The organism is Aeromicrobium sp. 636 (assembly GCF_024433585.1).
Taxonomy (GTDB): Bacteria; Actinomycetota; Actinomycetes; order Propionibacteriales; family Nocardioidaceae; genus Aeromicrobium; species Aeromicrobium senzhongii.
Genome location: NZ_WNJU01000002.1, coordinates 730442 through 786044 on the forward strand (window position 1 = coordinate 730442; position 55603 = coordinate 786044).

At 70.5% G+C, this 55603-nt stretch carries 56 protein-coding genes (2 of these 56 cut by a window edge); 41 read left to right on the plus strand and 15 right to left on the minus strand.

Going from position 1 to position 55603, the window contains the following annotated elements; genetic code table 11:
- The 3 genes in view from GL325_RS10245 to GL325_RS10255 are tightly spaced (at most 49 nt apart) and all read left to right on the plus strand, a layout consistent with a single transcriptional unit that may run on beyond the window.
- Positions 1-731, plus strand: the 3' portion of a protein-coding gene (locus GL325_RS10245; RefSeq protein ID WP_187769466.1) for a 3-hydroxyacyl-CoA dehydrogenase family protein. Its footprint begins 460 nt before the window's first position; the window shows 731 of its 1191 coding nt (coding positions 461-1191); its start codon lies beyond the left edge, outside the window; it ends in the stop codon at positions 729-731.
- Between the two features lie 49 nt (positions 732-780).
- Positions 781-1056 carry a hypothetical protein gene (locus GL325_RS10250; protein ID WP_154596961.1) on the plus strand — a complete coding sequence of 92 codons (276 nt, stop codon included), beginning with the start codon at positions 781-783 and terminating at the stop codon, positions 1054-1056.
- Positions 1057-1084: 28 nt separating this feature from the next.
- Positions 1085-1864 (plus strand): alpha/beta hydrolase, encoded by a 780-nt coding sequence (locus GL325_RS10255; protein WP_187769467.1) that lies wholly within the window; start codon positions 1085-1087, stop codon positions 1862-1864.
- 14 nt (positions 1865-1878) lie between these two features.
- On the opposite strand, the gene GL325_RS10260 is transcribed toward GL325_RS10255, so the two are convergent.
- The 3 genes from GL325_RS10260 to mce all read right to left on the minus strand — a co-directional run bounded on the left by GL325_RS10260 (position 1879) and on the right by mce (position 4820).
- On the minus strand, positions 1879-2925 hold the full coding sequence (locus GL325_RS10260) for a DUF418 domain-containing protein (RefSeq protein ID WP_187769468.1): 1047 nt from the start codon (positions 2923-2925) through the stop codon (positions 1879-1881).
- 11 nt (positions 2926-2936) lie between these two features.
- A complete protein-coding gene (ccrA, locus tag GL325_RS10265; RefSeq protein WP_187411433.1) occupies positions 2937-4274 on the minus strand; it encodes a crotonyl-CoA carboxylase/reductase in 1338 nt (445 codons plus the stop codon).
- Between the two features lie 99 nt (positions 4275-4373).
- On the minus strand, positions 4374-4820 hold the full coding sequence (gene mce / locus GL325_RS10270; protein ID WP_154596963.1) for a methylmalonyl-CoA epimerase: 447 nt from the start codon (positions 4818-4820) through the stop codon (positions 4374-4376).
- Between the two features lie 66 nt (positions 4821-4886).
- Here mce and GL325_RS10275 point away from each other — a divergent pair, with 66 nt between their 5' ends.
- The 6 genes from GL325_RS10275 to GL325_RS10300 all read left to right on the plus strand — a co-directional run bounded on the left by GL325_RS10275 (position 4887) and on the right by GL325_RS10300 (position 9402).
- A complete protein-coding gene (locus GL325_RS10275; RefSeq protein WP_187411432.1) occupies positions 4887-5315 on the plus strand; it encodes a pyridoxamine 5'-phosphate oxidase family protein in 429 nt (142 codons plus the stop codon).
- A gap of 85 nt (positions 5316-5400) precedes the next feature.
- On the plus strand, positions 5401-6594 hold the full coding sequence (locus GL325_RS10280) for an acetyl-CoA C-acetyltransferase (protein ID WP_154596965.1): 1194 nt from the start codon (positions 5401-5403) through the stop codon (positions 6592-6594).
- Between the two features lie 25 nt (positions 6595-6619).
- Positions 6620-7573, plus strand: coding sequence for a methylmalonyl Co-A mutase-associated GTPase MeaB (meaB, locus tag GL325_RS10285; RefSeq protein WP_187769469.1), 954 nt, complete (start codon positions 6620-6622; stop codon positions 7571-7573).
- A gap of 76 nt (positions 7574-7649) precedes the next feature.
- Positions 7650-7805, plus strand: coding sequence for a hypothetical protein (locus tag GL325_RS10290; protein ID WP_154596967.1), 156 nt, complete (start codon positions 7650-7652; stop codon positions 7803-7805).
- 9 nt (positions 7806-7814) lie between these two features.
- Positions 7815-8471: a PH domain-containing protein gene (locus tag GL325_RS10295; RefSeq protein WP_230081562.1), complete on the plus strand. Its 657-nt coding sequence runs from the start codon at positions 7815-7817 to the stop codon at positions 8469-8471.
- Positions 8472-8493: 22 nt separating this feature from the next.
- The gene (locus GL325_RS10300) at positions 8494-9402 is read left to right on the plus strand and encodes a tetratricopeptide repeat protein (protein WP_187769470.1); all 909 of its coding nucleotides are present in this window, start codon (positions 8494-8496) and stop codon (positions 9400-9402) included.
- 103 nt (positions 9403-9505) lie between these two features.
- Here GL325_RS10300 and GL325_RS10305 read toward each other — a convergent pair whose 3' ends face one another.
- Positions 9506-10399, minus strand: a complete 894-nt coding sequence (locus GL325_RS10305; protein ID WP_223111107.1) for an NUDIX hydrolase — start codon at positions 10397-10399, stop codon at positions 9506-9508.
- A 38-nt stretch (positions 10400-10437) separates the two neighbouring features.
- Between GL325_RS10305 and GL325_RS10310 the strand changes: the two genes are divergently transcribed.
- The 8 genes from GL325_RS10310 to GL325_RS10345 all read left to right on the plus strand — a co-directional run bounded on the left by GL325_RS10310 (position 10438) and on the right by GL325_RS10345 (position 19163).
- Positions 10438-10923: a GNAT family N-acetyltransferase gene (locus GL325_RS10310; RefSeq protein ID WP_187769471.1), complete on the plus strand. Its 486-nt coding sequence runs from the start codon at positions 10438-10440 to the stop codon at positions 10921-10923.
- A 42-nt stretch (positions 10924-10965) separates the two neighbouring features.
- Complete coding sequence (locus tag GL325_RS10315; protein WP_154596970.1) at positions 10966-11745, plus strand: enoyl-CoA hydratase/isomerase family protein; 780 nt, start codon at positions 10966-10968, stop codon at positions 11743-11745.
- Positions 11746-11906: 161 nt separating this feature from the next.
- Complete coding sequence (locus GL325_RS10320; protein ID WP_255956010.1) at positions 11907-12689, plus strand: electron transfer flavoprotein subunit beta/FixA family protein; 783 nt, start codon at positions 11907-11909, stop codon at positions 12687-12689.
- Positions 12690-12706: 17 nt separating this feature from the next.
- Positions 12707-13654, plus strand: coding sequence for an electron transfer flavoprotein subunit alpha/FixB family protein (locus GL325_RS10325; RefSeq protein ID WP_154596971.1), 948 nt, complete (start codon positions 12707-12709; stop codon positions 13652-13654).
- 268 nt (positions 13655-13922) lie between these two features.
- On the plus strand, positions 13923-15488 hold the full coding sequence (locus tag GL325_RS10330) for an ABC transporter substrate-binding protein (protein ID WP_223111108.1): 1566 nt from the start codon (positions 13923-13925) through the stop codon (positions 15486-15488).
- A gap of 75 nt (positions 15489-15563) precedes the next feature.
- Entirely contained in the window at positions 15564-16490 is a 927-nt protein-coding gene (locus tag GL325_RS10335; protein ID WP_154596973.1) for an ABC transporter permease, read from the plus strand.
- Positions 16483-17457, plus strand: a complete 975-nt coding sequence (locus GL325_RS10340) for an ABC transporter permease (RefSeq protein ID WP_154596974.1) — start codon at positions 16483-16485, stop codon at positions 17455-17457. The genes GL325_RS10335 and GL325_RS10340 overlap by 8 nt, the downstream gene beginning before the upstream one ends.
- Positions 17454-19163 carry an ABC transporter ATP-binding protein gene (locus GL325_RS10345; protein WP_187769473.1) on the plus strand — a complete coding sequence of 570 codons (1710 nt, stop codon included), beginning with the start codon at positions 17454-17456 and terminating at the stop codon, positions 19161-19163. The genes GL325_RS10340 and GL325_RS10345 overlap by 4 nt, the downstream gene beginning before the upstream one ends.
- 69 nt (positions 19164-19232) lie before the next feature.
- On the opposite strand, the gene GL325_RS10350 is transcribed toward GL325_RS10345, so the two are convergent.
- Complete coding sequence (locus tag GL325_RS10350) at positions 19233-19772, minus strand: hypothetical protein (protein ID WP_154596976.1); 540 nt, start codon at positions 19770-19772, stop codon at positions 19233-19235.
- Positions 19773-19893: 121 nt separating this feature from the next.
- Here GL325_RS10350 and GL325_RS10355 point away from each other — a divergent pair, with 121 nt between their 5' ends.
- The 9 genes from GL325_RS10355 (at position 19894) to GL325_RS10395 (ending at position 31879) form a co-directional block, all read left to right on the plus strand.
- Positions 19894-20577, plus strand: coding sequence for a hypothetical protein (locus GL325_RS10355; protein ID WP_187769474.1), 684 nt, complete (start codon positions 19894-19896; stop codon positions 20575-20577).
- Entirely contained in the window at positions 20577-22151 is a 1575-nt protein-coding gene (locus tag GL325_RS10360) for a DNA polymerase Y family protein (protein WP_187769475.1), read from the plus strand. Before GL325_RS10355 ends, GL325_RS10360 begins: the two co-directional genes overlap by 1 nt.
- A gap of 15 nt (positions 22152-22166) precedes the next feature.
- On the plus strand, positions 22167-25541 hold the full coding sequence (locus GL325_RS10365; RefSeq protein WP_187769476.1) for an error-prone DNA polymerase: 3375 nt from the start codon (positions 22167-22169) through the stop codon (positions 25539-25541).
- A gap of 41 nt (positions 25542-25582) precedes the next feature.
- Entirely contained in the window at positions 25583-26470 is an 888-nt protein-coding gene (gene eis / locus GL325_RS10370) for an enhanced intracellular survival protein Eis (RefSeq protein ID WP_187769477.1), read from the plus strand.
- A gap of 74 nt (positions 26471-26544) precedes the next feature.
- A complete protein-coding gene (locus GL325_RS10375; protein ID WP_187769478.1) occupies positions 26545-27186 on the plus strand; it encodes an NUDIX domain-containing protein in 642 nt (213 codons plus the stop codon).
- Entirely contained in the window at positions 27183-28427 is a 1245-nt protein-coding gene (gene nadA, locus GL325_RS10380; protein ID WP_187769479.1) for a quinolinate synthase NadA, read from the plus strand. Before GL325_RS10375 ends, nadA begins: the two co-directional genes overlap by 4 nt.
- Positions 28427-29944: an L-aspartate oxidase gene (gene nadB / locus GL325_RS10385; RefSeq protein WP_187769480.1), complete on the plus strand. Its 1518-nt coding sequence runs from the start codon at positions 28427-28429 to the stop codon at positions 29942-29944. The genes nadA and nadB overlap by 1 nt, the downstream gene beginning before the upstream one ends.
- Positions 29937-30773: a carboxylating nicotinate-nucleotide diphosphorylase gene (nadC, locus tag GL325_RS10390; protein WP_187769481.1), complete on the plus strand. Its 837-nt coding sequence runs from the start codon at positions 29937-29939 to the stop codon at positions 30771-30773. Before nadB ends, nadC begins: the two co-directional genes overlap by 8 nt.
- Positions 30770-31879, plus strand: a complete 1110-nt coding sequence (locus tag GL325_RS10395) for a cysteine desulfurase family protein (RefSeq protein ID WP_187769482.1) — start codon at positions 30770-30772, stop codon at positions 31877-31879. The genes nadC and GL325_RS10395 overlap by 4 nt, the downstream gene beginning before the upstream one ends.
- Before the next feature lie 3 nt (positions 31880-31882).
- Here GL325_RS10395 and GL325_RS10400 read toward each other — a convergent pair whose 3' ends face one another.
- Genes GL325_RS10400 through GL325_RS10410 form a run of 3 tightly spaced genes read right to left on the minus strand, consistent with a single transcriptional unit; the run spans position 31883 to position 34807 of the window.
- On the minus strand, positions 31883-32482 hold the full coding sequence (locus tag GL325_RS10400) for a hypothetical protein (RefSeq protein WP_187769483.1): 600 nt from the start codon (positions 32480-32482) through the stop codon (positions 31883-31885).
- Complete coding sequence (locus GL325_RS10405; RefSeq protein ID WP_187769484.1) at positions 32482-34452, minus strand: DUF6571 family protein; 1971 nt, start codon at positions 34450-34452, stop codon at positions 32482-32484. Before GL325_RS10405 ends, GL325_RS10400 begins: the two co-directional genes overlap by 1 nt.
- Before the next feature lie 10 nt (positions 34453-34462).
- Positions 34463-34807 (minus strand): hypothetical protein, encoded by a 345-nt coding sequence (locus GL325_RS10410; RefSeq protein WP_154596987.1) that lies wholly within the window; start codon positions 34805-34807, stop codon positions 34463-34465.
- Positions 34808-35013: 206 nt separating this feature from the next.
- Between GL325_RS10410 and GL325_RS10415 the strand changes: the two genes are divergently transcribed.
- From GL325_RS10415 to GL325_RS10435, 5 genes are all read left to right on the plus strand, one after another.
- Complete coding sequence (locus GL325_RS10415) at positions 35014-35319, plus strand: WXG100 family type VII secretion target (protein ID WP_154596988.1); 306 nt, start codon at positions 35014-35016, stop codon at positions 35317-35319.
- Between the two features lie 120 nt (positions 35320-35439).
- A complete protein-coding gene (locus GL325_RS10420) occupies positions 35440-35745 on the plus strand; it encodes a WXG100 family type VII secretion target (protein ID WP_154596988.1) in 306 nt (101 codons plus the stop codon).
- Positions 35746-35804: 59 nt separating this feature from the next.
- Complete coding sequence (locus GL325_RS10425; protein WP_187769485.1) at positions 35805-36380, plus strand: DUF6318 family protein; 576 nt, start codon at positions 35805-35807, stop codon at positions 36378-36380.
- A complete protein-coding gene (locus GL325_RS10430) occupies positions 36377-37321 on the plus strand; it encodes a PKD domain-containing protein (RefSeq protein ID WP_187769486.1) in 945 nt (314 codons plus the stop codon). Before GL325_RS10425 ends, GL325_RS10430 begins: the two co-directional genes overlap by 4 nt.
- 90 nt (positions 37322-37411) lie before the next feature.
- The gene (locus GL325_RS10435) at positions 37412-37558 is read left to right on the plus strand and encodes a hypothetical protein (RefSeq protein WP_154596990.1); all 147 of its coding nucleotides are present in this window, start codon (positions 37412-37414) and stop codon (positions 37556-37558) included.
- Positions 37559-37638: 80 nt separating this feature from the next.
- On the opposite strand, the gene GL325_RS10440 is transcribed toward GL325_RS10435, so the two are convergent.
- The 4 genes from GL325_RS10440 to GL325_RS10455 form a co-directional block, all read right to left on the minus strand.
- Entirely contained in the window at positions 37639-38127 is a 489-nt protein-coding gene (locus tag GL325_RS10440; protein ID WP_187769487.1) for a hypothetical protein, read from the minus strand.
- Positions 38128-38158: 31 nt separating this feature from the next.
- On the minus strand, positions 38159-40135 hold the full coding sequence (locus GL325_RS10445) for a hypothetical protein (protein ID WP_187769488.1): 1977 nt from the start codon (positions 40133-40135) through the stop codon (positions 38159-38161).
- Between the two features lies 1 nt (position 40136).
- Positions 40137-40472: a hypothetical protein gene (locus GL325_RS10450; RefSeq protein ID WP_154596993.1), complete on the minus strand. Its 336-nt coding sequence runs from the start codon at positions 40470-40472 to the stop codon at positions 40137-40139.
- 76 nt (positions 40473-40548) lie between these two features.
- Positions 40549-45108, minus strand: a complete 4560-nt coding sequence (locus GL325_RS10455; RefSeq protein WP_187769489.1) for an FtsK/SpoIIIE domain-containing protein — start codon at positions 45106-45108, stop codon at positions 40549-40551.
- A gap of 197 nt (positions 45109-45305) precedes the next feature.
- Between GL325_RS10455 and GL325_RS10460 the strand changes: the two genes are divergently transcribed.
- From GL325_RS10460 to GL325_RS10505, 10 genes are read left to right on the plus strand one after another with little or no spacing between them, the layout of a single operon-like run.
- A complete protein-coding gene (locus tag GL325_RS10460) occupies positions 45306-46076 on the plus strand; it encodes an SAF domain-containing protein (protein WP_187769490.1) in 771 nt (256 codons plus the stop codon).
- Positions 46073-46849 carry a hypothetical protein gene (locus GL325_RS10465; protein WP_187769491.1) on the plus strand — a complete coding sequence of 259 codons (777 nt, stop codon included), beginning with the start codon at positions 46073-46075 and terminating at the stop codon, positions 46847-46849. The genes GL325_RS10460 and GL325_RS10465 overlap by 4 nt, the downstream gene beginning before the upstream one ends.
- Positions 46849-48156: a CpaF family protein gene (locus tag GL325_RS10470; protein WP_187769492.1), complete on the plus strand. Its 1308-nt coding sequence runs from the start codon at positions 46849-46851 to the stop codon at positions 48154-48156. Before GL325_RS10465 ends, GL325_RS10470 begins: the two co-directional genes overlap by 1 nt.
- Entirely contained in the window at positions 48156-49013 is an 858-nt protein-coding gene (locus GL325_RS10475; RefSeq protein ID WP_187769493.1) for a type II secretion system F family protein, read from the plus strand. Before GL325_RS10470 ends, GL325_RS10475 begins: the two co-directional genes overlap by 1 nt.
- A complete protein-coding gene (locus GL325_RS10480; RefSeq protein ID WP_187769494.1) occupies positions 49010-49915 on the plus strand; it encodes a type II secretion system F family protein in 906 nt (301 codons plus the stop codon). The genes GL325_RS10475 and GL325_RS10480 overlap by 4 nt, the downstream gene beginning before the upstream one ends.
- 29 nt (positions 49916-49944) lie before the next feature.
- Positions 49945-50148: a Flp family type IVb pilin gene (locus GL325_RS10485; RefSeq protein ID WP_187769495.1), complete on the plus strand. Its 204-nt coding sequence runs from the start codon at positions 49945-49947 to the stop codon at positions 50146-50148.
- A 3-nt stretch (positions 50149-50151) separates the two neighbouring features.
- The gene (locus tag GL325_RS10490) at positions 50152-50544 is read left to right on the plus strand and encodes a TadE/TadG family type IV pilus assembly protein (protein ID WP_187769496.1); all 393 of its coding nucleotides are present in this window, start codon (positions 50152-50154) and stop codon (positions 50542-50544) included.
- Positions 50544-50957 (plus strand): TadE/TadG family type IV pilus assembly protein, encoded by a 414-nt coding sequence (locus GL325_RS10495; protein ID WP_255499458.1) that lies wholly within the window; start codon positions 50544-50546, stop codon positions 50955-50957. Before GL325_RS10490 ends, GL325_RS10495 begins: the two co-directional genes overlap by 1 nt.
- Complete coding sequence (locus GL325_RS10500) at positions 50954-51379, plus strand: TadE/TadG family type IV pilus assembly protein (protein ID WP_187769498.1); 426 nt, start codon at positions 50954-50956, stop codon at positions 51377-51379. Before GL325_RS10495 ends, GL325_RS10500 begins: the two co-directional genes overlap by 4 nt.
- A gap of 19 nt (positions 51380-51398) precedes the next feature.
- Positions 51399-54044: a BTAD domain-containing putative transcriptional regulator gene (locus GL325_RS10505; RefSeq protein ID WP_187769499.1), complete on the plus strand. Its 2646-nt coding sequence runs from the start codon at positions 51399-51401 to the stop codon at positions 54042-54044.
- On the opposite strand, the gene GL325_RS10510 is transcribed toward GL325_RS10505, so the two are convergent.
- The 3 genes in view from GL325_RS10510 to GL325_RS15995 are tightly spaced (each overlapping or abutting the next) and all read right to left on the minus strand, a layout consistent with a single transcriptional unit that may run on beyond the window.
- On the minus strand, positions 54045-54512 hold the full coding sequence (locus GL325_RS10510) for a hypothetical protein (protein ID WP_187769500.1): 468 nt from the start codon (positions 54510-54512) through the stop codon (positions 54045-54047).
- Positions 54500-54946, minus strand: coding sequence for a hypothetical protein (locus GL325_RS10515; RefSeq protein WP_187769501.1), 447 nt, complete (start codon positions 54944-54946; stop codon positions 54500-54502). The genes GL325_RS10510 and GL325_RS10515 overlap by 13 nt, the downstream gene beginning before the upstream one ends.
- Positions 54943-55603, minus strand: the 3' portion of a protein-coding gene (locus GL325_RS15995; protein WP_187769502.1) for an alpha/beta hydrolase. The gene runs 1040 nt beyond the window's last position; the window shows 661 of its 1701 coding nt (coding positions 1041-1701); the start codon falls outside the window, past its right edge; the stop codon is at positions 54943-54945. The genes GL325_RS10515 and GL325_RS15995 overlap by 4 nt, the downstream gene beginning before the upstream one ends.

Below are 55603 nucleotides of genomic sequence, written 5' to 3' on the forward strand. Positions count from 1 at the left end.
TCGACGGTGTCGTCGCCTACGTCACGAAGAACCTCGATCGCGCCGTCGCGAAGGGCAAGCTCGACGAGGCGGGCAAGGACGCCGTCCTCGCCCGCCTGACCGGTGCCACCGAGCGTGAGGCGCTGGCCGACGTCGACCTCGTCGTCGAGGCGATCGCCGAGGACCTGGACATCAAGCTCGAGTTGTTCCGCGACCTGGACCGCATCTGCAAGCCCGGCGCGATCCTGGCCACGACGACCTCGTCGCTGTCGATCCGCGCCTGCGCCGACGTCACGAGCCGTCCGGCCGATGTCATCGGCATGCACTTCTTCAACCCCGCGCCGGTGATGAAGCTGGTCGAGGTCGTCACGACCGACGCCACCGATCCCGACGTCGACGAGACCGTCCGCGCCCTGTGCCTCGCGACCGGCAAGCACCCGGTCTCGTGCGGCGACCGTGCGGGCTTCATCGTCAACGCGCTGCTCTTCCCGTACCTCAACGACGCGATCACGCTGCAGGAGTCGGGCGCTGCGTCGATGGAGCAGATCGACACGGCGATGAAGGAGACCAAGCTCCCGATGGGGCCGTTCGAGCTGCTCGACGTGGTCGGCAACGACGTGTCGCTGGCGATCCAGCAGACGCTGCACGGCGCGTTCGGCCACGAGGGCTGGAAGCCGGCCGCGTCGCTCGAGCAGGTCGTCGCCGACGGCAAGCTCGGTCGCAAGACCAAGGCGGGCTTCCACACCTACTGAGTCGCCCGCGCACACCGCGCACATGGCCCCGATCGGTACGATCGGGGCCATGTCGCGTCGTAAGGCTGCTGCTGCCAGAGCCGCTCGACGCGAGCCACCCGCGCAGCGCGAGGAGCTCGTCCACCGCCGGGCCGGCGACTTCTGGCAGCGCTTCATCACCGGCACCACCTCGAGCAAGCCCTATCGGTGCCCGGGCTGCCACCAGATGATCCCCCCGGCCACGCCCCACTACGTCGTGTGGCCCGAGGTGCCGAGCCTGCTGGAGACCGACGGACTCAACGAGCGCCGGCACTGGCACCAAGGTTGCTGGAAGCGCCATTCGTGACGCGGGGGCCCTCGGGCAAGATGGCCTCGTGAAGAAGATCACCGGTTCATCGGTCCTGCCCGCCCGGCGTGAGGACATCGAGCTCACGACCGCCGACGGGTTGACGCTCGTGGGGGAGCTGGCCCTGCCGGCCGAGAAGCCTCCGGTCGCCACGATGATCTGCCTGCACCCCCTGCCCACGCACGGCGGCATGATGGACAGTCACGTGTTCCGCAAGGCCGCCTACCGCCTGCCGGCACTGGCCGACATCGCGGTGCTGCGGATCAACACCCGGGGCACCGAGAGCGTGCGCGGCCGCAGCCAGGGCACGTTCGACCACGCGGTGGGAGAGCGCTTCGACGTCGCCGCCGCCATCGAGTACGCCGAGTTCGCCGAGCTGCCGAACGTGTGGGTCGTCGGCTGGTCGTTCGGGACCGATCTGACGCTCATGTACGGCCTGGAGCCCGACGTGGTGGGAGCGATCCTGTTGTCGCCGCCGCTGCGGTTCAGCGGCCCGGAGCACCTCGCGGCCTGGGCCGAGGACGGCAGGCCGCTGGTCGCCCTGGTGCCCGAGTTCGACGACTACCTGCGACCGGTCGAGGCGCGGGAGCGCTTCGCGGTCGTGCCCCAGGCCGAGGTCGTCGCGGTCGAGGGAGCCAAGCACCTGTGGGTCGGGGACACCGAGCGCGTCCTGGACGAGATCGTCACCCGGTTGAACCCCGCCGTCGAGGTGCCGCTGCCGCAGGAGTGGGACGGGCCCATGGAGCGCGCCGACTCGTCGGCCTACGCCGATCGCACGACCGCGGTCTTCCAGGACAAGCCCCGCTGATCCCCGCGGCTGCGTCAGCCGGCCCGCGATTCGGCCGGCGCCTGCGTGCGCACGACGACCTCGTGCAGGGCGCGCTCGAGCGGTCCACGCCGGAAGCGGCGGAACCACGCGCTGGCGAAGGCCAGGGCGACGACGATGGTCGCGACGGCCAGGAGTCCCGAACCCCGCACGAGTGACGGGTCGATCTCGATCGCGACCGCGTAGGCGACGACGTGCGCGACGTACAGGGTCAGGGTCATCCGGCCGACGGCCTCGAGCGGGTAGAGCAGTCCGCGGGCGTGCGGGGCCAGCAGCACCAGCGCCGTCAGCAGCCCCACGGCGATGGCCAGGGCGGAGGCGGCCTCGATCGGGTTCTGTGACCGGTGCTCCGACATGAGCGCCTGCACGACGAGCGACTCGCCGGCCGGATCGGTCTGCGAGAGCCGACCGCCGAGGTCCAGCACCAGGGCGTGCAGGACGACGCCGACGCCCAGTCCCGTGAGGGCCAGGGTCGCGAGATCGGAGTTCCGCAGCCGGATGCGGCCGAGTCCGAGTCCGATCAGGAGGTACCCGGTCCACTGCACGGCCGGATAGGGGTACCCCACCAGCAGCGCACCGGCCGGATCGATGCGCAGCTCGGGCAGGTCCCGCGTGGCCCAGGCCGCCAGCAGCGGACCCAGCACGACCAGGGCCGTGCCCAGGGCGATGACGGGAACCGGCCGGCTGCGCAGCAGGGGCAGCGCCAGGACGAAGAAGGCGGCGTACGAGGTCAAGATGACGGCGACCGGCGTGCCCAGGGCGGTGAGGAACGCGCCCAGACCGGCCAGGACGGCGGCCCGCACGAGGATGGCCAGCCGGTCGTCGCTGAGCCGGCGCCCTCGGTGCGGCGTCGTCCCGCCGGTGGACAGCGCCAGCGAGAACCCGGCGACCACGACGAACAGGACGGCCGCCCGGCCGTCACCGACATGGCGCCAGGACGCGACGACACCCGGATCGAAGTCGATCCGGGTGTCGAGGTGGGCGATGACCATCCCGATGAGCGCGAGTCCGCGGGCGGCGTCCACACCGCGGACTCGCGGCATCAGGTGGCCGATCAGATGCCGCGGAAGCGGTTGATCTCCGTCAGGTGCTTGGCGCGCTTCTCCTCGTCGGAGACGCCCAGGCCCTCCTGCGGGGCCAGCGCGAGCACGCCGACCTTGCCCTGGTGCAAGTTGTGGTGCACGTCGAGGGCGGCCTGACCGGTGTCCTCGAGCGAGTACACCTTCGAGACGGTCGGGTGGATGAGGCCCTTGTCGATCAGGCGGTTGGCCTCGTAGGCCTCCCGGTAGTTCGCGAAGTGCGAGCTCTTGATGTTCTTCAGGTTCATCCACAGGTACCGGTTGTCGTACTGGTGCATGTAGCCCGACGTCGAGGCGCAGGTGATGATCGTGCCGCCCTTGCGCGCGACGTAGACGCTGGCGCCGAACGTCTCGCGGCCCGGGTGCTCGAACACGATGTCCGGGTCCTCACCGCCGGTGAGCTCGCGGATCTTCTTGCCGAAGCGCTGCCACTCCTTCGGGTCCTGGGTGTTCTCGTCCTTCCAGAACCGGTAGCCCTCGGCGGAGCGGTCGATGATGTGCTCGGCGCCGAGCGAGCGCACGATCTCGGCCTTCTCGGGGCTGGAGACGACACACACGGGGATCGCGCCACCGGTGAGCGCCATCTGGGTGGCGTACGAGCCCAGGCCGCCCGAGGCGCCCCAGATCAGGACGACGTCGCCCTGCTTCATGTTGGCGCCGTTCTTGCTGACCAGCTGGCGGTAGGCGGTGGAGTTGACCAGACCGGGGGAGGCGGCCTCCTCCCACGTCAGGTGGGCCGGCTTGGGCATCAGCTGGTTCGACTTGACGATGGCCAGCTCGGCGAGGCCGCCGAAGTTGGTCTCGAAGCCCCAGATGCGCTGCTGCGGGTCCATCATCGTGTCGTCGTGGCCGTCAGGGCTCTCGAGCTCGACGGACAGGCAGTGCGCGACGACTTCCTGGCCGGCCTTCCAGGCGTTGACGCCCGGACCGGTGCGCAGCACGACGCCGGCGAGGTCGGAGCCGACCACGTGGTAGGGCAGGTCGTGGCGCTTGGAGTACTCGGAGAGCTTGCCGTAGCGCTCGAGGAACCGGAACGTCGAGACGGGCTCGAAGATCGAGGTCCAGACCGTGTTGTAGTTGATCGCGCTGGCCATGACGGCGACGAGTGCCTCGCCCGGAGCGAGCTCGGGCAGCGGCACGTCGTCGATGTGCAGGCTCTTGCGGGGGTCCTTGTCCCGGGTGGCGATCCCGTCGAACATCGACTCCTCGTCCTTGTGGACGGTCACGCCCCGGTAGGTCTGGGGCAGTTCGAGGTTCTGGTAGGTCTCGGCGGAGCGGTCGCCGGACATGATGGCGTCGAGGATGTGCTGCACAGGGGGTCCTTCGCGTCGGTGAGGCCAGATGGTCTGCGGAGAGGTTACTGGCGGGAAACACTTCCCGCATGCGGGACGCGGAGAGTCCGCGAGCCCGGATCAGTGCGAGGCGGCGGGTTGCACCAGTTCGACCAGTACGCCGCCGGCGTCCTTCGGGTGAACGAAGTTGACGCGACTGTCGGACGTGCCCCGCTTGGGGGTGTCGTACAGCAGGCGCACACCGCGGTCGCGCAGGGTGGTGGAGACCGCGTCGATGTCGCTCACACGGTACGCCAACTGCTGGATGCCCGGTCCGTTGCGGTCGAGGAACTTGGCGATCGTGGACTCCGGGCTCAGCGGCGCCAGCAGCTGGATGCACGAGCCCGAGTCGCCCACGGCCAGCATGGCCTCGCGGACGCCCTGCTCCTCGTTGACCTCCTCGTGGATCGATTCGAGACCGAAGACACGCGAGTAGAACTCGATCGCGTCGTCGAGGTCGGGGACGGCGATGCCGACATGGTCGATGGCGGTGAGCAGGTGGCCCGGAACGAGACTGTCGCTGGTCATGGCGGGCAGCCTAGTACGGGTGACGGTTCCCTTCGCACGGACCGCATTCCGGGTCACAATGGACCTATGGACATCGACAGCGCGATCACCGACATGACCGGCAACGAGCCGTGGGACTTCGTCGCCGACCACACCTTCGGCCGCTTGGCCATGAGCATCCTCGAGCAGCCTGAGATCTTCCCGGTGAACTACGTGCTGGCCGGGCGCAAGATCGTCTTCCGCACCGCTGAGGGGACCAAGCTGATGGGCGTGCTGCTGGACAACCACGTCGCCTTCGAGGTCGACGAGGTCGGGGCGTCGGGCGCGTCCAGCGTCGTGCTGAAGGGCAAGGCGCGCAAGATCGAGTCCCGCGAGGAGCTCGAGCAGCTCGATCTGGACGACCTGCACTCGTGGGTCCCGACGATGAAGTACAACATCGTGGTCATCGATGTCACCGAGATCACGGGCCGCCAATTCCGCTTCGGACCCGAGCCGGAGCTCTTCCCCGTCATGTAGTGGTGACGTCTCCCACGGCGGGTCCGGGGTGAGCGGGGCCACAGGTACAGTGACCCCAACGCACGCACTCGAAGGAGCACGTTCCATGACCACTTCCGTCATCGTCGCCGGCGCCCGGACCCCGATCGGACGCCTGCAGGGCGCCCTCAAGTCGCTGTCCGGTTCCGATCTCGGCGGCATCGCCATCAAGGGCGCCCTGGACCGAGCCGGCATCACCGGCGACCAGGTCGAGTACGTGATCATGGGCCAGGTCCTGGGAGCAGGAGCCGGCCAGGTGCCCGCGCGCCAGGCGGCCTTCAAGGGCGGCATCCCGCTCGACGTGCCCGCGATGACCATCAACAAGGTGTGCCTGTCCGGCATCAGCGCGATCGCGCTGGCCGACCAGATGATCCGCGCCGGTGAGTACGACGTCGTCGTCGCCGGCGGCCAGGAGTCGATGAGCCAGGCCCCGCACCTGCTGACCGGCTCGCGCGACGGCCACAAGTACGGCAAGGTCACGATGCTCGACCACATGGAGTACGACGGCCTGTGGGACGCGCTGACCGACCAGGCGATGGGCTCGCTCACCGAGCAGCGCAACGCCAGCACCGACACGCTGACCCGTGAGGAGCAGGACGAGTACGGTGCGCGCTCGCACCTGCTGGCCGCCGCGGCTCAGAAGAACGGCCTCTTCGACGAGGAGATCGTCGCGGTTGAGATCCCGCAGCGCAAGGGCGACCCCATCGTCGTCACGTCCGACGAGGGCGTGCGCGGCGAGACGACCGCCGAGTCGCTGGGTCGTCTGCGTCCGGCGTTCTCCAAGGACGGCACGATCACGGCCGGCACCGCCAGCCAGATCTCCGACGGCGCCTGCGCCGTGGTCGTCATGAGCAAGGAGAAGGCCGAGGAGCTGGGCCTGACCTGGCTCGCCGAGATCGGCGCCCACGGCAACGTCTCGGGCCCGGACTCGACGCTGCAGGAGCAGCCGGCCAACGCGATCATCAAGGCCGCGCAGAAGGACGGCATCGATCCGGCCGACATCGACCTGTTCGAGCTCAACGAGGCGTTCGCCGCCGTCGGCATCGTCTCGGCCCGCAAGCTGGGCGTCGACATCGACAAGGTCAACATCAACGGCGGTGCGATCTCGCTCGGCCACCCGATCGGCATGAGCGGCGCTCGCGTCGTGCTGCACCTCGCGCTGGAGCTGCAGCGCCGTGGCGGCGGCACCGGCGCGGCGGCCCTGTGCGGTGGCGGTGGCCAGGGCGACGCCCTGATCATCCGCGTGCCGCAGCAGGCCTGATCGGCTCACCGCCGAAGCTGCGGAGTTGAACTCCAGGAACGTCGACGTCGCCGACCTGGTCTCGCGGGCGCAAGCCGGCGAGGCCAGGTCGGTCGCACGTCTGATCACGTTGGTCGAGACCGAGTCCGACCACCTGCACGAGGTCAGTGCGGCCCTGGCGCCGCTGGTCGGGAAGGCCCACGTCGTCGGCCTGACCGGTTCGCCGGGCGTCGGCAAGTCCACGACCACGTCCGCTCTCGTCACTGAGCTGCGTGCCCGGGGGCGCCGGGTGGGCGTGCTCGCCGTCGATCCCACCTCGCCCTTCAGTGGCGGCGCGCTGCTCGGCGACCGCGTGCGCATGCAGGAGCACGCGACCGACCCGGACGTCTACATCCGCTCGATGGCCAGTCGCGGTCACCTCGGCGGCCTCTCGTGGGCGACGCCCCATGCCATCCGGGTGTTGGACGCTGCCGGGTGCGACGTCGTCCTTCTCGAGACCGTCGGTGTGGGCCAGTCCGAGGTCGAGGTCGCCGGGCTGGCCGACACCACGGTCGTCCTGCTCGCGCCCGGGATGGGCGACGGCATCCAGGCGGCCAAGGCGGGCATCCTCGAGATCGGCGACGTCTTCTGCGTCAACAAGGCCGATCGCGACGGTGCCACCACGACGCGGCGCGAGTTGCGCACGATGCTCTCGATGTCCGACCGTCACGACGGGTGGAAGCGACCGATCGACCTGACCGTCGCCACGGAGGGCACCGGGATCCCCGAGCTGGTCGACCACATCGAGGAGCATGCCGCGCACCTGCGTGCGTCGGGCCAGTGGGCGACGCGCCGCACGAGCCGCCTGCGCCGCGAGATCCAGGCGATTGCCCTGGACCAGGTCCGGCGACGGTTCGTCCTGGACGGGGGAGACGAGCTCGACGCGCTGGCCGCGCGAGCCTTCGGCGGCCAGATCGACCCGTTCTCGGCGGCGAAGGAGTTGCTCGAGGGACTCGAGTGAAGGACGGGGTTACGAACCCCGATTTTTCCCGTCGCGCCTCGCCAAAACGGCAGTTGCGGTTCGATAGAACTGTGCTGTGGTGAAAAAGGCAGTGGTCCTGTTCGTGGTCGGCTTCGCGCTCTACTACCTGTTCAGCACGCCCGATGACGCTGCGACGGCCGTGCGGAGGGCCTTCGACGCGGCCATCAGTGCGTTCGGACAGGTCGGCGTGTTCGTCTCCGGGCTCGCGTAGGGATGGGTCATGACCGAGCGACCGGCGATCGAGATCGCACCGTCTTCTGTCGTGACGCGATTCTGGCGACGCCTGCGTGAGCCGTTCCCCGACCCCGGGACCCATGTCGCGCTGAACAAGCGCCTCAACCCGCGCAGCGGCGAGCGCGTCCTGCAGATCGTCCCCAAGCACGTGGCCGTCTACTGGCCGCTGCCGGCGTCGATGCTCGCCTCCCTGGGCGCGCTGGTGGTCCTGCTCGCCCACTGGACCTCGGCCGCCGCGCAGCTGTTCTGGCTCGTGTCCCTCGTCGTCGTGATGATGGCGGCGGTGCGTGCGTACGTCGAATGGCGCGACGTCTTCGTGGTGACCAACTGGCGGGTCGTGCGGCTCAGCGGCGTCCTCACCGCCCGCGTCGCGACGATGCCGATCAACCGCATCCTCGACATGACGATGACCCGGCCGTTGCTGGGGCGCCTCGTCGGCTACGGCCACTTCGTGTTCGAGTCCGCCGCCCAGGAGCAGGGGCTGCGCGAGATCAAGTTCGTGCCGGACATCCTCGCGGTCGACCGTGAGATCAACAATGCCGTGAACAAGGAGAACCGTCGGCGCGAGCGCCTGCTGGTCTCGCCCGATCGCTCGTTCGGTGACTCGGACGACGAACCGACGGAGCCCATCCGCGGTCTGTGACCTTTCTTCCTAGACTGTCCCCATGAGCTTCTCCCAGCCCGGTGCGTTCGACCTGTCCTCGTTGGCCAAGCCCCGTCCGCAGGCGGGAGCGGCCACGCCCGCGCCCGACGGCGCGGTCTACGTCATCGACGTGAACGAGGCCGACTTCCAGCAGGCCGTCGAGTCCTCGATGCAGCACCTCGTCGTGCTCAGTGTGTGGTCCCCGCGCGCCCCGCAGAGCGTGGAGTTCAACGAGGTCCTCGCGCGGGCGACCTCGGCGTACGGCGGAGCGCTGCAGCTGGCCAGGGTCGACGCCGATGCCAACCCCGGCATCGCCCAGGCCCTGCAGGTCCAGGCCGTCCCCTTCGTGGTCGGCCTCGTCCAGGGCCGTCCCGTGCCGCTCTTCCAGGGCACGGTCGACGCCTCCGAGGTCAAGCGCTTCTTCGACGAGCTCGTGCGGCTCGCGCAGGAGAACGGCCTGACCGGTCGGGCCCAGCCCTCCGGTGGCGCCCCCGCGGACGCGCCCGAGGAGCCCGAGGACGACCCGCGCTTCGCGGCCGCCGACGAGGCGTACGGCCGCGGTGACTTCGACGCCGCCATCGCCGAGTACGAAACGCTGCTCGCGCAGACGCCGGGCGACGCGGAGGTCGTCGAGCGTCTCGCCGCGACGAAGCTCTATGCCCGCGTGTCGGGTGCCGATCTGCAGGCAGCCCGCCAGGCGGCCGCCGACGCACCGGACGACATCGACGCCCAGATCCTGGTGGCCGACCTGGACGTCACGGGCGGACACATCGAGGACGCGTTCCTGCGGCTCATCGACCTGGTCAAGCGCACGTCCGAGGACGACCGCGAGCGGGTGCGCCAGCACCTGCTCGACCTGTTCACCGTGGTCGGTTTGACGGACCCGCGGGTGGCGCAGGCGCGCCGCTCGCTCGCCGCGGCGCTGTTCTGAGCGCCTGTTTACCACGGTCCCGTGGTAATCACGCGCCTCCCCAGGGAAGCTTCCCCGGGGGTGCGCGCCATTACCACGGTCCCGTGGTAAACCGTCACGTCGCTCAGTCCGGCTGCTGCGGCGCTTCGCGGTAGGCCGGCAGGGGAGCGTCGGCGAGCGACTCGAGCAGCTCGGTCGTGGCCAGCGTGGCCTTCTCGCGCACGGTCTCGAGGTCGCACCAGTGGACCGCGGCGATCTCGGACCGCTGCAGCACCATCTGGTCGACGAGGTCGGCATCGACGACACCCAGGTCGAACACGAACAGGCACGCGTCGTCCCAGCGGCTCCACGGCGGCAGCCAGTTCATGGTGACGAGTCCGTCGATCGTGACGGTGATGCCCAGCTCCTCCTCGAGCTCGCGGACCAAGCCGGTCGCAGGGCTCTCGCCGACCTCGACGACGCCGCCGGGCAGGTCCCACTCGCCCTTGTAGGTCAGCTCGCACAACAGCACCCGGCCGTCGCGATCGCGCAGGACGCCCTGGCCGATCACGCGCTTGCGGGGGAGTCCGGCGTTGAGGATCGCGACGAAGCCGTCGCGGCTGAACGCCGGCGGGTCGTCGACGACGCGGGCCAGCAGGACCTGCTCGACCTCGCCCCGCGGTGCGCGGGCGATGCCCTCGCGGCGGAGTCCGGCGATCGAGGCCGCCCGCAGGCCCAGCGGGTCGTCGGCGGGGACGCGGGCCTCGACACGGGTCCACCCCAACTGCGTGAACGCGTACTCGACGCCGATCCTCAGGGCGCGGCTGGCGACCATGGCGCCCGGTCCGGTCGAGAACTTCCAGCGCATCGACCCGAGCGTGCGGCCGGCCTTGCCGGGACTGCGCTGGAGCGCGACCGTCCCGATCCGCTCGCCGCCGTAGACCACGGCGAATCCGTGGAGATCCTCGGCGCCGGAGGTCGGTTCGAGCACGAGGTCGTCGTCGCGCAGCAGGGCTGAGGCGTCCGCGGGTTCGGTCACGAGCCGAGGCTACCGTCCGCCGTGATGGAATCGGCTCCATGACCGATCCGCGGATCCGCCCCGCCCAGACCGACGACGTCCCCGCGATGGTGCAGCTCGTGCACGACCTGGCCGCGTACGAACGCGCCCCGGACGACTGCGTGCTGACCGACCAGATGCTGCACGAGCGCCTCTTCGGGTCGTCGCCGGCGCTGTTCGCCCACGTCGCCGAGGTGGACGGTGTCGTGGTCGGCGTGGCGATCTGGTTCCTGAATTTCTCGACCTGGGACGGCGTCCACGGCATCCACCTCGAGGACCTGTACGTCGACCCGGCCCATCGCGGGTCCGGTCTGGGGAAGGCGCTGCTGGCCCGGCTCGCGCAGGTGTGCGTCGAGCGCGGGTACAGCCGCCTGCAGTGGCAGGTGCTGGACTGGAACACCCCGTCGATCGAGTTCTACCGCTCGCTGGGCGGCGTCGACCTGGCCGAGTGGCGCACGTACCGACTGGCCGGCGCGCCGTTGCAGGCGCTGGGCTCGGTGTCCTGACGCTGTCCTATGCTCGGCCCAACCCACACAGGAGGCACAGCCATGGCGGAGTTCGTCCGACTCGAGGTGACCGACGGCGTCGGCACGATCCGACTCGACCGACCCAAGATGAACGCGCTCGACGCGCAGGTTCAGACCGAGTTGCTGGAGGCGGCCCGCGAGGCCGACCGTCGCGACGACGTGGCCGCGGTCGTGGTGTGGGGTGGCGAGCGGGTGTTCGCCGCGGGCGCCGACGTCAAGGAGATGGCCGACATGGGCTATCCCGAGATGTTCCGCCACGCGCACCTGCTGCAGGAGTTCACGCGGGCCATCGCCGCGATCGGCAAGCCGACCGTCTCGGCGATCACCGGCTTCGCGCTGGGTGGAGGCCTCGAGCTCGCGCTGGCGACGGACCTGCGGTTCTGCGCCGACAACGCGAAGCTCGGTCAGCCCGAGATCCTGCTGGGCATCATCCCCGGCGCCGGCGGCACCCAGCGCCTCGCGCGCCTGATCGGTCCGGCCAAGGCCAAGGACCTCATCTACACGGGCCGCTTCGTCGCGGCCGACGAGGCGCTGGCCCTCGGCCTGGTCGACGAGGTGCTGCCCGCCGACCAGGTCCTCGACCGCGCGGTCCAGTGGGCGTCGCAGTTCGTCGGGGGACCGGCCATCGCGCTGCGCACCGCCAAGGACGTCATCGACAAGGGACTCGAGGTCGACCTGCAGACCGGGCTCGAGATCGAGCGCGCCGGGTTCACCGGCCTGTTCGCCACCCAGGACCAGACCGACGGCATGGCCTCGTTCGTCGCACACGGACCGGGCAAGGCGACGTTCACCGGCTCGTGATCCACGCCACGCGCCTCGCGGTGCGGGGTTTCGTTACCTTTCGGTAACATCGTGGCAGGAAGGGTCGCCTCACTCATGCGTGCGAACGCGTGGCAGGGTGGTCCCGATACCTCGCGGGCGATCAACCGTCGTTCGCGCCCCGAATTCACAGGAGGGTCCTCGTGACCAAGATCGTTGTCGCTGTGAAGTACGTGCCGGACGCCACGGCGGACCGCACGTTCGACGAAGCGGATAACACCGTCGACCGTGAGAACGTCGACGGCCTTCTCTCCGAGCTCGACGAGTACGCGGTCGAGCAGGCGCTGCAGGTCGTCGAGAACGGTGACGGTGAGGTGACCGTCCTGACCGTCGGCCCCGCCGACGCCTCGGATGCCGTCCGCAAGGCCCTGCAGATGGGCGCCGACGCCGGCGTCCACGTCGAGGACGACGCCATCGCCGGATCGGACGCCTTCGCGACGTCCCTCGTCCTGGCCAAGGCCATCGAGAAGCTCGACTACGACATGGTGTTCTTCGGCATGGGCTCGACCGACGCCGGCATGGGTGTCGTCCCGACGCTCGTCGCCGAGCGCCTGGGCCTGCCGGCCATCACGTTCGCCTCGGAGATCTCCGTCGACGGCGACACGGTCAAGATCCGTCGCGACGGCGACGCCGCCACGCACGAGATCGAGGCCACCGGCAAGCTCGTCGTCTCGGTCACCGACCAGACCGGCGAGGCCCGCTACCCGTCCTTCAAGGGCATCATGGCCGCCAAGAAGAAGCCGGTCGAGCAGTGGAGCCTGGCTGACCTGGGTGTCGACGCGGCCGAGGTCGGCCTCGACAACGCCTGGACCAAGGTCGAGTCCACGACCCCCCGTCCGCCGCGCACCGCCGGCGAGATCGTCACCGACGAGGGAGACGGCGGCACCAAGCTCGTCGAGTTCCTCGCGTCCAAGAAGTTCGTCTGAGAAGGGCATAGACAGTCATGAGTGAAGTTCTCGTTCTGATCGAAGCCCCGCAGGGCAAGGTCACGAAGCCCTCGCTGGAGCTCTTGACCATCGCGCGCCGCATCGGCGAGCCGTCGGCGGTCGTCTTCGGCGATGCCGACAACGCCGTGCTGTCCGAGTACGGCGCGGAGAAGATCTACACCTACTCCGACAGCGTCTACCAGGAGTACCTCGTCGCGCCCAAGGCCGAGGCCCTGGCCGCGCTGGTCGCCTCCACGTCGCCCGCCGCCGTGCTGGTGCCCTCCACCAGTGAGGGCAAGGAGATCGCGGCCCGCGTCGCGCTCAAGTCCGACTCGGGCCTGATCACCGACGCCGTCGACGTGACCGTCGACGGTGGCGCGATCACCACCACCCAGATGGCGTTCGCCGGCAACTTCACCGTCGCCGCGCAGGTCACGAAGGGCGCCCCGGTCATCGCGGTCAAGCCGAACTCGGCCGCGCCCGAGGCCGTCGCCGGTGCCGGCACGGTCGAGGCCGTCTCGTTCGACGTCCCCGAGTCCGCCAAGACGGTCAAGATCGTCTCGTCGGAGCCGCGCGTCTCCACCGGTCGTCCCGAGCTGACCGAGGCGGCCATCGTCGTCTCCGGCGGCCGTGGCACCGGTGGCGACTTCTCCGAGGTCGAGGCCCTGGCCGACGCCCTCGGTGCGGCCGTCGGCGCCTCGCGCGCCGCCGTCGACTCGGGCTGGAAGCCGCACACGTTCCAGGTGGGCCAGACCGGCAAGACGGTCTCGCCGCAGCTGTACGTGGCCAACGGCATCTCCGGTGCCATCCAGCACCGCGCCGGCATGCAGACCTCCAAGACGATCGTCGCGGTCAACAAGGACGAGGAGGCGCCGATCTTCGAGCTCGTCGACTTCGGCGTCGTCGGTGACCTCAAGACGGTCCTGCCGCAGGCCACCGAGGAGATCACCAAGCGCAAGGGCTGACCACTCTCCCTGCGCCGACCAGCGGCTCCGTCCCCTCGGGGGCGGGGCCGCTGTGGTCTGCCCGCGGACGGCCTGCGGCCCGGGACGTGAATTTGGTTGCAGTTCGGTGAATTAGCGCGTCTGGATTGGGGGCGGGACATGCCCAGGTGGTACTTATGGATGAGGCGCGTACACGCATGTCCAATGACGTACGCACATTCACAGGAGGATATTCATGCGACTTCGGCGTTCAGCCCTCGCAGGTATCGCCATCGCCGCCGTTGCCAGTTTGAGCCTGGCAGCGTGCTCGAGCGACAGCGACGACAACGGTGGCGGCTCCACCGATTCCGTGATCACGGCGTACGGCACTGAGCCGCAGAAGCTGCTGATCACGACCAACACGAACGAGGTCGGCGGTGGCAACATCATCGACCTGCTGTACGCCGGTCTGGTCTCCTATGACCCCGAGGGCGAGATGACCAACGAGGTCGCCGAGTCGATCGAGTCCGAGGACAACAAGAACTGGACCATCAAGCTCAAGGACTGGAAGTTCACCGACGGGACGCCGGTCACGGCCGAGTCCTTCGTGAAGGCCTGGACCTACGCCTCGGATCCCAAGAACGGCCAGCTGCAGGCGTACTTCATGTACCCGTTCGCCGGCACGGACGAAGAGGGTGTCCTCATCGATCCCGCCAAGGGCCTCGGCGCCAAGGCCGTCGACGACAAGACGATCCAGGTCACGCTGAAGGAGGCCGAGCCCGAGTTCCCGCTGCGCCTCGGCTACTCGGCGTACTACCCGCTGCCCGACGCCGCGTTCGACGAGAGCGGCAAGATCACCGACGAGTTCGGTGAGAAGCCGATCGGCAACGGCCCGTACGTCCTGGAGTCCTGGGAGCACGAGGTCGAGGCCAAGCTGACGCCCAACGATGACTACAAGGGCTCGCGCGAGGCGAAGAACGGCGGTGTGACGTTCAAGTTCTACACCGATCCGGACTCCGCGTACTCCGACCTGCAGGGTGGCAACCTCGACGTCCTCGAGGCCGTCCCGCCGAGCGCGCTGAGCAGCTTCGAGACCGACGACTCGATCCAGGCCTTCACGGGCAACGGCGCGAACTTCGCGTCGATCACGATCCCCGAGCGTCTCGAGCACTGGAGCGGCGAAGAGGGCAAGCTGCGCCGCGCCGCGATCTCCAAGGCGATCAACCGTGAGGAGATCACCGAGAAGATCTTCGAGGGCTCGCGTGTCCCGGCCGAGGACTTCTCCACGTCGCTGTTCCCGGGCTTCACCAAGGACATCCCCGGTAGCGAGGTCCTCGACTTCGACGCCGCCGAGGCCAAGAAGCTGTGGGCCCAGGCCGACGCCATCTCCAAGTTCGACGGTTCCTTCACGGTGGCGTACAACGGTGACGGCCCCGGCAACAAGGAGTGGGTCGAGGCTCTCGTGAACCAGGTCGGCAAGAACCTGGGCATCGAGGCCAAGCCCAAGGGCTACGCGACGTTCAAGGAGCTGCGTGAGCTCGTGACCAACCGCGAGATCAAGACCGCCTTCCGTACCGGTTGGCAGGCCGACTACCCGTCGATCTACAACTACCTGGGCCCGCTGTACGGCACGGGTGCCGGCTCGAACGACGGTGACTACTCCAACCCCGAGGTCGACAAGCTCCTCAAGGAGGCGCTCGGCGCCGAGGGTGATGAGCAGGCCAAGAAGTTGGCCGAGGTCCAGGAGATCCTGTTCCAGGACCTCCCGGCCATCCCGTTGTGGAACCAGCGCATCGCCGGTGCGGCTGCCGATGGCGTCGAAGGCGTCGTCTTCAGCTGGCAGGGCAAGCCCGAGTACCACCTCGTCACCAAGTAATCGACAGCGGTAACAACGCGGGGGGACGGCACCTGAGAGGGTGCCGTCCCACCGTGTGCCGCGAGGAGTGTGCACATGTGGTGGTATGTCGGTCGTCGACTGCTCCAAACGATCCCGGTCATCCTGGGGTCGACTTTCATCGTCTACGGACTGGTGTTCCTGTCTCCGGGTGATCCCATCGGCGCCTTGTTCGGCGAGAAGGCGGTCCCCGAGGCGGTGCGAGCCCAGATCGCTTCGCAGTACAACCTGGACGACCCCTTCCTCGTCCAGTGGCTCAAGTACCTCGGCAACGCGCTGACCGGCGACTTCGGTGAGGCCTTCTCCGGCCGTCCCGTGGCCGACCTCGTCGCGACTGCCTTCCCGGTCACCTTGAAGCTCGCCCTGATGGCCCTGGTCATCGAGGCCACCCTCGGCATCGCCGCGGGCTTCTACGCCGGCATCCGCCGTGGCGGCATCTTCGACTCGACGATGCTCCTGGTCTCGCTGCTGGTCATCGCCGTCCCGATCTTCGTCTTCGGCTTCGTCATGCAGCTGATCTTCGGCGTCAAGCTCGGTTGGGCGCCCATCACCGTCGGTGGAGACGCGTCGTTCGAACGATTGATCCTGCCCGCCATCGTGTTGGGCCTGACGTCGTTCGCCTACATCTTGCGACTGACCCGTTCCTCGGTCGTCGACAACCTCACGGCGGACCACGTCCGCACGGCGCGCGCCAAGGGCCTGTCGTCGGCCACGGTCAACCGCCGTCACGTGCTGCGCAACTCGCTCATCCCCGTGACGACCTACCTCGGCACCGATCTGGGCACGCTCATGGCGGGTGCGATCGTCACCGAGGGCATCTTCAACGTCCCGGGCATCGGTCGACTGGCCTTCTCGGCCGTCCAGCGTGGCGAGGGGCCGACGGTCGTCGGCGTCGTCACCGTGATGGTCCTCGTCTACGTGCTGATGAGCCTGCTCGTCGACCTTCTGTACGCCCTCCTCGATCCCAGGATCCGCTATGCGTGAAGTCATCCGCCCTGGCCAGGAGCGCTTCGTCGCTCCGCTGTCCCACACCCCGCTCGAGGCCACCGGCACCGTCGACGAGTCCCAGTCGCCCGAGAGCCAGTGGCTCGTCGCCTGGAAGAGTCTGCGCAGCAACTGGATGTTCTGGGTGGCGGCCGTGATCCTGCTCGGGGTGACCGTCGTCGTGGTGGCGCCGGGCCTGTTCACCAGCGTCGACCCGATGGACAGCGACCTGAGTCGCAGCCTCGACGGGCCCTCGCCCGGTCACCCCGCCGGCTTCGACAAGCAGGGGTACGACGTCTTCGCGCGCACGATCTACGGGGCGCGCGCCTCGGTGCTCGTGGGCATCCTGTGCACCTTGGTGGTCGCCGTGCTGGGCACGGTCACCGGGATGATCGCCGGCTTCTACGGCGGCAAGGTCGACACCGTCGTCTCGCGCATCGCGGACATGTTCTTCGCGATCCCGCTGCTGCTGGGCGCGATCGTGGGTCTGTCCATGGTCGACAACCGGTTCCCCGAGCGCGGCTACTGGGGTGCGATCTTCGCGGTCGTGTTCGCCCTGGCCGCCTTCGGCTGGCCGCAGGTCACCCGTATCGCGCGTGGTGCGGTGCTCGAGGTCAAGAACCTCGAGTTCATCGACGCGGCCCGCGCGATCGGCGCCTCGCCGCTGCGCAACCTGGTGCGTCACGTGCTCCCCAACTCGCTGCCGCCGGTCATCGTGGTCTCGACCGTGTCGCTGGGCATCTTCATCGTCGCCGAGGCGACCCTGTCGTTCCTGGGCATCGGACTGCCCTACGGCATCGTCTCGTGGGGCAACGACATCGCCGCCGCCCAGAACCAGGTGCGTTCGGGGACCCGCCTGGGCGTCATGTACTGGCCCGCCGGTGCCCTGATGATCACGGCGCTGGGCTTCATCCTGTTGGGTGACGCCGTCAGCGACGCCCTCGATCCGAAGCGGAAGAACCGATGAACTCCACTGCATTGCTCGAGATCAAGGACCTCCATGTCGCGTTCGCGCGCGGCAAAGAGCTCGTTCCCGCCGTCCGCGGCGTCAATCTGAAGGTCTACGAGGGCCAGACGGTCGCGATCGTGGGCGAGTCCGGCTCGGGCAAGTCCACGACCGCGCACGCGGTCATCGACCTGCTCCCCGGCACCGGTCAGGTCACCGGCGGCCAGATCCTGTTCGACGGCACCGACCTGACGACGGCCGGCCGCAAGCAGATCATGGCCGTCCGTGGCTCGTCGATCGGTCTCGTGCCTCAGGACCCCATGTCGAACCTCAACCCGCTGTGGCGGGTCGGGTCCCAGATCAAGGAGGCCCTCGAGGCCAACGACGTGGCGTCGGGCAAGGAGGCTGACGCTCGCGTCGTCGAGCTGCTGGCCGAGGCCGGACTGCCCGACGGCGAACGCCGGGCCCGCCAGTACCCGCACGAGTTCTCCGGCGGCATGCGCCAGCGCGCGCTCATCGCGATGGCGCTGGCGGCCCGGCCGCGACTGTTGATCGCCGACGAGCCGACGTCCGCGTTGGACGTGACGGTGCAGAAGCAGATCCTGGACCACCTGGACATGCTCACCGAGAGCCTGGGTGTCGCCGTCCTGCTGATCACCCACGACCTGGGCCTGGCCGCCGAGCGGGCGGACCACCTGGTCGTCATGTACAAGGGGCAGGTCGTCGAGTCCGGTCCCGCGCTGGAGATCCTGCAGGACCCGCAGCACCCGTACACGAAGCGACTGGTGTCCAAGGCGCCCTCGCTGGCCTCGCAGCGCCTCTCGTCCGAGCGGGCGCGCACGCAGGTCCGTGAGCAGGCCATGGAGAGCGCCGCCGAGACCGCCCAGGAGGTCTCCGAGAGCGCGGAGGCCTTCGGCGAGGGCGGCGACGACGTGTTGGTCGTGGAGGACCTGACCAAGGTCTTCGAGCTGCGCGGCGGCAAGCCGTGGGAGAAGGTGCCGTTCACGGCCGTCGACTCGGTCTCGTTCCGGCTCCGCCGGGGCACCACGACGGCGATCGTGGGCGAGTCGGGCTCGGGCAAGTCCACGGTCGCGCGGATGGTGCTGGACCTGCTGCCGCCCACGTCGGGCCGGGTGCTGTTCGACGGTGTCGACATCCGTGAGCTCAAGTCCAAGGCGCAGAAGCTGAAGTTCCGCCGTCAGATGCAGCCGGTCTTCCAGAACCCGTATGCGTCGCTGGACCCGATGTACTCGATCTACCGTTCGATCGAGGAGCCGTTGCGCACGCACGACGTCGGCTCCAAGGCCGAGCGCGAGGCCAAGGTGCGCGAACTGCTCGACAAGGTCTCGCTGCCGTCCAACGTGATGTCGCGCTACCCGGGCGAGCTGTCCGGTGGTCAGCGTCAGCGCGTCGCGATCGCCCGTGCTCTCGCGCTCGATCCCGAGGTCGTGATCTGCGACGAGGCCGTCAGTGCGCTCGACGTGCTGGTGCAGGCGCAGATCCTCGAGCTGCTCAACGACCTGCAGGCCTCGCTGGGGCTGAGCTACCTGTTCATCACCCACGACCTGGCGGTCGTCCGCCAGATCGCCGACGACGTCCTGGTGATGCAGAACGGCAAGGTCGTCGAGCACTCGTCGGTGTCGCAGGTGTTCGACAGCCCGCGCGAGGAGTACACGCGCCGCCTGCTCGACGCGATCCCGGGCGGGTCCATCGACCTGGCGCTGTGACCGTCACCGTCTGACGACACGACTGAGGGGGTGGGCCGACCGGCCCACCCCCTCAGTGCTGTGCGTGGCTCAGGCCTTGCGCTTCTGGACGTCCCAGATGAGCGAGGTCTGGGTGCTGCGCGGCATCTCGGCGGTGCCCGCCTTCACCTTGCGGTACCGGCAGTCGCCGCGGTACAGCGAGTACTTCGTCGCGGTGAACTTGCGCGTCTCCTGACGCTGGCGCAGGCGGTACTTGTACTTCCCGTTCCGCTTCACGCTGGCCGTGTACTTCCACGCCTTCTTCTTGCTCCACTTCTTCGTGAGCGAGCCGCTGACCTCGGCCTTCGCCTTGACGAAGACGGTGCCGGCCTCGGCCGAGAGCTTGGAGCTGACGGTGGCCGACGTGGCGGACGTGGCCGACTGGTTGTACGTGATCGTGAACCTGGCGTTCTTGGGACGCACCCAGTCCGAGTACAGGCCGGTGGGCTTGTAGGACTTCGAGATCTTCGTGAACTTCCACTTGGTGGAAGGCAGGTTCTGGCAGTCGGGCGCGGCGTGTGCGACCTGCGGCGCGAGAGCCGTGGCCGCTGCGGCCACGGTGGCGATGATGATGGTCTTGATACGGAACATGGTCCCCCCGATGGTGATTGTGGTGAGGGGAAGTTAGCAAAGCGCGCAGGCGCGAGCAACGCGACACGAGGGGGTGCACCCCGGTGTTGACGACATCGAACACGTGTTCGATGATGGAGGAGTGAGTCCCTCCGTCCCTGCTGCCACTGGCGCCACACTGGTCGATGACCTGCGGGCGCAGATCGGCCGGATGCAGGGCCGTCCCTCGGTGCTGTCGATGCCGACGCACCCGGCGCTGGAGGGCCTGATCTCGTTGCAGCCGGGCGGCAGCTACTGCGTCGACGCCACCAGTCTGGCCCTGCTGCTGATGGCCGGACCCTCGCGGGACGGCGCCTGGTGCGCGATGGTCGGCACCGAGCGGGTGGGGTTCGAGGCGGCCGCCGCGGTGGGGGTCGACCTCGACCGCACGGTCTGGGTGCCCGACGCCGGTGCCGACCCGGCCTCCGTGCTGGGGGCCCTGGTCGACGCGGTCGGCGTCGTGATGGTCGACCGCGTGACCCTGCCCGAGCGCGAGGTCGCCCGGCTCCGCGCCCGCCTGCACCGGCGCCAGGGCGTCCTGATCGCGGTCGGTGACTGGCCTCGCGTCGATGCCCGGCTACGCCTGCGCGACCCGGCCTGGACCGGCGTGCAGGACGGCCACGGACACCTCGTGGCCCGGCAGGTGACCCTCGAGGTCGAACGAGGTGGCCGGGTCACCGGCTCGCGCCGGCTGTGGTTCCCCGACCGCGAGCTGCACGTCGCGCCGGTCGGCGGGTCGACGGTCGAGCGCGCCGTGCGTCGCGGTCCGATCGAGGTGGCCGGCTGATGCGCACGATGGTGGCGTGGGTTCCCGACTGGCCCGCTCTCGTACGCCAGGCCGAGCACGCCGAGGCGAACCGGGGCGGCTCGACCGCCGATGCCGAGGCGCTCGCGGTGCTCGACAAGGGCGTCGTGCTGGCCTGCACGCCGGCGGCCCGGGCCCAGGGCGTCCGCCGGGGGATGCGGCGCCGCGACGCACAGTCGCGCTGTCCCGACCTGGTGGTGTGCGACCACCGCCCCGAGGTCGACGCCCGCACCTTCGAGCAGGTGCTGACCACCCTCGAGGAGCTCAGCCCGGGGGTGGCGCCGCTGCGTCCCGGCCTGTGCGCCTTGAGCGTGCCCGAGCGGTACTACGGCGGCGAGGCGGAGGCCGCTGCCGTGATGGCCGAGCAGCTGGTCGGGCTCGGGGTGTGGGACGTGCGGTTCGGCATCGCCGACGGGGTCTTCGTCGCCGAGCTGGCGGCGCGGCAGGCGCCCGCCCAGGACTGCCTCATCGTGGCCCCCGGCGGCAACGCCGACTTCCTGCGCGAGCTGCCGGTCGAGGTGCTGGAGGTGCCCACGCCGGCGGATGCGACCACCCCGGGACTGGATCTGGTCACCGTGCTGCGCCGGTTGGGGATCCGGCGGGTCGGTGAGTTCGCGGCGTTGCCCGCGGCCGACGTGGTGGCGCGGTTCGGCGCCCACGGGGCGCTGCTGCACCGGTGGGCCCAGGGTGAGGAGGTGCGGCCGATCTCGCGCCGCACCCCGCCGCCCGAGCTCGTGGTCACCGTGGCCTTCGAGCCGGCGCTCGAGCGGTCCGAGGCCGTGGTGTTCAGCGCGCGCCAGAGCGTCGAGAGCTTCGTCCGTGGACTCGACCGGGCCGGTCTGGTCTGCTCGACGCTGCGGATCGAGGTCGATGCCGAGGTCGCGGGCGAGCCGCGCGTGTCCAGCCGGGTGTGGCGTCACCCGCGGTGGTTCGGGTCCGGTGACGTGCTCGACCGGCTGCGCTGGCAGTTGTCCGCCGATCCACCCGGTGGACCGGTGGTCGCGGTGCGCTGCGTCCCGGTCGAGGTCGAGCCCCTGGGCGACCATGCCGAGAGCCTGTTCGGCGGGGGACCCGACGACCAGGTCGAGCGGTCCGTGGCGCGGGTCCAGGCGCTGGTCGGACCCGAGGGGGTGCGCACGGTCGGTGTCCAGGGCGGGCGCGCACCGGCGGACCGGCGGCTGTCGGCGCCGTGGGGCGAGCGTCCCGTCGTGCAGCGACCGGTCGACCGGCCGTGGCCCGGCAGCGTGCCGGCACCGGCGCCGGCCACGGTGTTCACCGAGCCGGCGCCCGCGCAGGTGGTGGGTGCCGAAGGGCTCCCGGTCAGTGTCAGCGGACGCGGCGGGCTGTCGGGTCGGCCGGCCCGGTTCCGCGCTGCGGCCGATCTGGCCTGGCAGCCCGTGGCCGCCTGGGCCGGGCCGTGGCCGGTCGACGAGCACTGGTGGGACGAGGCCGCGGCCCGACGCGTGGCCCGTTTCCAGGTCGTCGGTGTCGACGGCAGTGCCTGGCTCATGGTGGTCGAGAACGGCCGCTGGTGGACCGAGGCCCGCTATGACTGATCCGGGACGGCTCTGATGGGCTGGAACAACCCCGACATCTCCTGGCGCGAGCTGGAGGCACGGCTGTCCGGACGCTGGCGCGACCCGGCCCAGCCGTTGCCCGACGGTGGCGACGGCCCGGCGTTCTCGCGCAAGCGGCCCGCCTATGAGGCGCCCGAGACCCCCGAGGTGCCGGCCGCGGTGGTGCCGTACGCCGAGCTGCACTGCCACAGCAACCACAGCTTCCTCGACGGTGCCAGCCACCCCGAGGAGCTCGTCCGCGAGGCGGTGGGGCTGGGGCTGTCGGCCCTCGCCCTGACCGACCACGACGGGTTCAGCGGCGCCGCCCGGTTCGCCGAGGCCGCCCAGCTGCACGGGCTCCGCACGGTCTACGGGGCCGAGCTGTCCCTGGGGCTGACCGGCCCTCAGAACGGCGTCCCCGATCCCGAGGGCGACCACCTGCTGGTGCTGGCGCGCGGGGTCGAGGGCTATCACGCGCTCGCCTCGGCGATCACCGAGGCGAACCTGGCCGGCGACGAGAAGGGCCGGCCGGCCTACGACCTGGCCGACCTGGCCGAGCGCGGTCGCGACCGCTGGGTCGTGCTGACCGGCTGCCGCAAGGGCTGGGTCCGGCGCGAGGGGATGAGCGGACTGCGCCGGCTGGTCGATCTCTTCGGCCACGACCACGTGGTCGTCGAGCTCACCGACCACGGCGGACCCGGCGACGGTCCCGCCAACGACGCCCTCGCGGGCTGGGCCGCCGAGCTGGGGCTGCCCACGGTCGCCACCGGCAACGTCCACGCCGCGCGACCCGCCGACACGCGACTGGCCCAGGCGTTCGCCGCCGTGCGGGCCCGGCGCAGCCTGGCCGAGCTGGACGGCTGGCTGGCGCCGCCGCCGTTCCTGCGCTCGGGGGCCGAGATGGCGCAGCGGTTCGCCCGGTGGCCCGGCGCGGTCGCCCGCTCGGTCGAGATCGCCGACGCGTGCGCGTTCGACCTGCGCAAGGCCTCGCCGCGGCTGCCCAAGCAGGACGTCCCGCCCGGACACACCCCGATGAGCTGGCTGCGCGAGCTGGTGCGGCAGGGGGCCGACCGGCTCTACGCCGACTGTCGCGACGACGCCGAGACACGGCTGCAGCGCGAGCTGGCCGTCATCGAGGACAAGGACTTCGCCGGGTACTTCCTCATCGTCCACGACATCGTCGCCTTCGCCCGCAGCCGCGGCATCCTGTGCCAGGGCCGCGGCTCGGCGGCGAACTCGGCGGTCTGTTACGCCCTCGAGATCACCGCGGTCGACTCGATCAAGTACGGGCTGCCCTTCGAGCGCTTCCTCTCGGCCACCCGCGACGAGGAGCCCGACATCGACGTGGACTTCGACTCCGACCGTCGCGAGGAGGTGATCCAGTGGGTCTACGACAAGTACGGCCGCCGCAACGCCGCGCAGGTCTGCAACGTGATCAGCTACCGGCCCAAGTCCGCGGTGCGCGACATGGCCAAGGCGCTGGGGTACTCGGCGGGTCAGCAGGACGCGTGGAGCAAGCGGATCGACTCGTGGTCCTCCGTCCGCACCGAGAACGGCAGTGGTGAGGGCGCCGAGGCGATCCCCGAGCCGGTCGTGCGGCTGGCCGAGCAGGCGATGAAGTCGCCGCGGCACCTGGGCATCCACTCCGGCGGCATGGTCCTGACCGAGCGTCCCGTGGGCGAGGTCGTGCCGATCGAGCGCGCCCGGATGCCCGGCCGCACCGTGCTGCAGTGGGACAAGGACGACTGCGCCTACATGGGACTGGTCAAGTTCGACCTGCTCGGCCTGGGGATGCTCGGCGCGATCCAGCACACCTTCGACATCATCGACGAGTCGATCGGCGAGCGGTGGACGCTCGCGACGATCCCCAAGGAGGAGCAGGGCGTCTACGACATGCTCTGCCGGGCCGACTCGATCGGGGTGTTCCAGGTCGAGAGCCGGGCCCAGGTCGGCACCCTGCCACGGTTGCGGCCCCGCCGGTTCTACGAGCTGGTCATCGAGATCGCGCTGATCCGTCCCGGCCCCATCCAGGGCGGAGCCGTGCACCCCTACATCCGGCGCAAGCTGGGGGAGGAGCCGATCACGTATCCGCATCCCACCCTCGAGCCGGTGCTGGAGCGCACGCTGGGGGTCCCGCTGTTCCAGGAGCAGCTCATGCAGATCGCGATGGTGCTGGGCGGGTGCACCGGGGACGAGGCCGACCTGCTGCGCCGGGCGATGGGCTCGAAGCGAGGACTGGAGAAGATCGACCGGCTGCGCGACCAGCTGTACCTGGGGATGGCGCAGAAGGGCATCACCGGCGACCTCGCCGACGACATCTACGGCCGGATCCAGGCCTTCGCCAACTTCGGCTTCGCCGAGAGCCACGCCATCAGCTTCGCGTTGCTGGTGTACGCCAGCAGTTGGCTGAAGCTGCACCATCCGGCGGCGTTCCTGGCCGGTTTGCTCCGGGCGCAGCCGATGGGGTTCTACTCGCCGCAGTCGCTCGTGGCCGACTCGCGGCGCCACGGCGTCGAGGTCAGGAGTCCCGACATCGTGCGGTCGGGCGTGCACGCCGACCTCGAGCGGCTCGGCGACGCCACCGGACCCACGGGACGGGCGTCCTGCGCGGCCCAGGAGCAACCGCCGGTGGGGGAGTTCGATCCCGCCGCCGAGCCCGACCACGCCGAGCACCGCCGCGACGGGCACCACGCGGTGCGGCTGGGGCTGACGTCGGTCCAGGGGATCGGGGTGGCCGATGCCGAGCGCATCGTGGCGGCGCGTGCTGAGCGACCGTTCGACGACATGGCCGACGTGGTGCGCCGCTGCGGGCTGACCCGGGCCCAGCAGGAGCAGCTGGCCACGGCGGGCGCCTTCGACGGCTTCGGGCTGACCCGGCGGCAGGCGATCTGGAACGCGGGCTACACCGACAGCCAGGACCGGCTGCCGGGCACGGCGATCGTCGCGCCGCCGCCGATGCTCCCGGGGATGAGCGACGTCGAGCTGACGCTGGCCGACCTCGAGTCGACCAGGATCTCCCCGCGCGAGCACCCGTTCGCCCACCTGCGGCCGATGCTGACGCAGCAGGGGGTGCTCGCGGTGGGTGGTCTGATCCGGCACGAGCCGAACCGGCGGATCCGGGTCGCGGGCCTCATCACCCACCGCCAGCGGCCGTACACCGCCGGGGGCGTCACCTTCCTCAACCTCGAGGACGAGACCGGGATGCTCAACGTCGTCGTGTTCGACACCGTGTGGCAGCGCCATCGCCAGGTCGCCCGCTCCAGTGCGGCGGTGGTCGTCACGGGCCGGCTCGAGCACCAGCAGGGTGCCGTCAACCTCGTCGCCGAGGTCATCGAGCGGCTCATCGACCCCGCCGTCCCGCGGGGCCACCGCTCCCGCGACTTCCGCTGAGACGCCGGAGGTGTCGAAGCAGCGGGTCTAACCTCGAGCCCATGGAGATCCGGAGGCTCACCGAGGACGACCGGGACGCGCTCGTCGCCGTGCGGCTCCCGGCATTCGGCACGACGACGCTCGGCGGCGACCGCGTCGAGCACCCGGCGTTCGAGCGTTGGGGCCTGTTCCTCGACGAGCAGCTCGTGGCCACCGCCACGCGCAAGCCGTACGCCTCGTGGTTCGGAGGGCGAGAGGTGCCCACGTGCGGCGTCGGGGGCGTCGCCATCGCGCCGGAGTTCCGGGGCCGTGGACTGCTGCGACCGCTCATGGAGCGACTGCACGACGACGCCCGGGCGCAGGGGGACGTGATCGCCACGCTGTTCGCCAGCGCGCCCGGGATCTACGCGAGCCTGGGGTACCGAACCGTCGGGGCGATGGACACGATCGAGGTCCCGGCGACCGCCCTGCGCGGCTTCACACGACAGCGCGACCTCCGTCGCGCGACGGCGGACGACCTGCCGGAGGTGAAGCGGATCTATGCCGACTGGGCCAGCCGGCACGACGGGCCGCTCACGCGCACCTCGGTGGAGTTCGACCACGATGTCTGGCTGAACGACGCCACCGGAGTCACCCTCGCGCTCGACGAGGACGGCCGGGCCGTCGCCTACGCTGCGTGGAACCGGTCGCCGGGTGTCGGCGGGGATGCCTTCGTCGAGGTCGAGGACCTGGTCTGGGTCGACGACGCGTCGCGCGACACCCTGCTGTGGATGTTCGGCACGTTCTCGAGCATGACCCCGACGGGCCGCTTCGACACGTCCGGCACGGAGTTGACCTCGGTGTTGCCGGACCATCGGGTCCGCGAGCACCACCCGTACGACCTGCTCGTGCTGCGGCCGGGGGAGTTCGAGCCGCCGACCGGGACCGTGCTGATCCGTGACTATTTCTGAGACAGAGCGACCTTAGGGTTGACATGACCATAACCTCCCCTTAGTGTCCTTGTGACCCTAAGGAGGTGGGTGCGATGGAACAGCGGATCGAGTTGGCCGTGTCCACCGTGATCTTCGCGTTGCGCCCGCACCCGGCCACCGGACGCGACACGCTCTGGCTGCCGCTGGTGCGGCGGATCCGCGAACCGTTCCTCGGCCGCTGGGCGCTGCCGGGCGGACCGCTGGAGCCGGCCGAGGACCTCGTCACGTCGGCGCGCACCACACTGCGTCGCACGACCGGGCTCGAGCCGTCCTACCTCGAGCAGCTCTACAGCTTCGGCGGCATCGACCGCTCGCCCGACCGGGTCGTCTCGATCGTCTACTGGGCGCTGGTCCGCCCCGACGAGGACGCGCGCGCGATCGACGGCGAGAACGTCGAGTGGTTCGTGGCCGACGAGGTCCCCGACCTCGCGTTCGACCACAACGACATCGTCGAGTACGCCCTGCGCCGGCTGCGCGCCAAGATCACCTACTCCGACATCGCGCACGCGTTCACCGGCGAGGAGTTCACGATCGCCCAGTTGCGCGAGGTCCACGAGGCGGTCCACCAGGTCCGGCTCGATCCCGCGAACTTCCGCCGCCAGGCCCTGGCGAATCCGCGCATCGTTCCCACGGGGCGCCACCTCACCGGGACCAGCCACCGGCCCCCGGCTCTCTACCGACTGGAGACACCATGACCCTCTCGATCAACGACCTCATCGTCTCGGCGCCGGGCAACTCGTGTGACGCGGACCTGGCGAAGTCGCCGTGGGAGTTCGACGGGTTTCCCGGGTACGGGCCGGGCGCGTCGGAGCACGACCTGGTCCCCGAGCCGGTCGTGCGTCCCGGCCAGCTGCCGTCGGCGTACCAGCGCATGCCCGAAGCCGAGCTGCACGCGCGGATCCGCGCGGCCAAGCAGACCCTGGGCGACCGGTTGGTGATCCTCGGGCACTTCTACCAGCGCGACGAGGTCGTGCAGTACGCCGACTTCGTGGGCGACTCGTTCCAGTTGGCCAATGCCGCGCTGACCCGCCCCGATGCCGAGACGATCGTCTTCTGCGGCGTGCACTTCATGGCCGAGACCGCCGACATCCTGGCCCGCCCCGAGCAGCACGTCATCCTGCCCAACCTCGCGGCCGGCTGCTCGATGGCCGACATGGCCGACGAGGACTCGGTCGAGGCGGCGTGGGAGTACCTCACCGAGTTCTACGGCGACGACGACACCGTTCCGGTCACCTACATGAACTCGTCGGCGGCGCTCAAGGCGTTCTGCGGGCGCCACGGCGGGATCGTCTGCACGTCGTCGAACGCCTCCACCGTGCTGGAGTGGGCCTTCGAACAGGGCCGCCGGGTGCTGTTCTTCCCTGACCAGCACCTGGGCCGCAACACCGCCAAGGCGATGGGCGTCCCGCTGGAGCAGATGCCGATGATCAACCCCCGCGCCACCGACCTGGGGGTGGACGCCGAGGTGCTGCGCGACGCGCGCGTGTTGCTGTGGCCCGGCTTCTGCTCGGTGCACAAGCGCTTCACGGTGGCCCAGATCGAGCAGGCGCGCGCCCAGTACCCGGGCTGCCGGGTGATCGTGCACCCCGAGAGCCCGATGCCCGTCGTCGATGCTGCGGACGCCGCCGGATCGACGGACGCGATCCGCAAGTTCATCGCGGCCCAGCCGTCCGGCTCCGTGATCGCCGTCGGCACCGAGATCAACATGGTCAACCGGCTCGCGGCGGAGCACCCGGACAAGACGATCTTCTGCCTCGACCCGGTCGTGTGCCCGTGCTCGACGATGTACCGGATCCACCCCGGGTACCTCGCCTGGGTGCTCGACGGCCTCGTCGAGGGTGAGGTGCGCAACGAGATCGTCGTCGACCCTGACGTCGCCACCCACGCCAAGGTCGCTCTCGAGCGGATGCTCGCGGCCCTGCCCCAGGACCACTGATGACGACCCGCGTGATCGTGGTCGGCAGCGGCGTCGCCGGCCTGACCACGGCCCTGGAGCTGGCCGTGCGCCCGTGCGTCGAGGTGACCCTCGTGGCGAAGGCGCCCCTGGCCCAGTCCAACACCGCCGTCGCCCAGGGCGGGGTCGCCGTGGTGACCGCGCCTGCCGACACCGCGGCCTCGCACGTGGCCGACACGGTCGCGGCGGGCGCGGGCCTGTGCGACACCGACGCGGCCGAGGTGTTGTGCGCCGAGGGCCCGGCTGCGGTCGGCACGTTGATCCGTCGCGGGGTCCGGTTCGACCAGGAGGGCGGCCGGCTCGCGTTGGGCCTCGAGGCGGCACACTCCCACGCGCGCATCGTCCACGCGGGCGGAGACGCGACCGGTGCGGCGATCTCGTCGGCCCTGATCGCACGGCTCGAGGGCTCGGGGATCGTCGTGCGCGAGAACACGACCGTGGTCGACGTCGTCGTCGAGGCCGGCGCCGCCCGCGGTGTCCGTCTGCTCGACGGGGAGGTGCTGACCGCCGACGCGGTCGTGCTGGCCACCGGGGGAGCAGGTCAGCTGTTCCCGTTCACCACCAACCCCGCGGTGGCGACCGCCGACGGCGTCGCGATCGCGCTGCGCGCCGGTGCCGTGCTGGCCGACCTGGAGTTCCACCAGTTCCACCCCACCTCCCTGGCGACGCCGGGCAATCACCTGGTGTCCGAGGCGGTGCGTGGTGAGGGCGCGGTCCTGATCGACGCCGACGGTCGTCGGTTCATGACCGAGGTCCATCCCGACGCCGAGCTGGCCCCGCGTGACATCGTCGCCCGCGGGATCGCCGAGCAGATGGCGCGGCAGGGCGGCGTGCCCGTCCGGCTGGACGCCACGGAGCTGGGCGCACGGTTCCTGGCGGAGCGGTTCCCGTCGATCGACGCGGTCGTCCGGTCCCAGGGCCTGGACTGGTCCCGTCACCCGATCGAGGTCGCCCCGGCCGCGCACTACGCCATGGGCGGTGTCCGCACCGACCGGTGGGGCCGCACGAGCGTGCCCGGCCTGTTCGCCGTCGGCGAGGTCGCGTGCACCGGCTTGCACGGAGCGAACCGGCTGGCATCGAACTCGCTGCTCGAGGGCGCGGTCTTCGGCGAGCGGGTGGCCGACGCGGTCCTGGAGCCCTCGGCGGCCGAGCCGTTCGACCGGGCGCGTTGGGCCCCGCCGCTCGAGCTCGACGTCGACGGAGGTGACGACACCTTCGGACGCACCGACCTGCAGCACCTGATGTGGTCCGCCGCAGGGCTGTCGCGTGATGCCGACGGGCTGCAGGAGGCGGCCGACGTCCTCGCCCGGTGGGCGCCGCCGGCGACGACCGACGCGAAGGCGGCCGAGGACGCGAATCTGTGGCTCGTGGCGCGTGCCGTGGTGGCCGCCGCCCTCGCCCGTACCGAGTCGCGCGGGGCCCACTTCCGCCGTGACTTCCCGCTGCCCGAGCCCGGCCCAGCGGTCCACTCGACCCTCGTGGGGGTGCGTCATGCTTGATCGTCGTCAGATCCGCCGCGTCGTCGAGAACGCGCTGGACGAGGACGCGCCGCACGGCGACCTGACCTCGGAGGTCTTCGTGCCGGCCGAGGCCGTCGCGACGGCCGACCTCGTCGCCCGCGAGCCCGGCGTCTTCGCCGGCGCCGAGGTGTTCGAGGTCGCGATGACCACCCTCGACCCCGGGCTGGACGTCACGCTGCTGGTCGCCGACGGCGAGCTCTTCGGTGCCGGGACACCGCTGGCCACGGTCCGCGGCAACGCGCGGGCGGTGCTGCGCGGCGAGCGGATCGCCCTCAACCTGGTCCAGCGGATGTGCGGCATCGCCACGGTCACGGCGGCGTACGTCGCGGCGGCCGGACCGGGCGTCCGGGTGGCCGACACCCGCAAGACCACGCCGGGCCTGCGAGCCCTCGAGCGGCACGCGGTCCGGTGCGGGGGAGGCCACAACCACCGGTTCAGCCTGTCCGACGCCGTGATGGCCAAGGACAACCACCTCGCGCTCGTCGAGGACGTCACCGCGGCGATCCGCGCGGCCCGGGCGCGGCTTCCCCACACGACGCACCTCGAGGTCGAGGTGGACCGGCTCGACCAGATCGAGCCCGTGCTGGCCGGGGGAGTGGACACGATCATGCTCGACAACTTCGATCTCGAGGACCTGCGTCGAGGTGTCGAGGTCGTGGCGGGCCGCGCCCTCGTCGAGGCCTCCGGAGGCGTGAGCCTCGAGACCATCGGCGCCATCGCAGGGACCGGTGTCGACGTGATCAGCGTGGGGGCACTGACGCACTCGGTCAGGAACCTCGACCTGGGCCTGGACGTGCGGTTGTCGTGATCTACCTTGACCACGCGGCGACGTCGCCCGTGCGCCGTGAGGTGCTCGAGGCGATGTGGCCCTACCTGACCCGCGACTTCGGCAACCCGGCCAGCCACCACGAGGTGGGGGCCGCCGCGCGTCACGGGCTCGACGACGCCCGGGCGCGCGTCGCGCGACAGCTGGGCGCGAGGCCGTCCGAGGTCACGTTCTGCAGTGGCGGCACCGAGTCCGACAACACGGCGATCAAGGGCATCGCCCTGGCGGACCCGCGGGGACGCCACGTCGTCGTCAGCGCCGTCGAGCACCCGGCGGTGCTGGAATCGGCGGCGTGGCTCGGCCGGATCGGGTACGACGTCACCGTCCTTCCCGTCGACGCCGACGGTGTGGTCCAGCCCGACGTGCTGGCCGAGGCGCTGCGCGACGACACCACGGTGGTCAGCATCCAGTACGCCAACAACGAGGTCGGCACGATCCAGCCGATCGCCGAGCTCGCGGCGCTGGCGGCGGAGCGTGGCGTGCCGTTCCACACCGATGCCGTGCAGGCCGCGGGATGGCTCGACCTCGACGTGCGGATGCTCGGCGTCACGGCGCTGAGCCTGAGCGGCCACAAGCTCGGCACGCCCAAGGGGATCGGCGTCCTGTGGGTCGACCGGCGGCAGCGGTTCGAGCCGCTGGTCCACGGCGGAGGCCAGCAGGACGGCCGCCGCTCCGGGACCGAGGACGTGGCGGGCGTCGTCGGCCTGGCGACCGCGCTCGAGGCGGGGCACGGCGATCCCGCGGTGGTCGCCGGCCGCCGAGACCGCTTCGTTGCCGGTGTCCTGGCCGCGGCACCGGGGACGCGCCTCACCGGTCATCCCGGCAACCGTCTGCCGGGGCACGCGTCGTTCGTCTTCCCCGGACGGTCGGGCGAGTCGTTGCTCGTCGACCTGGAGGCCCGCGGGATCGTGTGCTCCAGTGGCTCGGCCTGCGCGGCCGGCAGTGACGAGCCCAGCCACGTCCTCACGGCGATGGGTCTCGAGCGCGAGGTCGCGCAGAGCGCCGTCCGATTCACGTTCGACGCGTCGGTGGACGGCGTCGCGCTCGAACATGCTGCGCGCGCGCTGGCTCGCATGGCGCAGGGTTGAGCGTCAGGCGTCGGAGGCCCGCTCGACCGCCTTCGGGAGCAGCTCGGTCACGCTGACCGGGGCCTCTCCGTCACCGGTGTGCACCACGGTGACGACCGCCGCGCGCTGATCGTCGAGCTTGACGTAGGCGCGCTCGGTGGTCTGGGTGCCGTTGGAGGTGTCCTGCGTGGCGACGAAGCCCACCGCCCCGTCCGGGAGACCCTCCAACGGCTCGAAGGTGCCGGTGCTCGCTCCACCGGCCACGCACTCGGCGATCATCGACTCGAGCCGCGTGAAGGTGTCGTCGATGGCGTCGCTCGTGGCGGCCGGCCCCTGGACCGCCGAGCGCACCGTCGTGTCGCTGTCGCCCTCCAGCTCGTACCAGGCGTAGACGAAGTCCTTCGACGCGGCGAGGTTCCACTCCGCGTCCATGGCGGCGCAGTTCGTCTTGGAGACGTTGGTCTGCTCGCTCACCTCGACCGAGTCGACCGGCGGCAGGTCGGACACCTGCAGGAGCTCGGGATGCCCGGCCAGCGGGTCGTCGGAGTCCGAGCCGGCGTCGTCGGCGCACCCGCCCAGAGCGAGCGCCGCAGCGAGAGCGGCAGTGACGAGGAGCGCGCGCATCACTTCACCGGGGCGTAGAACTTGAGGAACGACTCGCGGTACGCCCCCTCGAGGTCATGGTTCGTCGCGAATTCGTTGACCCCGTTCATGGCGCCTTGCGTGTAGGACCCCATCTGCTCGGGCGGGATGTCCCCCAGCTCGATCAGTCGGCCGTTCTTGAACCACTGGTCGGGCACCTCGTCACGCGGGATGAGACCGGACTCGATCATGGACAGGTAGGAGTCGACCTTGACCCGGTTGGAGCCGGCCTCCGCGCGGTCCTCGGCGTTGTCGGTGGCGCCCGCCGCCTCGGAGGTCCAGGCGTTGCCGGCGGCATCCTTGCCCAATTCGGACGCCTGGCTCCAGCCGTAATCGATCAGCTTGCTTCCGACGTCGCCGACTTGGTCGGCGCCGGGCATCGGGATCATCCCGGCCGCGTCGGAGACCAAGTCGATGTAGGCCTGACGCTGGGCGTCGCGGTCGGCTGCGCCGTCGATCTCGACCTGCCCGACCGAGAACTCGGTGAAGCCCTGCAGCGACGCGTTGCGCTCCAGGATGTCGCGCAGCTCGGTGCGCAGGCCCGGGTCGTCCGGGTTCTGCGCCAGTTGCGCCGCGATGTTGTTCAGCTGCGTCTTCTGGTAGCCACCGACGCCCTCGGCGATGCTCTGGGTGCCGTCCTGGGTGCCCATCGCCACCTTCATCAGGGTGTCCAGGTCGTCCTTGAACAGGATCGGGTAGTGCTCGAAGGACCCGAAGTGATCGATCGACAACGGGCCCGACCCGGAGTCGCCCTCGTTCGCGCCGTTGCGCAAGGTCGTGTCGACCGCCGGCATGTAGAACTTCAGCAGGTCCGCGATGTGCGGGGAGGCTGCCTTGGCGTCCTCGGGGGTGAAGCCCGAGCTGTTGGCCACCTCGTCGAGGAACTGCGACACGAGGTTCGTCGTGTCCTCGGCGTTGTCCTTGAGGTTCGTGGCGTCGGTGCCGATGCCCTCGACGGCGTGCGAGATGCCGCCGTAGCCGTCGGCCTTCCACTCGCGATCGTTGAAGTAGTACGTCTGGCGATCCGCGTCCTCGGTGAAGAAGGTCAGGCCGGCCTGCGGGTTCTCGCCGAAGTTGTGCATGATCGCGGCCATCGGGTCGTCGTACCAACCCGTCTCGTTGCCCGTGTCGAGCGGGCCGTGGCCGTTGTGGCTGTACCAGACGTCGGCGGGGAAGTTGCCGTCCTTGGCGAGCTGCTCGAACTCGTCCAACGACCGGGCGGCGCCCAGCAGGAAGTCGTCGTCGTAGTTCGTGTCCTGCATGAAGTACGTGAGGATGTTCGCGCCGTTCATGCCTATGGGGAAGTTCTCGGCGAAGGCGCGCTGCTCCTCGTCGGTCAGCAGGGGCGCGACGCTGTAGCGCACGAGGTCGCGGCCGAACTGCTCGGCGGGGAATCCGGGATCGTTCGAGGCGGTGGACAGTCCGGTGCGCAGGCTCTCGGCCAGGCCGGCGTAGGCGTCGGGGTCGCCGGAGCCGCCGTATCCCATCAGGGAGGAGATGTTGGACATGGCGCCGACGGTGCCGTCGGGGCCGAGCTCGGTGAACATGGCGGCCATCACGTCGCCGTCCTTGTTCCACGTGTCGAGCATCGCCGTGACGCGGGCGACCTCCTCGGGATCGCTCTCGTGGTCGAGGTCGGCGACCGAGTCGGCCAGCTCCTCGCCGAGCATCTCCTTGACGCTGGTCAAGGTGTCCTGGGTGACGGTGTAGCTGGCGCTACCGGTGCCTTCGGTGTCCAGCAGGATCGCCAGGTCACGCCGGGTCGTGAGGTCCTCGAGGTGGTCGCGGATCCACTGCGACTTCTTGCCCACGGTGCCGTCGGCCAGGGACGGCAGGCTGATGGGGGAGGCGGTCCGGGCCGCGGCGCTCTGGGTGTCGATGGCGCCGGCGAGGTCCTCGGCCGCCGTGATGGCTGCGCCGATCTGGTCGATGTCGATCTTGACGGTGGTCATGGCCGCATCCTCAGTACATGTTCTGAACGCGCCACTGACGGGGCCAGCTGTTGCCCCGCCAGTCGTTCTCGGGAACCTTGTCTGGCTCGGTGCCGATCCGAGTCTGGATCGCCGTGACGGCGTCGTCGAAAGCCTCGGTGATCCCGGTGCACTGGTCCTTCATCTCGGCGATCCAGGTGTCGGCCTCCTTGCAGACCCACCCGCCGTTGGCCAGGGGGTTCGCGATGGCGTCCAGGGGAGACCCGTAGCCGGAGTACACGTTGTCGCCGCAGGTGGTCACGGTCGACTTCGCCGACTGCAGGGTGGAGCGGAACAAGTTCGGCTCGGTCTTGTCCTCGGCGTCTTCAGGCGTCATCGATTCCCCCAAGTGATCGTGTGCTCTCGGTGAGCAGACTACAGACGGTTCGGGCTTTCGTCCTGCCCATCTGGTCACAACGGGCCATGTGAGCATGGTCGCTTCGCGCCCTGAACGAAGCATCGTCCGCTAGCATCATGCTTCATCACTGACAGTCCCTGTGCTGAGTGCATTCGGGGGGACGAACGGACTGAGGAGACAAACTCATGGTGCAAGCTCGGATCGAAGATCTCTACGCGCTGTACAACACGTTGAACAAGTCGATGCAGGAAACCGACACGATGATCAACAACGTGGACGCGTCGCTGAACCAGGCGAACGAGGAGTGGCAGTCCACCGGCGCCAAGGAGTTCAACGAGGCGTGGGTGCAGTTCAAGCAGGCTCTGACCCAGCTGTGCCAGGCGTTCTCCAACGCCGGTACCGACGTGGCGTTCCAGCACAACAAGTTCGCCGAGGGCGCCAAGGAAGCCGATCAGCACCCGGTGCTGACGCCCCTGCAGTCGCCCCGCTGATCGGAGCCGGGCCCCGAGAATGTTCGGGCTGCTGCGGACAGAAGTGTCCGTTACGCTCATGGCCAGCATCTTGGTCCCGTGAGTTCACTCGGGGGACGAACCGACGAAGGAGACATACCCATGGTGCAAGCTCGGATCGAAGATCTCTACGCGCTGTACAACACGTTGAACAAGTCGATGCAGGAAACCGACACGATGATCAACAACGTGGACGCGTCGCTGAACCAGGCGAACGAGGAGTGGCAGTCCACCGGCGCCAAGGAGTTCAACGAGGCGTGGGTGCAGTTCAAGCAGGCTCTGACCCAGCTGTGCCAGGCGTTCTCCAACGCCGGTACCGACGTGGCCTTCCAGCACAACAAGTTCGCCGAGGGCGCCAAGGAAGCCGATCAGCACCCGGTGCTGACGCCCCTGCAGTCGCCCCGCTGACCCGACGAGACGCCCGGCCCCTCCAGGGGCCGGGCGTCCTGTCCCTCAAGGAGTACTCCATGCGACGATCTCCCGCTCTGGCCGCGCTCGTCCTGTCGCTCGCCCTGGGCACGGCGGCGTGCGGCAACGACGATGACGACGCCGCCCCGCCGAGGACCGACGCCACGTCGGCCTCGCCATCACCGTCGGCGACTCCGAGCTGGTCGGCCACGGCCAAGCCACAGCGCCCCGCGGACGAGTTCAGCCAGGAGGGCGCGGAGGCGTTCGCCGTCTTCGCCGCCGACACCGTGCTGTACATGATGGCGACCGGCGACGTGCCGGCCCTCACCGCGATCTCCGATCTCGCCACCTGCGCCTCGTGCCAGGGGTGGGTCGACAACTACGACGACGGCAAGATCGAGAAGCTGACGGTCAGCTCGGGCCCGGCCCGTCACGAGCTCGTGGACGCGCCGAGCGTCAACGACGAGGTCTACTACCAGGTCCGCCTGGCCCTGGACATCCCTCAGGGCGAGTCCGTCCGCAAGGACACCGGCAAGAAGATCGGCACGGTCAACGCCGCCGAGGCATTGCCGTTCAAGACCAACATCCAGTGGAAGGGCGATCAGTGGCAGCTCCTGACCTACGACTTGGGATGACGGCGTCCCGCCTGTGCCGGCTCGTCGGTGCCCTGGCGGTCACCACGACGATGACGGTCGGGGCCATGACGGCGATCGAGATCGCCCAGGTGCCCGTGGCTGCCGCCGACTGTCCCGATGAAGACTACGACGGTTCGCACGACGGCGAGGGCACCGTCGACCTGTGTGCGACGCAGCCCGGTCAGACCCCGGGCCCGAACCCCGGGCCTCCCGGCAACACGACGATCCCGATCCCGGGCCCGTGGACTCAACGGGTCCACACGCCGTGGTGCCCGGCCAACATCGTCCGCGCCACCGGGCCGGGGGTCCGCGACTACGTGATGGACCCTGACGTGATGTGCGGCGGAGCCAACGAGTGCCCCGAGGAAGGCGATTTCCGGTACTGGGTGTTCGAACGTCGCATGACCGCGGACAACGTGGCCGAGGACGAGGAGGCGGGCTTCAGCCGCGCCGGCGTGGTGTGCCGAGGGCTGGACGAGCCGCGCGAGTCCGAGCCGCCGACGATCACGGTCGACGACATCATCGACCGGGCCCGCGCTCTCGCGCCGACGCCGTCGTTCGTGATCGAGCCCGCCGCGACGTCGTACGTCAACGTCCCGACCAACTTCGCGGCCGAGGCGACCGAGGTGACCGTCGACGTCACGTTGTTCGGCCTCACGATTCCGGTGGTGTTCACCCCCGGCGAGGTCACGTGGAGCTTCGGTGACGGCGGGTCCGGCAGTGGTGTCGGGGTACGGAACGCGGCGGTCGGTCAGGCCGGCGCCGTCGAGCACGCCTACCGACGCGCCGGGTCCTACGACGTGACCCTGACGGTGGCGTACGACCTGGTGATCAACCTGCCCAACGGCCCGCTCTCGTTCCCGGCAGCGATGAACCGCAGCGCACCGGCGCAGAGTCTCGCGGTCGGGGAGATCCAGTCGGTCGTCACCGAGGTCGACTGAAATCGCTCAGGCTGCTGCGGACAGAACTCTCCGTTACGCTCATGGCCAGCATCCTGGTCCCGTGATTTCACTCGGGGGACGAACCGGCGGGTGCAGTTCAAGCAGGCTCTGACCCAGCTGTGCCAGGCGTTCTCCAACGCCGGTACCGACGTGGCGTTTCAGCACAACAAGTTCGCCGAGGGTGCCAAGGAAGCCGACCAGCACCCCGTGCTGACGCCCCTGCAGTCGCCCCGCTGACCCGACTGGACGCCCGGCTCCCCTAGGGGCCGGGCGTCTTTTCCTGCCAGGAGCATCCGTGACCGAGGTCGACTGACCCGTCAGGACGTCCCGGTGGTCGCGGGGTCCCACGGCCTCGGGGGTGCCGTGTAGCAGCCCGCCTCGTCGGCCACGGCCTCGATGACCGCGCGCATGTCGGACGGGTCGGCGTCGCGGTTGCCGTCGAGCTCGACGGAGACGGCGACGGACCCGCACACCCAGCCGCCGCGCCGGCCGTCGGCGCGAGCGATGCCGTCGAGCAGCGCGAAGCTGTCGCTCTCGGAGCGGATGACTTCCTCGCGCTGCGGGATCTCGGTGGAAGGCAGGACGAGCGCCTCGGCATAGAGGCTCACGTCCCCGGCGTCGATGCGGCAGCCTGCGCTGCCCCGCGTGGACGTCTCGGTGAACGGGAGTCGCTCGATGCGCTCCGACGGGGCGCTGAAGCGGTCGGTGCCGAGCACCGCCGCGACGACGTCGGTGGGGATGGAGCACGCGCGCTCCGCGTCGTACGACGGCTCCTGGCAGCCACTGGCGGCCAGGAGGGACGACACGGCTACACCCAGGATCAACGCTCGTCGCACGTCAGGAACCTCCGTACTGCCTCAGGAGCTGGTCGCGACCGTCGAGCGAGCCGCTGTAGGCGGCGGACGCGTAGCCGTCGCCGCCACCGTTGGCCATGTTGATGATGGCCGTCTGCTCGGCGTTGGTCAGCTCGTCGATCGGCTTGGGCCGGCCGTGCTCGTCGACCGGCCACGTGTCGTGCAGGTCGCCGACGGGCAAACCGGCGTCGGAGGTGGCCAACGTGTGCAGAGCCTGCAGCTGGGAGTGCGTCTGGATGTCGTCGAACATGTCGTTGGCGCCGCTGATCGAGTCCGAGACGCCGTTGCCGACGAACGCGGTCGTGAGCTGGCTCTTGACCTCGCCCACGACGTACGACCCGACCGGTCCGCCGGGCACTTTGACGAACTCGGTCGGCAGGAGCAGCAATTGGGCCATCCGCCGGCGCTGGGCCACGTCGTCGCGGGCGTCGCTGATGCCGCCCTCGAGCATGTTGTCGTACAGGAAGCCCTGCAGGCCGGCGTTCGACCGGGTGGCGGCGAAAACGGGGTTGTCGACGCCCACCGCGCCACTGAGGTCCACGCCGCTGCCGATGACCTCGTCGATACCGTGCTGCAGCCGGACCTCGTTGAGCCGGGTCGCCGCGCCGCCGATGACCGAGACGGCCTGGTCGTTGCCGCCGATGTCGCCCAGCAGGTTCGTCAGGGAGTCGCGGTTCAGCATGATCCCGTGGGGCGGGAACCCCTCGCCGGGGAAGTTCGTGCCCGGCGGCAGGCCGCCCGGCCCGTAGGTCCCCGTGCCCTCGGCGGAACTGCGGTTGAACGCGATCCGGTCGACGTCGCGGATGTAGGTCGCGACGATGCCGCCGAGCTCCTCGTTGACGCCGTCCTGGGCCTTCGCGTCGCCACCGAAATGCTCGATGGCCCAGGTCGCGATGGTGGCGGCGTTCTGGCCGGACGAGCCGTGATTGAGCGCCTGGTCGATCGTGGCGGTCTGCAGCACCATGCCGGCCGCGTTGCCGGAGGTCTCCTCGCCGAGAGACTGCCGCTCGAGCAGGTAGGCGGCCCGGTCGGGGTCGAGCAAGACCTCCTGCGACGCCTGCGGGTTGTCCGAGAGGGACTCCATCCATTGCACGACGGGGTCCCTGAGCTCGTTGCGGTCGGCCGTGCCGAAGGGGTGATCACCGTTGAACTGCGCCCAGTACATCCCCTCGCCGCTGCCCTCCCACTCGAGCAGCGCCTCGCCGGCGCTGGTCAGGAAATCCGAGCCGAACACCTGTCCGTTGCGGTGTGCGTAGTCGAACAGGACGGCCGGAGCCAAGGGCCCGCCGCTCTCGACGAGCTCGCGGCCGTAGTCCTCGGAGAGCCGACGGCTGCGCGAGGCGGTGGCGACGGCGCCGCTCAGGGCGGTGGCGAGGTCGTCCTGCAGCGCGAGCACGCGGTCGTACTCCTCGCCGTAGCTGGAGTCCTCGTACGTCGCGTACTGGTTGGGGTAGTTCGAGTAGGGGCCGGTCATCGCCGCCGCCTGCTCGATGAGCGCGGCGACGCCGTCGGGTCCCAGCTCCGTCGCGACGGCCGCGGTGACGTCGGGGTCGTCGACGTACTTCATCAGCAGGGCGGTCGCGGCCTCCACCCTGGCGAGGTCCTCCGGCGAGCGCACGTCGTCGAGGTCGTCGAGGTCGTCGGCGATGCGACGGGCCAGCTCCTGCTTGAGGTCGGCGATCGTGCCGGTCGTGGACCCGTCCCACGTCACGGACGAGCCGTCCTCGGAGCTCAGCAGGTCGGCGAGGTCGCGCACGACGCCGAGCGGGTCCTTCGCCTGCTCACGCAGCCACTCGGGGGCGCTGCCCGTGATGCCGTGGACGCTCAGGGACGTGAGGGTGGGGCCGCCAGGCGGGACGGCCTGCAAGCACGCCAAGCGGGCGTTCTCGATGCGGCTGGCGAGCGCACCCGCCGCCGCGATGGCCTCGTCGAGGGCGGCGGCGTTCATCTTGACCGTCATGTCACGGGCCCACCGGGATGTTGCGGTGCGGTCGCGCGTACGCATGGGGGCGGTACGCGTTCCCGTGCCGGTGGCCGTCCTCGACCTCGTCGGGCTCGGCGTCGTGCTCGGCGGCGAGGTCGGCGTGCGCCTGGGCGAAGGCCTCGTACAGGCCCTGGAGCCGCTCGCGCAGCTCGTCGGCCCAGTCGTCGGCGGCGCTGCACTCCCAGCCGTCGTTCGCCACGACGGGCGTGGTGATCGCGCTGGCGGGCGAGGGAGAGCCCTCGAACAGATCGCGTTGGAACGCGACCCTCGTCATCGCATGGCCCAGGGCCACCTTGTAGTAGTTGGTCTCCATCCGCGCCAGCCCCCTCTGGTCGAGTCCGGCCACCATAGCGAGGTTGCGGGCCTTTCGAACCATGCTGGGCCGGGTCTCAGGCCTTGGGCACCTGAATCCAGCGATACCCCGTGGGGTTGATCAGCAGGCCGCGCCCCGGCGGCACGGCGGCGCCGACCGATCGGGGCAGGCGGGCGTTCAGCACGTCGCCGTCGTTGGACGCGCGAGGGGACAGGACCAGGCCGGTTCGCCCGCGCTTGAGGTCGGCCGGCAGGCCTCGGTAGACCGCGCCCAGCTCGTCGATGCCGCCGCCGATGATCATCGCGTTGGGGGTGTCGCGCATCGCGCCGTAGGTCTCGCCCAGCAGCTGCCCCAGGGGTGAGTCGGCACCCACGACCTCGAAGTCGTCGACGACCACGAGGTGTTGGGTGCGCAGCCGCGACAGCGCCTCACGGATCTCGTCGATGGGCTCGGAGCCGGTGAACAGCTGCAGTCGCCGGTCGTCGAGATCGCGCAGCGGGGAGCGCCTCGGGGCGATCACCAGGACGTCCCGGCGGTGCTGCAGGTGCTGACTGACCGGGATGAGCAGGGCCGAGCTGCGTCCGGACCGCGGCGGACCGGCGACCAGGAAGCCGGGACCCGTCGCGAGCGGATCGAAGCCCTCGAGGCTCAGGGTGTCGCCGCCCACGCCGATCGGGATGAAGCTGGGGCTCAGTGCCGCGTCCGACGGCTCGAGGCCGAGCGCCTCGTCGAGGCTGATCGCCACCGGCAGCTCGTCGATGCGGTGAGGCCGCAGGCTGCGCGGCAGATCGCCGTAGCGCTCGGCCACGAGGCGGCCCAGCTCGTGGATCGCCCGGACCTGGGCCGTGCCCTCGCCGGACGCATCGATCATCGCGAACTGCACTTCCTGCGGGCGCTCGCCGGCCCGGAAGCCGCGGCCCGGCGGGATGTGCGCGGGCACCTGCTTGGTCGGCAGGCCCACGACCGAGAAGTCGGAGGGATCGCTCATCGACAGCACGATCCGGTCGTCGACGAGCAACGAGTAGCGACCCAGGATGCCGGAGCGGTCCGCGCCGATCACGATCCGGATGCCGGCGCCGACGCCCTCCTGCAGGAGACCGACGAGCCGTTCGAGCAGCACGCCGCCGTCGACGGACTCGAACGCCGTGGTGAAGCCCTCGAGCCGGTCGAGCAGCACGACCAGGTAGGGCATCCGGTCGGGGCCGTCGACGGCCGCGCGCTGCTCGGCGATGTCGGCGAAGCCCTGCTCGGCCAGCACCTGCTGGCGCTTCGTCAGCTCCTGCCCGAGGTGGGCGAAGAGGCGGAAGATCCGGTCCGTCTGCGTGCGGGTGACGACGGCGCCGACGTGGGGCAGCGACATGAGCGGCAACAGGGCGTTGTTGCCGGCGTCGATGCCGAAGACGTGGACGTCGGTCGGCGCCGTCTGCCGGGCGATGGCGGCGGCGATCGTCCGCAACGACCACGAACGGCCCGAGCGGGACTGACCGGCGATCACGAGGTGTCCGGCGCGTTGCAGGTCCCAGCTCGCGACCTCCTGCTGCTGCAGGTGGGGCAGGTCGCCGCGGCCGAAGACGATCGGGGGGATGTCCGCCTTCTCGCCGATCGCGGGCGCCGGCTCGACCTCGAGCTCGTCGAGGGTGAGCGTCTCGGGCAGCGGCGGCAGCCACGGCTTGCGCATCGGCTCGAGCCCGATGAGGTCGTTCGCCTCACGGACGGCGCCGACCAGGGTCGCGAGGTCGGTCGGGATCGACACGTCCTCCTCGCCGTCGCCAGCGGCCTTCGGCGGAGCGACCAGCTCGTCGATGCCGAACCCGCGCGAGCGCAGCTCGGCTCGCTCGTCGCCGACCGGACGGCCACCGACGCGCGAGCTCTGGAAGGGCGTGAGCGACGAGTGGCCCAGTCGCGCGTAGGCGCGACCGGGGAACGACTTGGGGATCTCGGCCGCGACCTTGGACTCGATGACGTCGTCGGAGTCGTTGGCGTCGGTCACGCGCAGGGCGATGCGCAGGTTGGTGTTGGACTTGATCTCGGCGTTGACCACGCCGGCCGGCCGCTGCGTGGCCAGGATCAGGTGGACACCCAGCGAGCGGCCGCGTCGGGCGACGTCGACCAGGCCGGTGACGAAGTCGGGCAGCTCGGCCACGAGCGCCGCGAACTCGTCGATGATGATCAGCAGTCGGGGCATCGGCTCGTCGCCGGGCTGACGTGCGGCCAGGTAGTCCTCGATGTCCTTGGCCTGGGCGTCGGCCAGCTGGTGCTCGCGCCGGCGCAGCTCGGCGCCGAGCGACTCGAGGGCGCGGGTCGTGAGGTGGCCGTCGAGGTCGGTGACCATGCCGACCGTGTGGGGCAGGTGCTGGCAGTCCATGAAGGCCGCGCCGCCCTTGTAGTCGATCAGGACGAAGTTGAACTCGTCCGGCCGGTTGCCCACGGCCAGCGACGCGATGATCGTCTGGAGCAGCTCGGACTTGCCCGATCCGGTGGTGCCGGCGATGAGGCCGTGCGGGCCGTCCGCACGGACGTCGATCCTGAAGGGGCCGTCCAGCCCTTCGCCGATCACGGCCTTCGTCGTGCGGCCGCCACCGGCCCAGGTCCGGACGAGATCGTCGCCGGTGGGCGAGTCCAGACCGAGCACGTCGAGCAGGCGGCTGGCGGCCGGCAGGCTGGAGCTGAGGTCCTCGGTGCTCACGTCGCGGATGGGCGAGAGGGCGCGACCGAGGCGCTCGAGCCAGGCCGAGTCGACGATGTCGCGGCGCACGCCGTCGATGTGACGCTCGGCGGTGGTCTCGAGATCGAGCAGCTCGCCGTGCAGCTCGACGACGGCGCGGCACTCCTCGGGCAGCTCGCGCGCGGTGCGGTCCAGGCAGATGAAGTAGACGTGCACGAACGCACCGGACTTCAGCAACGAGGTCATGCCCGGTGCCATGCGCAGCTCACGGGCGCCGTCGAGGACCACGACGATCGACGGCAGCGACTCGCGCTCGTCGGTGTCCAGCTCCTTGCGGCGGTCGACGATCGCCGACAGCTCCGAGATCATCCCCGCGCGGTCGTCCTCGTCGATCGCCAGCCGGGCAGCGCGGGGATGGTCCTCGCTGGTGCGGGCGTGGGGCAGCCACTTGGTCCACTCCCAGGCCGTGGCGTTCGTGCGGTCGGTGAAGACCCACAGCGACGCGTCGGTGGGGGAGTGCAGTGCGGCCACCTGGGCGACGAGCCACGAGGTGGTCGTGAGGCACTCGTCCGGGGGTCCGCAGATGCCCAGGACGGCCGTGGGCGCCAGCGGGACGACGACCGGGACGTCGGGGGCGGTCCAGCGCAGCGGCCCCTCGTGCTGCTCGCGCGTGGAGTCCTTGACGATCACGTCCGAGGGCAGGTCGCTCGTGCCGAGGCGCAGCTCGAGGAAGTCCGGATCCCAGCGGCGGCGCTCCCACAACCGCGAGCGCGGGCCGGTCGCGAACAGCAGGACCGAGGCCGGGTCGGGGTAGATCGACCGACGTTGGCCGCGCTCGGAGGTCAGCGAGTCGACGGCGGCCTTCTCGACGTCGGCGCGACGACGGTGGAACTCGGCCAGCTGCTCCTGGTAGCGGACCTTCTGCTGGCGCCGGGTGCCCGTGGCGTTCAACAGCATCATGATCGGCATCAGGATCATGAACATGAGCGAGAAGATCGATCCCGTGCGCCAGTACATGAAGCCGCTCATGACCATGGGCGAGAGCATCATGATGACCGGGATCGGCGACTTGTCGGGACGCTTGGGCTCGCTGGGCAGCGAGAACTCGCTGGTGCGCGCCGGCGGGTGCAGTCGCGGCGGGCGGTTGTAGTCCAGCTCCGGGCCGATCGCCGAGGGGGACAGGGACGCGTCGGGAGCGCTGACGCTGCCGAGCTCGAACAGGACGTTCGCGACGCCGAGCACGGCGCCGGCGTTCCAGGTGGTCGGCGCGGTCACGGCCTCGCGGTCGAGACGCACGAGGGGCAGCGGGGCGCCGGGGTCGACCTGGCGGCCCTGCTGCAGCGCGCTCAGGCCCGGGCGCTTGCGCCGGAACCTGCGGCGCTGGCGGGTGGCGACGCTCGCCGCGAGAACGATGGGCTCGCTCGGCGGCTCGCGCCGGGCGGGGACGGGAACCGTGAGGTCACGGGCGGTCTCGTCGGCCGTGACCTCGACCGTTCCCTGGGCGTCGACCTCGAGCCGCGCCGCGATCTCGGGAGCGCCGGCGATCCGGATGGCGCAGTGCTCGGCCGAGCCGATGGTCCAGGTGCCGATGCCGAGGCGGTGCACGCGACCCGCGCCCCGTCCCGAGCTGACCCGCACCTCGACCAGACCCTGGGGCTCCTGGGCGCGGTGCCGACTGGGACCGCCGAGTCCCACGACCGCACCGTGACGGATCCCGGCGTCCGCGAGGGTCGTGTCCGGGTCGAGTCGCCGCGAACCGAGGTACAGGCCGGGACCGGTGCGGTCGCCCGCGCCGCCACGTCGTGCGTCGAGGTCGATGACGTCGGCGACGTCGGCGTGGAGTGGCCGCTGACCGAAGAGTTGCTGCAGCAGGGACTCGAGATCCCCGACGGTGCTCGCGGCGGAATAGGCGACGATCGCGTCGCGACTTTCCCCCGACGAGGCCGCCTCCGCAGTGACGAGCAATCGCATGGGTCACAGGGTAGAGGGTCGGTCGCCGATGCTTCTCCGGTTCGGTGTGACGGAGACGACGTGCGACCTTGCCACTCGAGAGGACGTGGGGGCCCGATCCGGCTAGGCTGTGCTGGTTCCTGTGGGGGGTCGCGCGAGGGAGCACGTGTTTTGAGGCCCCACGGGACGCACCACCAGTCTGCGAGGGAGTCCATTTCATGGCGATGCGTACCACCACCGACCCGGTCAGTGACGCGGTCCAGGACCGCCAGCGCGCCCGGACCGCGCGCGGAGTCGGAGGACGCGCCGCGCCCGGCGCCGCCCGCCCCACCCCGCCGCGTCGCCGTCGTCCCGCCTTCGCCCTGCTCGGCGTGCTGCTGATCGTCGGTGGAGCCGCCCTGGCCGGCCTGCTCGCGCTGCGCATGGACTCGCGCGATCCGGTGCTGGTGCTGCGGTCCGACGTGCCGGCCGGCACCGAGATCACCCGCGACATCCTCGGCGAGACCAACGTGTCCTCCGACTCCAACCTCATCGTCCCCGCGGGTGCGCTCTCGAGCGTCCTGGGCACCTACTCGCGCGTCCCGCTGAGCAAGGGCCAGCTGCTCGACACCTCGATGCTCGTGCGCACGAACCCGCTCGGCGGCGGCAAGCTGGCCGAGGTCGCGGTGCCGCTGGTCGAGGGCCGGGCTCCCGATGGACTCGACTCCGGCGACCTGGTGCGCGTCGTGCGCATCGGCGAGAGCAGCGGCGGCAGTGTTCCGCTGGCCCTCGCCCTGGTGGTCCGCCCGCCGGTCGAGTCCGGCGGTGGCGGCGTGCTCGGTGGTGGCGGCGACGCCAAGGGATCGGCCGCGACGCTGCTGGTCCCGATCGACATCGCCGACGCCATCGTCGACGCGGCCGGCAACAACCGCATCGGCATGTCGCTGGTCGACCGCGGGGTGGCGGTGACCGACTCCGACCGGCTGCGCAACCTGGCGGTGAACCGATGACGCTCATCAGCTTCGTCTCGGCCAAGGGGTCCCCGGGCGTCAGCACCGCGGTGATCGGACTGGCGGCCCGCTGGCCCGAGCCCGTGGTCGTGGCCGATCTCGACCCGATCGGTGGCGACGTCGCCACGCGTGAGCGTGACGCCGACGACCACGCGCTCGACGAGCAGCGCGGCCTGGTGTCGCTGGGCGCTGCGGTGCGTGCGGGCGACGAGGTCGACCTGGTCGACCACCTGCAGCAGACCCGCGACGGCGTCGACGTGCTGGTGGGTGCCTCCGGACCTCGGCAGGCCCAGAGCCTCGGACCGGCCTGGCCGCACCTGCAGCGCACCCTGCGCGGGTACCCCGGCGACGTGCTGGCCGATGCCGGTCGCTTCGTGCCGGGGTCTCCGGCCGGCCCCGTCGTCGAGGGGTCCGACGCCGTGATCTTCCTCGTCCGTTCCGAGATCGCCGCCGTGGCGCACCTGCGCGACCGCCTCGCGACGGTGCGCGAGCCCTGGAACCTCGGTCGGCCCGGCTCCTTCGGGGTCGGCGTCATCGTCGTCGGCGATCCTCGCGACAAGCGTGCCGCGGACGACATCGGTCGCCTGCTGGCCGCGTCGCAGCTGGACGTCACGATGCTCGGCACGATCGCCCACGACCCCAAGGTCGTCCTGCGTGGTCCGGCGTCGTCGTCGCGCACCGTCCTCAAGTCGATGTTCTCGCGCTCGCTCGTCGACATCGTGCCCCGCATCCGTGCCTTCGCGGCTCCGTCGATCGTCGGACAGGAGATCTGATGGACCAGCAACTGCTGCGCAACCTGCGCGAGGAAGTCGCCGACACCCTGGCCCGCCAGCGCCGCGAGGACGCGGCGGCCGGCCTGCCGGCGATGTCGAGCGAGGACGAGCGCCAGTTCGCCCGGGCGATCATCGCCCGCGTGCTGGAGTCGCACGCGCGCCAGGAGATCGCCGCCGGACGCACCCCGCTGTCGCACGCCGAGGAGGCCGAGCTGGCCGACGGCATCCACGCTGCGCTCTACGGCGTGGGCCGTCTCCAGCCGCTGCTGGACGACCCCGAGGTCGAGAACATCGACATCAACGGCTGCGACAACGTCTTCGTCGGGTACTCCAACGGCGAGGAGAAGCGCATGCCTCCCGTCGCGGACAGCGACGACGAGCTCGTCGAGCTGGTGCAGGTGCTGGGTGCCTACTCGGGCCTGACCAGCCGTCCGTTCGACACGGCCAACCCGCAGCTGGACCTGCGCCTGCCCGACGGCAGCCGCCTGTCGGCCGTCATGGGCGTCACCCAGCGTCCGTCGCTGTCGATCCGTCGCTCGCGCCTGAGCCGGGTCTCGCTGGACATGCTGGTCGAGAGCGGCACGATGACGCCCGAGCTGGCGTCGTTCCTGTCGGCCGCCGTCGCGGCGCGCAAGAACATCATGATCGCGGGCGCCACGAACGCCGGAAAGACCACGTTGCTGCGCGCGCTGGCCAACGAGATCCCGCCGCAGGAGCGACTGATCACGGTCGAGCGCGCGCTGGAGCTGGGCCTGGGCGAGTTCCCCGACCTGCACCCCAACGTCGTGGCCTTCGAGGAGCGGCTGCCCAACTCCGAGGGTCAGGGCATGATCGCCATGTCCGAGCTGGTGCGCCGGTCGTTGCGCATGAACCCCAGCCGCGTCATCGTCGGCGAGGTGCTCGGCGACGAGATCGTCACGATGCTCAACGCGATGAGCCAGGGCAACGACGGATCCCTGTCGACGATCCACGCGAACTCCTCGCTCGAGGTGTTCAACCGCATCTGCACGTACGCGATCCAGTCCAAGGAGCGTCTCCCGGCCGACGCCACGATGATGCTCATCGCCGGCGCGATCGACTTCGTGATCTTCGTCCAGCGCCGCAACGAGTACAACAGCGGTGGCGGACTGCGCCGCGTCATCACCTCGGTCCGTGAGGTCAACGGCGTCGACGGCCGGGTGCTGTCGAGCGAGGTCTTCGCCGAGGGCCCGGACGGCGTCGCGCACGCTGCCGCTGCGGTCAGCTGCATCGAGGACCTGCAGGAGCACGGCTACCGCCCGACGGCGTACGAGGGATCGGCGTACTGATGAGCAGCCAGGTCCTGCTCCTGATGCTCCTCGGCGCCCTGGTGGGCGCCGGGGTGCTGCTGGTCGTCTTCGGGATGTCCGAGCAGGAGGAGGCACCCCCGAAGCCGTCGTCGCGGTCGCTGCGCGACCGGATCGAGGGTCGGACTCGGCGCCTGCTGTTCGCCGCCGGTGGGGGCCTGCTGATCCTGCTGCTGACGTCGTGGCCGGTCCTGGCCATCGCCGTCGGACTGCTCGTGTGGTTCGGTCCGCAGCTGTTCGGCGGCGTCGCCAGCGAGAAGCGCGCGATGGCGCGACTCGAAGGGCTCGCCGCCTGGACGGAGTCGCTCCGCGACACGATCGCGGGCGCGGTCGGCCTCGAGCAGGCGATCCCGGCGACGGCCTACGCGGCGTCGCCCGCGATCCAGCCCGCGCTGATCCGGCTGACCGATCGGCTGCGCGTGCGCACCAACTTGTCCACCGCGCTGCAGGGATTCGCGGACGACATCGACGACCCGAGCGCCGACCTCATCGTCGCGGCACTGATCCTCAACGCCCGCCTGCGCGGCCCGGGTCTGCGCGAGGTGCTCTCGTCGCTGGCCCGTTCGGCTCGTGCCGAGCTCGACATGCGTCGGCGCATCGCCGCCAGCCGGTCCAGCACGCGGCGCAGCGTGCAGATCGTCATGGCCGTCACGGTCCTGTTCGTGCTCGCCCTGTCGATCTTCAACCGCTCGTACGTCGAGCCGTACTCGTCGCCGGTCGGACAGGTCGTCCTCGTGCTCGTGATCCTGCTGTTCGGTGCGGGGTTCTTCTGGATGCGTCGTCTCTCGGAGTTCCAGATGCCCGAACGGTTCCTCTTGGGTAAGCAGGAGGCGAAATGACCCTCATCCTGTTGTGTGGTGCTGTCGCCGGCGCCGGTGTCTGGCTGCTGCTCAGCCGTTCGCCCGTGCTCGGCTCCACCGCCGCCTCCGAGCTGGCCCGCCTCGATGCGCAGCGCCGTCGCGGCAGCGTGCGTCCCTCGCTGCGCTCCGCCGACGACGAGGACAGCGTGTCGCAGCGGTTCGGCACGCGCCTGGCCGCCTTCTTGGCCGATCGCGGGATCGAGCTGCCCGTCACCATCCAGTCCGACCTGGCCGTCGTCGGCAAGTCCGTCGAGAGTCACCTGGGCTCCACCCTGGCCGCTGCCATCGTCGGCGCGTTCGCGCCCGCGATCGCGATGGCACCGATGATGTTCTTCGGCTTCGTCAGCCCCGTGCTGCCGGCGTGGCTGGCCATCGTGGGCGCCCTCGGCGCTGCCGTCCTGGCCCAGGTGCAACTGCACTCCGAGGCCACCGAGCGCCGCCGTGACTTCCGCCATGTCGTCAGTGCGTTCCTCGACCTGGTGTCGATGAACCTCGCCGGTGGACGTGGCGTGCCCGAGGCGCTCGCGGCCGCCGCGGGCGTCAGCCAGGGCTGGGGCATGGCCCGGTTGAGCGAGACGATCAACAACGCGCGGTTGCAGGGCATCACGCCCTGGAGCGCCCTGGGCCGTCTCGGTGACGAGATGAAGGTCGAGGAGCTGCGCGACCTCGCCGCCGCCCTGGCCCTGGTGGCCGAGGACGGCGCGAAGGTGCGCGACTCCCTCACCGCACGCGCCGCGTCGATGCGCCAGCGCGAGCTGGCCGACTCCGAGACTCGCGCCCAGGAGCGGTCCCAGTCCATGCTGATCGCACAACTGCTGTTGGCGGCCGGCTTCCTCGTCTTCCTGATCTTCCCGGCGCTGGCAGGCATCACCGGGCTCTGAACGAACCGCACCCATCGAAGGAGAAGCACATGTTCCATCCCGCCATCGGTTTCCTGGCCACCATGCTCGGAGCGCGCATCGACCGTGCCCGTCGCGAAGAGGGCGCCTCCGCCGTCGAGTGGGTCGTCATCGCGGCGATCCTGGTCGGCATCTGCGGTGTCATCGCCGGCATCCTCGTGGGCGCGCTCCAGGGCAAGGCCGGCGAGATCGGCTCCGAGATCGAGGGCGCCTGACCCATGCGTTCACGAGCACGGGACGAGCGGGGGGCCAGCGCCATCGAGCTGGTCCTCTACACGCCCCTGCTCATGATCGCGATGATCCTCACGATCCAGTTCTCGCTGACCTACCTCGCCAAGCAGTCGGCCAGCGCGGCCGCCCGCGAGGCGGCGCGGGTGGCTCGCGTCACCGGCGACGCCGAGATGGGGCGCGCCAAGGGTGTCGCCTCCGCGTCGTCGCTGGGCAAGGGCTTGCTCAAGAATCCGCAGGTCCAGGTCGCGCGGGTCGGCGACGACATGCGCGCCACCGTGTCCGGGAGGGCGAGCCAGTTGTTGCCCTTCCTCGACTCGCCGCGGGTGACCGAGGTCGTCCAGGGCAGGATCGAGCAGTTCCAGCAGGACGGTGCCCCATGATGACGAGACGCTCCCGGCGCGAGCGGGGGTCGATGTCGGTCGAGGTGGTGCTGACCGTCCCGATCCTCGTGATGTTCACGCTGCTGGTCCTGGCCGGCGGTCGTTACGTCGCGGTCCGCGCCGACATCGACGCTGCGGCTCGCGACGCCGCGCGGGCGGCGTCGTTCGAACGCAGTGAGTCCGCGGCTCGGTCTGCCGCGTTCGCGGCGGCCAACTCCAGCGACGTCAACGACAGCTTCTCGACGTGCGACGTCGCGTCCGTCGACGGCAGCTTCCGGGCCGGCGGCGTCATCACCGTGACGGTCCGGTGCACCGTGGACAACCGTGGGCTCGGGCTCCTGGGGCTGGGCGGCAATCGCGACTTCACCGCCAGCAGCAGCGCTCCCATCGACCAGTACCGGAGGTTCGGATGAGAAGGCAGGCGTCCACCCGCCGCGAGCGCGGCGGAGCGACGATCTTCATGTTGTCGATGTCGCTCGTGCTGATGCTGTGCGCCGGCCTGGTGGTCGACGGCGGCATGGGCATCAACGCCCGGATGCGGGTCGCCGACGACGCGGAACAGGCCGCACGTGCGGGTGCCAACGCCGTCAACATCGACACGTTGCGCAGCGGCGGCGGTCTGGTCATCGACCCCGAGCTGGCGGGCACCTACGCGCGGGATTTCCTGGCCGCCCGCGGCTACGACGCCGGCCAGTTCGACGTCACGGTCGATCCCACCTCCAACGCCGTCGGCGTTCGGGTGCGCGACGTCAGCGAGACGACCATGCTCAGGATCATCGGCATCAACCAGTACCCGGTCTCGGCGCGCGCCACGGCGTCCGCGGCGACGTCCTGACCACGAGGAGACCTTCCCCATGACCGAACCCACCACTGCTCCGGACGCCTCGCGATTCGAGTCGCTGGCCCCGCGCCCCGAGGAGGAGACCTCCTCGGTCGCCGGGCGCGTCGGATCGGCCCTCGCGCTGGTCGGGCTGTTGATCGGCCTGCCCGTCGCCCTGCTGCTGCTCGGGGGTTCGCCGCCGATCCCCACCGAGCTGCCGTCGCTGCGTGACCTGGCGCGTCAGCTGGGGCCCGAGGACCTGGTCTCCGTCCTGGTCGCGATCGTGTGGCTGCTGTGGCTCGTCTTCGTCGTGTGTGTCGTGCTCGAGATCGTCGCCACCCGTCGCGGCGGCATGGCGCGGACGATCCCGCTGGCCGGTCCGCTGCAGCACCTGGCTCGCGCCCTCATCGGCGGCCTGCTGGTGACCGGTCTGGTGGCCGGCCCGGCCGGTGCGGCCACCGGTCCCTCCGCCTCCGATCTCGCCCCGGCGTCGACCCCCGTGGCCACCGCCACCGTCGAGGCGGCCACGCCGGCGCCCGAGGAGAAGCCCAGCCGCGCCGACCGCGTCGCCGACCGGCTCGAGGGCGAGCTGGTCTACACCGTCAAGGCGCCCAAGGAGGGCTACCACGACAACCTGTGGGACATCGCCGAGCGGCACCTGGGTGACGGCTTCCGCTACAAGGAGATCTACGAGCTCAACAAGGACAAGGTCCAGCTCGACGGCCGCAAGCTGGAGCTCGCGCGCCTGATCCAGCCGGGCTGGCAGCTGATCATGCCCGCGGACGCCGTCGGCGTCTCTCGTGTCGCCGTGCAGCAGGAGGCTCCGGCCACCCCGGCGCCCGCGCCGAGCGGGACCGACAGCGCCGATGCCGCCACGGCGGACGCCGAGATGTCCGTGGTGCAGAACCAGTCCGAGACGGGCGCCTGGTGGATGGGTGCCGGCCTGCTCGCCAGCGGCCTGTTGGGCGCCCTCGCGGTGGCGCGCCGCCGTCGCCCCGGCGGTGAGCCGGACGAGGCCGCCCGTGAGGCCGAGGCCGACCTGCGCCTCGCCGCCGATCCCGACCGTTCCCGCGTGCTGGAGTCGGTCCTGCGTCAGCTGAGCGCCTCGTGCGAGCGCGCCGGCGTCGCCGTCCCGTCGGCGTACGCCGCCGTGGTCGGACACGACCAGATCGAGCTGCACCTGGCCCCCGCGGTGCCCGACGCCGTCGAGGGGTGGGAGGCCGCAGACGAGGGAGCGGTGTGGCGCTTCGCCGACGATCTCGCCACGCTCGATCCGCCGGCTGACGCCGAGCCCGCCTATCCCTCGCTGGTCAGCCTGGGCGTCGACAGCTCCGGCCGTGACGTCCTCGTCGACCTGGCCTCCTCCGGTGGCCTCATCACGATCGGTGGCGACCTCCACGTCAGCAGCGAGATCGTGACGTCCCTGGCCCTGCAGGCCGCGGTCAGCCCGTGGTCGCGCTCGGTCCGCGTGGTGGCCACGGGACTGCCGTCGGCCGTCGAGTCGGTGGCCGAGCGGATCTCCCTTGCGCCCGACGTCGAGTCCGCCGCCAACCTGGTCGAGGCGCCCCGCGACCAGGACGTGCTCACCGGTCGCCAGCTCGAGGACGAGGTCACCGTGCTCGCCGTCGGCACGCAGGTTCCGGGCTTCGCGATGCAGCGCCTCGCGGCCCTCGCCGGCTCCCGTTCCGGGGTGGCGGCGGTCGCGATCGGCGACCACGAAGCGGCTCGCTGGCGCCTGCACGTGGACGAGCACGGCACGCTGCACGTGCCCCAGCTGGGACTGGCCGTCACCGCCAACCGGATCGGCGCCCACCACGCCGAGGCGGTGGCGTCGCTGTTCGCCTCGGCCGGCCTCACGACCCGCGAGGGCGACGGCGACCGTGTCGCGATCTCGCTGCCGCGCCGTGACGCCGACGACGCCGCGTGGCTCACCGCCACCAGCCGCGTCGGAGTCCTCGGTCCGGTCCTGGTGGACGGTCCCGGCGAGCAGACCGATCGCCGTGTCGCCGCCCTGACCGAGATCGTCGCCTTCCTCGCGCTGCACCCCGAGGGCGTTCACCCCACGGTGCTGGCCGGTGCGGTGTGGCCGCTGGGCGTCACGCCCGAGGTGCGCGACGCCAACATCGAGCGAGCCCGGGTGTGGCTCGGCACCGATCGCGAGGGTCACCACCGGCTGCGCGAGAGCCTCGACGGTCGGCTGGTCCTGGGCCCGGACGTCGTGTGCGACTGGGACGCGTTCCGTCACCTGGTCATCGCCAGTCGCCGCGCGGAGTTCTCGCGCGACGAGATCGATCTGCTGCGTCGGGCGCTCAAGCTGGTGCGCGGACCTGCCTTCGAGGGCGCCCCGCGTGGTCGGTACGCCTGGGTCGCCACGCTCGACCTGCCCCGCACGATCGGCGAGCTCGTGATCGACGCGGCCATGCGCCTGGCCCAGCTGATGCAGGACGGTGGCGATCCCGCCGGCGCTGCTGCTGCGGCCGGTGCGGTGCTGCGGGTCTACCCGACGCACGAGGAGGCGTGGCGCATCCTGCTGCGCTCGCGTCATGCCGCGGGTGGCACGGCCGGCGTCGCTGCGGCGGTCGACCAGTTGTACGCGGCGCTCGGCAACGAGCCGATGGACCCGACGACGGCCACGCTGGTCGACGAGTTGCTGCCGGGGGCGGGCTCGCAGATCTCCTGATCAGCGGACGCAGCCGCCGGAGCCGCCGACCGACGCCCGCCCGGCCTCCTGGTTGATCAGGACCCCGAGGTTGAACTCGCCCTTGGCGAACCGGACACCGACCTCCTGGGTCTCGGTGTCCACAGGGTCGCGCTTGACCGTCCAGCCGTCGGCCTCGAGCTGGTCTGCCACGTCACTGGTCAACCGCCCGACGGAGGTGTCGTCGGTGGCGACGTGCACGGTGTAGGTGGGGTTCAGGCCGCTGTCCTCCTGGCCCGGGACGCAGTAGGGCGTGGCGTCCTGCTTGACCTCGGGGTTCGTGCCGACGCGGGCCGCGAGGTCGTCGACGTGTGTGCGGAGCTCGGCGGCTCGGCCCTGCGCGCGCTTCTCGAGCTCGGACCCGCTCTCGCCGCATCCGGAGAGACTGACGCAGACGACGAGAGCCGCGATCAGGTGTCCCTCGTGCCGAGGAAACGTCAGCGGACGCATCCGCCCGACCCGCCCACTGCGGCGCGTCCGTTCGACGTGTTGAGGTTGGCGCCCATCGTGAACGTCCCTTTGGTGAACCGTAGGCTCACCTCGTCCGAGCCCGGTTCCCGGTGGTCGCGCTTGACCTGCCAGCCCTCGGCCGCGAAATGCTCGGCGATGTCGCCGGGCAGACGCTCGGCCGCGTCCACGCCGGTCGTGACGTGCACCGTGTAGATGAGGTCGAGACCGCTGTCGTCCTGGCCCGGGACGCAGGTCGTGATCTCGTCCTGCACCACCTCGGGGTCGGTGCCCAGGCGCTGGGCGAGGTCGTCCACGTGCGCGCGAGCCTCGACAGCGCGCGCCTCTGCACGATCCTGTAGGTCCATGTCGTCCTCCTTGCCGCACCCTGACAGGGCGATCCCGCAGAGCATGAGCGCCACCAGCGCGCGCCTCATTCGATGTCGATCCTCTCGCCGTCGTCGTTCCAGCCGTCCTGGTACGTGACGGTGCCATGACCGGTGGACACGTGCTCGTAGTGGGGGGACCGGTACGTCTGTACCTCACCCCCGGTGAACACCGCGTACATGTTCCTCCACGAGTCGCTCTGGTGCTGGAACACGCCCGAGTGCGCGTCGAAGCCCGTGGTGGGTTCACCGTCGACGTCGTCACCGGTGTGCAGGCGTGTGGTGCCGTCGAAGTCGTCGGGGTCCGCGCCGTGGCCGACGCCCTTGACCTGGAGCCCTTGGGTCAGCTCGATGAAGTCGCCGGGTGCGGTCATCGAGTAGCGGTCGACGCGCGACTGCGAGGCGGGGAGGTCGTCCCGGTCGTCGACGTCGTGTCCCATGCCGGCCGACTCGATGTGGAGCACGCGATCGGCGAGGAGGCCACTGAGCTCGGAACGACCGACGACGGCTCCGCCGTAGGAGTGTCCGGCAACGGTCACGCGCGTCTCGCTCGTTCCCTTGCGGCCGACCTCCAGGTCGAGGTCGCGCGAGAACTCGGCCAGACGCGGACCCAGATCCAGGCTGTAGGAAGCGGAGGGGGCGTCCATCGCCACGCCGTCGGGCAGGTCGCCGCCCATCCACGAGATCATCGCGAGTCCGCCGGACGTG

Bases quoted from the DNA above. Each gene is read 5' to 3' on its own strand.
- GL325_RS10250 (WP_154596961.1), top strand. From the start codon at position 781: ATGTCGCGTCGTAAGGCTGCTGCTGCCAGAGCCGCTCGACGCGAGCCA.
- GL325_RS10260 (WP_187769468.1), bottom strand. From the start codon at position 2,925: ATGCCGCGAGTCCGCGGTGTGGACGCCGCCCGCGGACTCGCGCTCATC.
- mce (WP_154596963.1), bottom strand. From the start codon at position 4,820: ATGACCAGCGACAGTCTCGTTCCGGGCCACCTGCTCACCGCCATCGAC.
- GL325_RS10275 (WP_187411432.1), top strand. From the start codon at position 4,887: ATGGACATCGACAGCGCGATCACCGACATGACCGGCAACGAGCCGTGG.
- GL325_RS10280 (WP_154596965.1), top strand. From the start codon at position 5,401: ATGACCACTTCCGTCATCGTCGCCGGCGCCCGGACCCCGATCGGACGC.
- GL325_RS10295 (WP_230081562.1), top strand. From the start codon at position 7,815: ATGACCGAGCGACCGGCGATCGAGATCGCACCGTCTTCTGTCGTGACG.
- GL325_RS10300 (WP_187769470.1), top strand. From the start codon at position 8,494: ATGAGCTTCTCCCAGCCCGGTGCGTTCGACCTGTCCTCGTTGGCCAAG.
- GL325_RS10310 (WP_187769471.1), top strand. From the start codon at position 10,438: ATGACCGATCCGCGGATCCGCCCCGCCCAGACCGACGACGTCCCCGCG.
- GL325_RS10315 (WP_154596970.1), top strand. From the start codon at position 10,966: ATGGCGGAGTTCGTCCGACTCGAGGTGACCGACGGCGTCGGCACGATC.
- GL325_RS10325 (WP_154596971.1), top strand. From the start codon at position 12,707: ATGAGTGAAGTTCTCGTTCTGATCGAAGCCCCGCAGGGCAAGGTCACG.
- GL325_RS10335 (WP_154596973.1), top strand. From the start codon at position 15,564: ATGTGGTGGTATGTCGGTCGTCGACTGCTCCAAACGATCCCGGTCATC.
- GL325_RS10340 (WP_154596974.1), top strand. From the start codon at position 16,483: ATGCGTGAAGTCATCCGCCCTGGCCAGGAGCGCTTCGTCGCTCCGCTG.
- GL325_RS10345 (WP_187769473.1), top strand. From the start codon at position 17,454: ATGAACTCCACTGCATTGCTCGAGATCAAGGACCTCCATGTCGCGTTC.
- GL325_RS10350 (WP_154596976.1), bottom strand. From the start codon at position 19,772: ATGTTCCGTATCAAGACCATCATCATCGCCACCGTGGCCGCAGCGGCC.
- GL325_RS10360 (WP_187769475.1), top strand. From the start codon at position 20,577: ATGCGCACGATGGTGGCGTGGGTTCCCGACTGGCCCGCTCTCGTACGC.
- GL325_RS10365 (WP_187769476.1), top strand. From the start codon at position 22,167: ATGGGCTGGAACAACCCCGACATCTCCTGGCGCGAGCTGGAGGCACGG.
- eis (WP_187769477.1), top strand. From the start codon at position 25,583: ATGGAGATCCGGAGGCTCACCGAGGACGACCGGGACGCGCTCGTCGCC.
- GL325_RS10375 (WP_187769478.1), top strand. From the start codon at position 26,545: ATGGAACAGCGGATCGAGTTGGCCGTGTCCACCGTGATCTTCGCGTTG.
- nadA (WP_187769479.1), top strand. From the start codon at position 27,183: ATGACCCTCTCGATCAACGACCTCATCGTCTCGGCGCCGGGCAACTCG.
- nadB (WP_187769480.1), top strand. From the start codon at position 28,427: ATGACGACCCGCGTGATCGTGGTCGGCAGCGGCGTCGCCGGCCTGACC.
- nadC (WP_187769481.1), top strand. From the start codon at position 29,937: ATGCTTGATCGTCGTCAGATCCGCCGCGTCGTCGAGAACGCGCTGGAC.
- GL325_RS10400 (WP_187769483.1), bottom strand. From the start codon at position 32,482: ATGCGCGCGCTCCTCGTCACTGCCGCTCTCGCTGCGGCGCTCGCTCTG.
- GL325_RS10405 (WP_187769484.1), bottom strand. From the start codon at position 34,452: ATGACCACCGTCAAGATCGACATCGACCAGATCGGCGCAGCCATCACG.
- GL325_RS10410 (WP_154596987.1), bottom strand. From the start codon at position 34,807: ATGACGCCTGAAGACGCCGAGGACAAGACCGAGCCGAACTTGTTCCGC.
- GL325_RS10415 (WP_154596988.1), top strand. From the start codon at position 35,014: ATGGTGCAAGCTCGGATCGAAGATCTCTACGCGCTGTACAACACGTTG.
- GL325_RS10420 (WP_154596988.1), top strand. From the start codon at position 35,440: ATGGTGCAAGCTCGGATCGAAGATCTCTACGCGCTGTACAACACGTTG.
- GL325_RS10425 (WP_187769485.1), top strand. From the start codon at position 35,805: ATGCGACGATCTCCCGCTCTGGCCGCGCTCGTCCTGTCGCTCGCCCTG.
- GL325_RS10430 (WP_187769486.1), top strand. From the start codon at position 36,377: ATGACGGCGTCCCGCCTGTGCCGGCTCGTCGGTGCCCTGGCGGTCACC.
- GL325_RS10445 (WP_187769488.1), bottom strand. From the start codon at position 40,135: ATGACGGTCAAGATGAACGCCGCCGCCCTCGACGAGGCCATCGCGGCG.
- GL325_RS10450 (WP_154596993.1), bottom strand. From the start codon at position 40,472: ATGGAGACCAACTACTACAAGGTGGCCCTGGGCCATGCGATGACGAGG.
- GL325_RS10455 (WP_187769489.1), bottom strand. From the start codon at position 45,108: ATGCGATTGCTCGTCACTGCGGAGGCGGCCTCGTCGGGGGAAAGTCGC.
- GL325_RS10460 (WP_187769490.1), top strand. From the start codon at position 45,306: ATGGCGATGCGTACCACCACCGACCCGGTCAGTGACGCGGTCCAGGAC.
- GL325_RS10465 (WP_187769491.1), top strand. From the start codon at position 46,073: ATGACGCTCATCAGCTTCGTCTCGGCCAAGGGGTCCCCGGGCGTCAGC.
- GL325_RS10470 (WP_187769492.1), top strand. From the start codon at position 46,849: ATGGACCAGCAACTGCTGCGCAACCTGCGCGAGGAAGTCGCCGACACC.
- GL325_RS10475 (WP_187769493.1), top strand. From the start codon at position 48,156: ATGAGCAGCCAGGTCCTGCTCCTGATGCTCCTCGGCGCCCTGGTGGGC.
- GL325_RS10480 (WP_187769494.1), top strand. From the start codon at position 49,010: ATGACCCTCATCCTGTTGTGTGGTGCTGTCGCCGGCGCCGGTGTCTGG.
- GL325_RS10485 (WP_187769495.1), top strand. From the start codon at position 49,945: ATGTTCCATCCCGCCATCGGTTTCCTGGCCACCATGCTCGGAGCGCGC.
- GL325_RS10490 (WP_187769496.1), top strand. From the start codon at position 50,152: ATGCGTTCACGAGCACGGGACGAGCGGGGGGCCAGCGCCATCGAGCTG.
- GL325_RS10495 (WP_255499458.1), top strand. From the start codon at position 50,544: ATGACGAGACGCTCCCGGCGCGAGCGGGGGTCGATGTCGGTCGAGGTG.
- GL325_RS10500 (WP_187769498.1), top strand. From the start codon at position 50,954: ATGAGAAGGCAGGCGTCCACCCGCCGCGAGCGCGGCGGAGCGACGATC.
- GL325_RS10505 (WP_187769499.1), top strand. From the start codon at position 51,399: ATGACCGAACCCACCACTGCTCCGGACGCCTCGCGATTCGAGTCGCTG.
- GL325_RS10510 (WP_187769500.1), bottom strand. From the start codon at position 54,512: ATGCGTCCGCTGACGTTTCCTCGGCACGAGGGACACCTGATCGCGGCT.
- GL325_RS10515 (WP_187769501.1), bottom strand. From the start codon at position 54,946: ATGAGGCGCGCGCTGGTGGCGCTCATGCTCTGCGGGATCGCCCTGTCA.